Consider the following 48,419-nt stretch of genomic DNA (forward strand, 5'->3'; position numbering starts at 1 on the left):
GCAGCGCCGCCGAGACCGCCGGCGACCGCGCCGATGGTGATCTGGGTGGCGTCGTTGTCGTCACCTTTGATCGCGTTGTTGGTCAGGTCGCCCACAACACTCGCCCCGGCTCCACCGAGGCCGCCAGACACGGTGCTCTCGATGATCCCGCCGCCCAGGCGCCCACCGATAGCAGCTCCTGCCCCGGCGCCGCCCAGCGCACCGTATCCGGCGTTGATGGCGTTGTCCCGCCACTCGGGCCCCTTGCCACTGGCGATGCTGGTCCCCACGCCGGAGGCGAACCCGCCGGTGTACTGCGTGCCCATCTCTACCAGGAACCTCTGCCACTTTCCTGCGCGGGCGAAGGTCTGCACCGCACGGAATGCTCTGGCCACCTTGCTCAGGACGGCGCCGAGACGTGTGGCTGCTCGGGCGGCCTGGGCAGCGAGCCTGGCCGCGTTGGCAGCGCCGGCAGCCGCGCCGAATCCCAGAGTCACGAAGGACAGTGCGACACCCGCGGCAACCGAGACACCGATCTCCAAGTAGATCTGGTGGATCTCGTCATTGATCTCTTCGATCGAATCCGCTGCCTCGTCCAAGCCCTTGGCCGCCTCTGCGAAGACCGGAAGGGTTTCGTCGACGGCCTTCGCCAGCTCGCTCCAGTGCGCCTTGAAGGCGTCGGCCGAATCTCCTCGCCAATGATCGCCAAGAGTGTTCTCCACCTGCTTGTCGAGTTCGGAGAACATGCTCTCGAGGTGCTTGTTCATGGATCGCCAGCCGCGAGCAGCGTCCCGCAAGACGTCGGGGCGGCCACCGGGATTGACGATCTCAATGCCCGCTTCGTAAACTTTTTCGGCGACGCTCTCGTCGCTCATTGGCCGTTCCCCTTGAACAGGCCGGCCATTGCGTCGTCCGCGGAATCCGTGTTGTTCGCGTTGTCCCGCATGCCTGCACCGATGTCGTCCAAATGGCGTCGGAGATTTCCAAGCGACTTCACCATGTGCTCGGCCAACTCGATATATGCAGAGGTCACTTCTTCGGACTCTGTGAGGACGCCGAATCCGTCGTGAATCTGTTCGCTCCCAGTCTTGGAGCTGAACTCCTTCACGTAGCTCTCAAGGTCGTACGCGTATGCCTCGAAACTCTTTCCGAGCTTCTTGAGCTCCGACTCGTCGATGTACATGGCGTCGGCCACGCTTCCAACTCCCCCCCCCGTGAGGTCACTTTGCCGTCCCATTAACCTTAATGGCTCGGTCCTGACGCACGAAGGGCGGCCCTGGCTGGTGCTCGACAGGCGGCAACGCTGCTGGGCTTCGGCCTGCGGTGCTGTGCTCTCGAAGGCCTCAAATGGATCCGTACCCGAACGGGTGGACTCTCTTCGTTCGTGAGCGGTGATCGCGCCTCTTGTGCGGAGGTAACCAGCGTTGGGTGGCTTGTCCGGTTTACGGTCGGAGCCGTGGAGGTGGTGTATCCCGGTGCTAATTCAAAGTTTGGGTGAAATGGTTGAGGACTTATCGGTAATGGCGGTTTGGTGGCCAAGGGGTGGTTGCCCCGTCCCTCACTCCCTCACCCGAACATCGGCCCATCCCCCAACGTCGCAACCCCCGCCCCCACACAAATCGCCCCGACCGCCCACCGCGTCCGCCCGAAGCGCGCGAGCAGCACTCCGCACCCGCTCACCACACCACCCGCGAGATAGAGCACCGTCCACACCCCCACCTCGCTGCCCTGGCCGAGGCGGACGCCCGTGAGGGCGATGGCGACGAGGGCGACCAGCGCGGAGATCCCGGCGGAGACCCGGCGCGCCTGCCGGGCCGCGCGTCGGCGGTCCGCCACGATCCGCTGCCGCCCCTGACCCTGGAACCGTGCCTTCAGCGTCCTGGGCGCCTTCAGCTGTTCGTCGGATTCCGAGCCGTAAGTCATGTCCCGGAGCCTAGACGTCACCGATCTCGCGGGCGGTGGACGCGACAGGTTCCCTACACTCCCCGCCCATGTCGACACCTCACGGCCACGCCCCTGCCCCCACCGCCACCGTCATACGTACTGGTCAGCGCAGTGCGACGAAGGCTCTGCCGCTCTGCCGCTCTGCCGCTCTGCACCGTGCTGACGTCGGTGGGGCTGCTCGTGGGGCGCTCGCACTGTTCGGCGGGGTGCCGGTCACCGTAGGCCTCGGTGCGGACGGCCCCCGCCCGGAGGGCCGTACGATGATCGCCGGATTCGAACCGGCCGACGACCGGCGACAGCGGTTCACAACGGGGGAGTTGTCCAACGTCCATGGCAGACACGGCCCACATCGACATCAACGCCGACCGCGTACGCGCCACGGCCCACGACACTGAGTCCCTGGCCCGCCAGACGGCCAAGCGCCTCAGCCACGCACTCGACACCAGCGACGAAGTGCCCGCCACCCACCACGGCCACGGCTGGCAGAGCCCCGCCGAGCTCAGGGCCTGCGCGCACAAGTGGGAGGAACACATGGTGTCCCTCGCCAAGCGGATGGGCGAGCTGAGCGCGAAGTTGCGTGATTCCGCGGACAGTTACGACCGCGCGGACGCCGAGGCCGAGTCCCGCCTGTGCGCCGGCCTGACCGACCTCTCCGCCCCGGGGAGGTCCTGACCATGGTCGCGTACGAGGGTGTGGCGGGCGCCCACCCGAAGACCTGGGCGACGGCCGCCGGCGAGTGGCACGCGCTGGCCAAGCACGCCCTGGGCGCGGCGAAGGACCTGCGCGAGTACGGCGCCAAGCCGCTCGCCGACAACTGGACGGACGAGGTCGGCGCCACGGCGGCCGCCGAGTTCGAGAAGCTCGCGAACCAGCTCGAGTCGGCGTACGACATCCTGCTCGCGGTCAACATGGTCGCCGACGGCATGACGACCACCATCGAGACCGCGCAGAGCACCCTGCACGCCGCGCTGGACCTCGCCGCGCGCCACGGCCTGGAGATCTCCGCCGACGGAACGATCACCGACCCCGGCGCGGAATCCGAGCAGCCGGAACAGCACCGGGCCGAGGTCCAGGACCTCATCAACCAAGCCGTCGAACAGGCCACCACCGCCGACGAGTTGGCGGCGAAGGAGTTCGCCAGGCTCGCCGCCCAGACCGGCGTCACCGACCCGGACAAGGCCCTCGGCGACCTCCAGGAACACGCCTCCCACGTCCAGATGAAGATGCTCGCCGCGGACATTCCGGTCGGCGCGGACAAGGCGACGGCCCGCCGCTGGTGGCACGGCCTCACGCCCGAACAGCGCAAGGACATGATGCTGGCCCAGCCGGTCGCCCTCGCGCACCTGGACGGCCTCCCCGCCGCCGTACAACATCAACTGCGCGGCACCGACGGCAAGTTCGACCGCGTGAAGATGGTCGAGTACGCCGTCGCCAACTGGAACAAGGCCGACCCCACCGACTTCGGCAACAACTGCGCCAACTTCGTCTCCAACGCCCTGGCGCACGCCGGGATGAAGGAGAAGACCAGCTTCTGGGGCCCTGCGGACGACGACACTTGGATGGCCGGCCCCCGTACCGGAGTCGACGCGATCGACAAGCGTGTCTCCTACTCCGACACCTGGGCCGCGGCCGAGAACCAGCAGAACTTCATGCTGAAGCACGGCGGTTCGGAGATCCCGCAGGCGGAGGCGAAGCCGGGCGACATCATTTACTACGAACAGGCCGGCACGGCCGACACCGCGGACAAGGGCAACACCCACCACGCGGCGATCGTCACCGCGGTGATGCCGGACGGCGAGATCAAGTACACGCAGCACAACAACGAGTACCAGAACGTCAGCCTCGAAGGCCGCCTCCCCTCGACGGAGAAGAACCAGGGCGACCAGAACCTGCGCATCGTCCGGCCGTCCCCGGACTGGTACTGACGCGTGTGCCGACGCCGATGCCGACGCCGCCGACCTACGCTCGGCGCCTTCCTCTGGCCCTGGCCCTGCTCGTACCGCTCCTGGCCGTGGCCTCGGCGGCCCTCCTGGTGGCCCACTTCTCCTTCGAGGGCGACACCTTCCAGCACTGCCGCTACTTGGGCCCGTTCACGCGTTTGTACGTCACGGCGTGGGCCGCTCCGTTGTGCGGATTGGCGGCGTTGGCACTCCTGTTGGCGCTACGCCGCGGGGCGCGGGGGCGAGGCGGATCGCCGGGGCCGGGACGGGTGGCCACGGCGGCGACGTGCCTCGTCCCTGTCCTCCTGCTGGCCCAACTCACGGCCCTTTAGTGGGTGTACGCGCCGGACACGGCGGGAGGGCAGGACTGTTCGGGTCTCATGGTGACCCGCGTCCTGCGTTGACACGCCCTCAGGTGATGAGGAAGCCCCGCCTCCGGGCAACTATCCTTCGAACAACTGTCACAGTTGGGATAGTTGTGCCACGAGGTGCAGGGGGAGCGCATGGCGATCGAGTTACCCGACGAGCTTGTCTGGGTCATGGACCTGATGGGTCTGAACTGGCCTCAAGTGAACGAGGACGCAGTCCACGAATTCGCAGGACACGTCCGTACCTTCGCGGGCGACATCGGTGCCTCGCAGGAGGAGGCGTCCGCGACCATCCAAGCCATGGCGGCCTGTTATGAAGGGTCGTCGTACGACCGGCTCGCCGAGACATGGAGCCGGCTGGCAACCAGCCACATGAGCGAGCTCATCCAGGGATGTGAGATGGCAGCGGTCGCCCTGGAGGTCGCGGCAGCCGTCATCGTCGCGGCCAAAGTCGCCGTCATCGCCCAACTCATATTCATAGCTGCACAGTTGGCAGTAGCGGCCGCTACTGCCATCGTCACCCTCGGGGCCGCCGCCGCAGCCGAGGCCGCACTGATTCAGGTCACCAAGAAGGTGGTGAACGAACTCCTCGAACGCGCCCTGGAAGAGGTGGTCGCCCACCTCGCGACCCAGGCCGTCGAACCGCTCGAGGACATCGTGGGGCGCGCGCTGAAGGGCCTGGTCCTGAAGGGTGTCGAGTCCGCGAGCGAAGCGATAGCCGGCCCCGCCGACGCGGGCGGCGGCACCGGCTTCTCCGTCCATCCGGACGAACTGCTCAAGCACGCCGATGACTTCAAGAAGCACTCCGAAGCTGTCGCCGGACACGCCGTCAAATTCAGTAATGGGGCGGCGGGAGTGTCGTTCGGATGAGCCACCCGATAGCCAAGGCACTCGAAGACGCCGCACAGCGAATGGGCAGGAAGCTCAGCAAGGACGCCGCCAAGGCCGTCGGCGACATGTACAGCCAGGTCGGGGACGGCACCAAGAAGGTCGTCAAGAACATTCAGGACGCGGACGGGCAGCACGCCCACGAACTCCTCAACCTCGCGAACAAGGTCGCCAAGAACGGCGGCGAGACCGGCAGGGGCTCGCGACGCAGAATGCGCGAACAGGCCGCCGCGAGAGGCGAGTTCAACCAGCGCACTGGCGGCCAGAGTGAGTACGACGCGGAGATGGTCCTCGACAGGAACAAGTACCCCGAGTCCGCGCAGCACATCGAGGACGCTCAGAACGGCACCAACTGGCGCGGCGACCGCCAGCGGCCGGGTCCTGCCCAGCCCGACATTCTCACCATCGACAGAAACGGGGCGGACGACAACCGCACCGACTCGCTCCGCGGGATTCCGACCGACAGCCCGCGCGACCGGGACGAATACCCTCCGGCCATGTACAAGGAGGGAGGAACCGGCGCGAGCGTCCGGTACATCGGGGCAAAGGACAACCAAGGTTCGGGGTCGGCCATGGGAAATGCTGTACGCGGCTTACCCGACGGCACGAGAGTCAAGATCTCGGTGCGCTGAGGGTGCACTCCAGAGATCGCCGGGGACGCCAGGGATCGCCGAGGGGCGCCAGGAATTGCCAGGGGGGAGTCGACGCGCGATGCGCCGGAAGGCCCCCGTTCCAGAGGCCAAAGGAGAGGATGACCTCATGAACTCTGCCGAAAAGCTGATCTCGTATGCCCGCGAGGGGCACTTCCGGGAGGCACTGCCACAACTGCTCGAGATCGCTCGCCGGCCCGGCGGCGCGCGCGGCCCCGTCTGGGAAGCGGCCGCGGCATCGATTCAGATCCTGCTGTGGCGGGACCGTCCCGGTGAAGCCGCGGACCTGGCCGAGTCGCTGATCCGTACGGACGCTTCGAGCGGTGGGGAATTGTGTGACCAGGACATGCCGTTCGACGAGGCGCTCCTGGCGACACCGGAGGCTTCCGAGGAGGCCGTCGCCGACCGCCTTGCCGCGGTGGCGGGGGCCGTTCCGGCCGGGCGCGTCCTGCATGAACGGCTGAATTGGCTTTCCCAGCAGTTGGCGCAGCGCTCCTTGGCGGAACTGACGCCCGGGTTCGAGCCGTGGGGTGTGCCGCTTCCGCCCTCGGGCGCCAAGCATCGCTCGCCACTCGTGGAGCGTGATTTCGAAACGCTTACCGCGGAGGAAAAGCGCGTCGTATGGATGTCGCTCAGGACGGCCAACGACTTCCCGCGCGCACACGAACTCGTCGCACAGGGCGGGTACACCCCGGGCCAGTACGCCGAGTGCACCTGGATGGCAGGATGGTATGCGGTCCAGGGAGACATCGAGCGTGGTGAGGCCATGTTGCTGGCGGCGCACGGCGGATGGCACCCGTACATGAAATGGGACGCCCTCCCCACGGATCCCGTCCTTCAGCCAACGCTCCGGCTGGTCGCCACCGACCGCGTACGCGAGCACTATCTGACACGGCCCATCGGCCCGGAAGCGAAGTGATTCGGAATGTCCGACGACGCAACGCCCGAGGACTCAACGCCTGACGGCGCAACGCCCGAAGGCGCCACGTCCGACGGCGCGCTGGAACAGCTCCTGAGCCGCGCCCGCGGCCCCATGGGCCCGGCCATCGACCTCGACTTCGGCTGGGAAACCGGCCCCCTCGCCGAGCTCGGCACGGTCATCTCCCGCATGAACGGCTTCTTCCTCTTCAACGCCGGCGTCCAGGTGTTCCGCGCGGGCGACGAGGGCCTCGGCCCCGACCTCCTTTCCTGGAACAGCGAAGACCTCTGGAAAGACACTTACGACGATCTCGCCGACGACATCTTCTGCTTCGGCCAGGACATCTTCGGTACGCAATTCGGCATCGTCGACGGCGCGAAGGTGGTCACCCTCAACCCGGAATCCGCGGAACTGACCGAACTCGGAACCAGCCTCAACGACTGGGCGAAGTGGCTCCTCGACGACCCCGACGTCAACGGCACGGCGAGCTTCTCCCACGCCTACCAGAAGGCGAACGGCGCGCTGGACCCGGCCGAGCGCCTGATCCCCCGCCGCTTCTTCGTCGCGGGCGGCGGCTACGACTTCGACAACTTCAAGGCCGTGGACGCGGCGACCGCGATGCGGATCCGGGGGCCGATCGCGCAGCAGGTCTTCGATCTGCCGGACGGAGCGACGCTGCGACTGCCGAGCCCGAATCCCTTCGGGTGAGGTGAGGCGAGGCGGGCCGCCGGGTCGGCGGCACACTTACGTGGGCCTGGGCTCGGGCCACTTGTTGCTGGCGAGCCGACATCGACCATGCTCACGGCGCCGGAACAGCCCAGGGCTTTCGCATCAGCGCCAGGCCATGACTCGATGAGAACGGACCGCATGAGCCCCACCTTCACCCGCCACCGCTTGGGCCAGGAAGCGTGAGTACCGAATTCAGCGTTCACTATCCGACTGCGCAAGAACGGGCAGTGGCCAACTTTCAACGCCTCATCAAGGTACGAGGCGGGAACGCGATCCATGTCCAAGGGGTGTTTCCGAACAAGGGTGCACCGGACGGTATGGGCCCGAGTTTCACCCTCTTCGCGGACCCGGCAGGGAGCGGGCCCTTGTGTTCTGTGGTCCCGCGAGCGGGCGGGCTGAACCCGGGCGCCGACCTCGTTGTGACGGGACCTGACGGGGGCGAACTGGGCGTGCTGCGACTGCCGGCCCCAGGCGACGGCGGGCGCCGCCGGTACGAGATGCAACTACCGGACGGCACAAGCCTGGTCGGCCGTCGCGGAACCGTCAGCGCGTGGATTCTGTACGTTCTGCTCTCACCGCTGCTGCTGTTCTACAACGTGGCGAGTCTCGTCGGCGGATACGGCGGCCCCGATTGGCATCTGCCATCGCGGACGGCGTGGCGCGCCATGGGCGCCCTTCGACTGGGCCTCGCCCCCTTGAAGTTCTACGGGATGACCGACAAGTACAAGGTCCGGGCGGACCGTTTGGACATGCGGGTCGTCTACGCGCAGGCCGTGCTGCATGAGTGGGACGGCTGAGGGCCGCAAGGATCCGCTCGGCGTTTCCGGAGAATCCGGCCCATACCTCGCCCTCCCACATCTTCTGGTAGCCATGGCGTGCCTCGCGTCGCGGCCAGGGCCCCGCTGACATCAGAGAAGGTGATCCGCCTTCCCCGCCTTGATGTCCGTGATCAGCGCACGAAGCGCTTCGCGGCTGTCGGTCACGTAGGCGTCCTCGGCTCCGGCCACGGATATATAGGCGTTGCCGTCGGGGTCGGTGCCGAGGCGGAAGCAATTGGCGCCTTCCCCGCAGAACGGGTCTTCCCAAGTGATCGCCGGCATGTGGATGTCTCCCTTTCCTAGAGGCTTGACGCCAGGGTGCGGATGAGATCGAGCGACGGGTCGGGAGGTAGTGCGGCGCCCTCCGTCGCGTCGAGTTGAGCCCGGTACTTCTGCAACTGCGACGCCGAGTCCACGAATTCGGGCCCGTGCGTGCTGTCGAGTTCCACGGTGTCCAGCTCGGGGACCGGCCCTTCGGCGTATACGACCGACTGCCCGGCACCTGGAAAGCCTCCGGCCTTGAACGGGATTACACGGACGGTGACTTGGGGGTGCTCCGCAGCCTGCAGAACTCGCGCCAACTGGCGGTGGGCCACTTGGGCCCCACCGAACTCCATCCTCAGGGCTGCTTCGTGGATCACCAGGTCGAGTTGCGGTGGATCCGACCGGTCGAGAATCCGGCACCGCTCCATGCGGTGCGCGACGCGCGTGTCCACATCGACCGCCGGTAGTTGAGGGATGACCTGCTTGAACACCGCTCGCGCGTGGGCCTCCGTCTGAATCAGGCCGGGCAGGTGCACTGTGACTGCGACCCGCAGGCGCCGCGCATGCCACTCCAGTTCCGCGATGTCCAGGAAGGTCGCGGGGAGCCGGCCTCGGTAGTCCTCCCACCACCCCTTGCCCCGCTCGGCGGCCATCTCGGCCAGCGCATCGACGAGACGCGGGTTCACGCAGGCGTAGTGCCCGGCGAGGGTACGCACCCGGTCTGGGCTGATACCGGACCGTCCCGACTCCATATTGGGGACGTTGGTGCGGGGGACCCCGAGCAGGCCGGCCGCGGCTTCGGTGGTGATGCCTGCGGCGGTGCGCATCTTGCGCAGCTCGACACCAAGACGCTTCTGGCGTGCGGTCGGTGTGCTCCTCGGCGGCATGCGCCCTCCTGTACGACGACGGGAACAGTCTGCCTTGTCCGTACGGTGCTCGGAGTTCTCGTGCGTGGGTAGTACGTGTACTCCCACCATGCGCTACATTGAGTAACGCACACGCTACACACGGCAGTTGGCAGTGCATCGCGCGAGCCTGCCCGCAACCTCCCGCCCTGGGAGGGGCGGGCCCGCGCCAGGGAGACGAGCCACCGGCTGCCGCGACATTCCCTTCAACACCCTCATACGCAAGGGAGTTCGCCATGCCCGAAACCGCGGTGCCTGCCGCAACGACCCCCATCGCCTGCCCGCCCCGCCCCGACGGCCGCCCGGCGCTTCCAGAGAACCTGGCCTACAGCCTCACCCTCCCCGCCGCGCTCACCTCGCCGGCCCTGGCCCGCGCGGCGACCCGCGCGTTCCTCGAAGCACACCATCTGCACGACATCCTCGACGCCGCCCTCCAGGCGGTCGGCGAACTCACGGCGACCGCCTGTCAGTTCGCGCCCGAAGCCAACGTCTACGTATCCCTGCGCTACCGGGATAACGCCCTGCGGGTCACCGTCTACGACGGACACCCACTCCACATCAACCGCCACCTCGCCGCAGCGTGCGACACCCGCCGCCGCACGGCACTCCGCCTCCTCGCCCGGCTTGCCCGCGAGTGCGGAGGCGGCTGGGGGTACGGGCCCGCACGGGAGCCCGGAGGCGGCACGCGGACGTGGGTGGTGCTGCCGCGGGAGGGGGCGGTGGCATACGGGAGGTGACGGGTCGGGGCGGGGCGCCGGGGTGGGTGGTGGGTCCCGGCGCCGGTCCGCCCAGTCGCCGGCGTCCGCCCCGTCGAGAGGGGCGTGGTTCAGCCGTTCAGCGCGGAGGCGACCGCTCCCCAGGCGATCAACACCACAAGTCCGGCCGCGCACAGGGGAATAGAGCGTGCTTTTCGGCCTCGAATGGCGAGGGAGGCGGCGACGACTGCGGGAATTACCGAGACCAATGTGGATGCGTCGAACTCGCCCCGGAGTAGTGACACACAGGTCACTGCCAGGTAACACACAGCGAAAATCAGTGTGATGGCGGGCAATGCGCGCAGGGCTTGCCGTTTCGCTCTGGTGAGTTGTTGATCTCCATCGGATCCGAGTGGCTGGCCATCCTGGTCCTGCCAGTTCCAGCTGAAGATATTCCTGGGCATGTTGTTACGGTACCTTCCGGCCGCTTTGGCAATCATCGGAGGGGAGTGGGCGCTGATGAGCTTCGCAGTTGAATCGGCGGATCTTGGGGCTTACGGGAAACAGGTCGACCGCGCCGCGGAAGACGCACAGTCTGTTGATGACTACGTCAAGAAATATGGCAGAGCTCTGGGCAACTCCTCTACGGAACAAGGCTTGTTGCTGGCGCCTTTGGAGTTGCACGAGCAGGCGATGGACGACGCCGGCAAGGCGTTGTCGCGGGTCCACACTCTCCTGGATCGAAGCGGAGCGGAGTTGACCCGCTCCGGTGCGTATTACCGGGACACGGATGCGGAGCAGGCCGCCAAGGTGGATGCCACCTACCCCGACGCCCAGCGTGCAGCGGCCGGAAACGGCGGGGGTGGTGCGACGCAGAGCTTTTCGGATGCGACCGAGCCCTCGTCCCGACTGAGCGCTCCGAGTAAACCGGAGGAGTACTCGCACGGTCTGGTCAGTGACGCCGTCGGGGCGGTCAGTGATTGGCTCAGCCCCAGCTATTGGTCTCTGGAGGCAATCAAGTTCGTCTTTCAGGCGGAACAGGACCCGCTGGAGCAGGCGCTCGGATGGTTCGCGGGAGACTGGGAGTCCTACGCCAAGTGTGCCGAAATGTGGCAGAACTCGGGAAGCGCCCTTGGTGACTTGGGTGCGAACATCCGGTCCGGGAACCAGCGGCTCGACCAGTCGTGGAACGGAAATGCGGCAGATGCCGCATATAAGTACTTCGATGAGTTGGCGAAGAGAATCACCGAAGTCGGCACGTCGCTGAAGGACCTCCAGGGGCACTACTCGGAGATATCCCTTGCGGTGTACGAGGCGCTGAACCTGGTCAAGGGTGTGCTGACCGCGATCGCGGACGCATTGATCCTCATCGAGATCGAAGTGGCTGCTGGAACGCTACTGGCGGAAACGGGCGTTGGGGCCGTCGTGGGCTACGGCCTCGCCGCGCTCGAAGTCGTCAAGGTGATCCGGCTGTGGGGGCAGGCGACCGAGGCCTACTCGGCGGCAGAGCAGTCGGTGAAGATCGCCGTGGCCGCGGCCGCGGCGCTGTCCGGAACCATCGGAGTGGCGGTCAACCAGCTGCCTGCGGTGGGGGAGAGCTATGACCACCCGGCTGTTTGACGGACGTACGAGGCGGTCGTAGGTCCCGTGTTGGGCCGGCGGTATGTGACGGCCGGCGGCGCGGTCGCTGTAGTCGCTTCCGGGCCCACTGGTGCATCGGATTTTGGAACAAGGGAGGCCCGCAGATGGCCGAAGAGCAGGTCGGGGACGAGGAGTTCCTGGACATCGCCAGGGAGCCGGCACGCGCCAGGGCTCTGCGTAGTTCGCTCCAGCGCCTTGCGCAGGGGGGCGGCGGGGAGGTCGTCCAGGAGATGGCGAAGGAAGTACTGGCGGGCAGGGTGGGATTGCGCGAGGCGATGCAGAACTCGGCCTACCGAGAGGCCCTGTCCGACCGGGTGCGCGACGGTTTCCGTGCACTGGAGGAGCTGCCGCCCGACGCGCGGCAGGCTGCGGAGGACGAGGGGCGTCGCCGATTGGCCACGTATCAGGACGAGATCGACGAGGAGCGGCGCCAGCGGGGCGGCGCGGCCCGGGAGGCTGGGCCGCGTCATGACGGGCGGGGCTGGAGCCTCTATTGAGCTGGTCCGTTGAGCTGGTCCACGTGGCTCGTCCAGTGAGCTTGTCCACGCGGTTCGCCTACTGAGTTCGTTCTGCGCCGACGTGGTCAGCGGGACACGAGGTCGGGGTAATTGCACCGCTTATGTCCCATGGGGCAGCGTATCCGCCGCACCTGTCGCGGAGTTGTGACGGGCAGCACCGAGCGGGGTGTGGGTGCCGTTCGATAAGCTATAGGCAGGCTTGTGACAGGGGACCGGACTTATCGCCCCCAACGGGAAGAACGGGACTAGCAGGATGAACGGGGAGGGCCAAGCGCATGGCCGGTGACGGGTACAAGGTCGATCTGAGCGCGCTCGACAACGTCATCAAAAAGCTGAACGGGGTCATCGGAGACCTCGGCAAGGCGAACACGGATACCAAGCACAAGACGTACCTCCCCAAGGGTGCGTTGGGGTCCGGATTCGACGAGGCCGAGAAGCTGACCGCCGCACATGACGAGATGAAGACGTACCTCGAGGCTGTCGTCGACCACCTGGAGTCGGTGATGGACGACTTCGGTTCGAAGACGAAGCGGGCGCATGGCGCGTACCAGGACGCCGAGGCGGACACGGCGAGCTCAGTCAATGGAGCCACGTCGGCGTCGACCGGTGGGTCGTCGAGTGGTGCCTCGGGTGGGGCATCAGACGGGTCGATGTTGTGACGCACTGGGCGGGCAGCGGAAGAGAAGGGGAGACGGGGCAGAGATGAGCGACAAGGGCGCGGACTACACGTACGTGGCGCCGATGCAGTGCTACGCCGGCAAGAACACAACCAACTTCAAGGACCACGACATGGACACGATGAAGTCCATGGTCCAGAACTCCGACCCTAGTGCCGTACATGAGGCTGCCCAGGGCTGGAAGGGTGTGCACGACCAGCTCGTAGAGGTTAAATCCGTCTACGAGGCGGCCGTGGCCGAGGTGATGAAGGACTGGGAAGGTGCTTCGGCTGATCAGTTCCAGGCCCGGTCGAAGGTGATCTCGAAGAAGATCCATGACACGTCCACGTACGCGACGTATGTCTCCACGTCGATGACGAGCGCGGCTAACGTATTGGGTGACATCAAGCCCGAGGTCATGGCGATGGAGAAGCCGAGCGGTGGCAGCAGCATTGGTGACCGCCTCACTGACGGCGGTCGGGACGAGGACGGCCTGAACCGGGACATCTCCAACTCGAATGTTTCTGCGCAGCACATCGTCGACAATCGCGAAGGCGACATGTCGGAGGGTCGCGAGGCGCAGATGAAGATGGCCGTGAAGATGGAGCAACTGGGGACGGCCTACAACGGGCAGGCCCAGTCGATGGGGTCGTGGAAACCGGGGCGAGGGGGAATTGGTGACGACGGCGATTACCCGGGTGAGCCCGGCGGCGCCGCTCCCGTACCGATTGTCGCTGGTTCCGTAACCAGCCCCTCCGGTAGTGCTGGTGCAGGCAACCTCAGTCGCTCCACTGGCTCGGGTTCCTCGATCAAGGGCGTGAAGTCGCCGACCGCGGACGGCATCAGCGGGGGTATCGGTTCGCAGAAACCGACGGCTGGTTCGCAGATCGGTGCTGGCAACCTCAGCTTCGGAGGTGCCTCGGGTGCAGGTGCCGGTGGTGTTGGTGCGGGCGCCGGGGCTGGCGCTGGTGGCGGCATCGGCGGTGGCGCCGCTGGCTCTGGAGCTGGTGCAGGGGCCGGTGGTGTCGGTGGTGCGGGGATCGGTGGTGGGATTGGTGCCGGTGCAGGCCTCGGTGCGGGTGCCGCAGGCCGTGGCGGCGCAGGCGCTATGGGGCGCGGCGGTCTCGGTGGTGGTGCAGGTTCGGGAGCCGCCGGTAAGGATGCCGCGAAGGGGCTGAAGGGCAACTCGCTCGCTCGCACGAAAGGCGGCGAGATCGGCAAGTCCGTCGTCAAGCCGGGATCCGGGCAGCAGGGTGGTTCCGCCCTGCGCCAGAAGCCGAAGACAGCGACCGGCGGTGCAGGACAGAACGCCGGACGCAATGGTCTTGCTGGGCACGGTGCGCAGACAGGCAAGGGTAAGGACAAGAAGGGCCGTGACAACTCTCGTCCGGACTATCTGGTCGAGGACGAGGAGACCTGGGCGAACAGTCGCACTGTTAACCCCAAGGTCGTGGAATAGTCAGGCCTACTGGTTAAGTATGCGGTGAAGACAAGACGGGGCTCGCAGCCTTCGGGCTGTGGGCCCCGCCCTGCGAGGGAAGGTGTTACGGCATGAGCTTCACGCGAGCGCTGCGCGCGGTGGGCGCTGCGGCAGCGGCGGGAGCGTTGCTTTTCGCGGCTGCGCCGTCGGCGTCGGCGGATCAGGTCAGGGACGATCAGTGGCCCCTGACGGCGTACTCTGCCGACAAGGTTTGGAGCGAGGCGACCGGAAAGGGTGTCACGGTCGCGGTCATCGACGGCGGCTTCAAGACGGACCACCGCGACCTCGCTGGCCAGTTCCTCAAGGGCAAGGACTTCGTCGACGGGGACACCTCGGTCGAGCCAGACCCGAGCCAGGACAAGCCTGAGCATGGCACTGCGATGGCAGCGATCATCGCTGCTCATGGTCATGGGGCTGGTGGCGCTGCCGGTGTCAAGGGGTTGGCGCCGGATGCCAAGCTTCTTCCACTCCGAGACGAGGGCGAGAAGGCGGACGGCTTCGCTGCGTCGATCAAGTACGCGGTCGACAAGGGTGCCTCCATCATCAATATCTCTCAGGGCGGACTCGACCCCGCGAATCCGCAGGGGGACCCGGCTGAGCGCAAGGCGATTGCCTACGCGTTGGACCACGGGGTGTTGATCGTTGCGGGCTCAGGAAACGACGGCGTCGGTCCTGAAAAGTCACGGGAGTTCTTCCCCGGTGCGTATCCAGGTGTCCTGACGGTGGGTGCTGTCGACAGTGACGGCACGATCTGGGAGGGCTCTAACTACGGCGACCACGTGCTGTTGTCTGCCCCAGGCGTCAAGATCGTCACTGCTGGCCTGGACTCTGATGGCTACGATCTGAACACCGGCACTTCAGATGCCACGGCCTACGTCTCCGCCGCCGCCGCCCTCCTCAAGCAGAAGTTCCCCGACCTCACCCCCGGCCAGATCGCCAACCGTCTGGTCAAGACCGCCGGGCTCCCTGCTTCTGCGAAGGGGGCGTCGCTCCCCGACGAACACTACGGTTACGGTTTCATCCGTCCGTACTCCGCCCTCACGAAGAACGTGTCGGCCGGCTCGAAGAACGGCCCATTGAAGACTGGCGAGTTGAACGCGTCCATCGCCAAGGCCGACGGTTCCGGATCCCCGGCTCCTGAGGCCACGAGGGGTTCGGGCGCCTCAGACTCCGATTCCGGCGGTATCAGTACGGGCGTGATCATCGGCATCGCCGCCGGTGTCCTTGTCGTCCTGGTGATCATCGTCGTAGCGATCGTGCTCAGTCGGAAGAAGAATGGCGGCGGCCCGCCCCCGCCCCCCGGTGGTGGCTGGGGCGGCGGTGGTCAGGCGCCGTATCCCGGGCAGGGATACCCGGCGCAGCAGCCGAACCCGTACCAGCAGCAGGCGCCCCCTGCGCCGGGCTCGTACCCGCAGGCTCCCTCGCAACCGCCGTACGGTCAGCAGTAGTTACCTTCATCAGCGCTGCACCCGCGCCCCGCGTCTACGTCGGACGTGGGGCGCGCGGCGTTGCAGGTTGCTCCCGCAGCGAAGTACCTGGTGCAGCGACCGGCCGCCGGTAGCGGCCCTATCGCCAAACGAGGCCCCACCCAAGGCAATTGGCCCGGGCGGGCCCTTCGTAAGGGGATTTTTGTGCTTTTCTTCGAGTAGCCCAGGGAACGGCTCAGGACGGATTCGTCTCGCTCGCGGGGTGTGACGAGTGCGGAGCAGTCGTTACGAGATAGCAGAGAACCAGTCCGATGAGGGCGCCACCGGTCCCGGTTACCCAGCGCCAGACCCCCGTGATGTCGAAGGTCAGCAGTGCGGCACAACCGATGGCGACCACGGCGAGCATCAGCACTGACGGTGCCACATAGAGCAGCCAGGCGGAGTGAGGGTTCCAGAGCCGCAGCGCGCGCGGCTCGCCGTTACCTGCGGCGGTCTTTTCGACAGAGAGGCCCTCGGGGGCGACCATCTGCGCGTCGTCGGCTTTGAGCATTCCGTGCATCACCCAGCCGCGGTCGGACACCAGCGCAGCCGGAGTGTCGCCTGAGGATGATTGCCGACGGTCGGTGCTGCGGCGGGCGTCCCAGCACAGCCAGACCGGCTGCCCCGCCAGGGATTTGGGGACGTGCTTCTCTGTGACAGAGGCCAGGAAATGCGCAGTGCGGGACGATGCGGTGACGACCTTCAGACACATCTGCTTCTGGGAGCCTCGCTCCCAGAAGCCGGGCCCCAGGCATGTCCCGCGTACGGCCATGTCGGTGCCGCTCAGCCGCGAGAAGGAACGGAACCCGTGGCGCAGGGAAAGACCATCCACGGAGAGGGCGATCCCGAAAGCCCAGGCGATGCCGACGATCAAGATGCGGCCAGTCCCCATCGTGGAGCCTTCTAGTTCCGCACCGAGGCTGTCCCGGTCTCCTGCGACGGCGCCTAGCCCAGGGCGGGACGGGGCGTAGAGGACCGAGACTTCGCTCCCCTTGTGCGGACGGTCGGGAGTGACTGGATGGACCGTAGTCACTACCGGAGTCCCGCCTGTCTCAGGGGCAAGCTGGACGACTGCCGTCGAGGTGTAGTAATCACGGCCCTTGCTTGGATCGTGAAACTGGACGTCGCTGACCCTTTCCACCGGGACGTGGGCGTATTCCGAGCCGGGATCGGAGATCCTCTGCACGAGATCCGGGCGCTGCGGAATGCCCATCACCAGCGCGAGAAGGGTCACCAGCGCTGTGCAAACGCCTAGGGTCCACACGAAAGAACGCCATTGCATACCTCGGCGTGAGGGCAATACCCGGGGTGGGCCACCCGCTGCTGTGGAGCTCAGTCCACTCAGCTCTGCGGTGCCCGAGAACTCGGCCACCGCGACCGTGGAGTACGGTCGTGAGCTGTACCGACTGCGGCGGATACCCCGAAGGTTACGTTGATCAGGGCTGTGGTGTGGTTGGTGCTGCTTCTCGTTGCGACCTTGGGTCCCGAGGTCGCAGAGGGCTTCGCGGCGTTCGCCTTCATGGTGTGGTCGTTCTTCCTGATCGGTCCAGCCAAGGCGGTGCACTGGCACGTGATGGTCGGCCGGGTGTTGAAGTCCGGGCCCTGGCAGTACGGCGTCGCGGTGCGGCGGCTGGACGTAAAGGTGGGTGGGGGAACGGCTGTTGAGGTTCGGCTCGGCCTTTCCCCGGATGCAGGGGTCGATCCCGTATCGGCAGCGACTGTGCCGGCCGGGTCGGCAACCGGCAAGGTGGCGCCCCCGGTCTTCGCGGCGCGTACCTGGCGGCGGCGCAGGCGCTGGGGGCATGACCTGGAGAAGGGGGCCTGGTTCGTGGGTGATCCGGAGCGTGCGGGCGTCATCGCCACACCGGGCGGGCGCGAGTTCAGGACGCTGCACCGGCCGCAGCGCGTGGGGTGAAACACCGGCCCGGGGCCGTCTGCAGGGGGACTTCTGCGTGAGTCGGCGTTAGTGCCGTTCGGCTTGGTGGCTCGCGTCCGTCCCGGTGAGGTGACGTGTGGTTCGGTTCAGAACAGCCCGTGCCACATCTGCTCGATGATCAGGGACCACCAGGTGTCCGGCTCCGACAGGGCGTTCGGGTCGATGGCCAGGAGGCGGGTCTGGAGGTCGGCGACGATGTTGCCTGCCAGGTACGGGTGCGCGTCGAGCATGTCGCCGCGTGTCGTGTGGAGGGTGGCGAGGGAGTACGCGAATGCGGCCACCGAGGAGTTCACGTACTGAAGGCTGCCGTCCAGGGGCATGGCCGCCCAGACCTGGCCGCTGTCGCGCTGCACCGTGATCACGAACATGCCGTCCGTGCCGATGCGCGTGTGTGTGGCGAGGGTGTCGGCCGCGGCGGGGGACAACTGGGCGCCCGTGCCGATGAGGTGGGTGCGGGCGTCCGCGAACATGCCGCCGATGACGGGTGGGACACCGGGCGCGTCCGTGTCCGCCAGGAAGAAGAGCGGGACGTCGGCAGGGAGGCCGGCGACCGTCAGCGTCGTGCGTGCCGCGTCGGGTAGCGGGGCCGTGGCCAGGAGTTGGGGAGCGTAACGGCGTACCTTCTGCTCGCCGAAGGCCTGTGTGAGCAGCGGGCCGAGCTGCGCGTCCGGCAGGACATGCGTGGGCGGTACGGGGTGGGGGAGCGGGGCGCGGGACGGTTGCGGTGGTGCCTCCTGGCCGGCGAGTTGGGCCATCAGTCGCGCGTGGGACGTGAGGGCGGTGATGCCCTCGGTGCGCGATGCCCGGTCCCGGCCGTAGGGGTGTGCGTGCGAGTGGGAGGCCTTCGGGAACGTGGACACCAGGACGTTCGCCGTGTAGCCGCCAGGGAAGTAGCCGGGGCACAGGTCGGTGTGGATCGCCACGACGTTTTCCACGGGCACCCGCAACTCGCCCAGCTGTGCCATGCCCTGGTACTCGGCCGGTGGCTTGCCGGGCGCCGAGGTGGCGGTGACGTAGGCCTCCTGGCCGGTGCGGGGGTCGACGTAGGTGAAGACCGCGGTGTTGCCAGGGCCCGTCGCCGGGTGGTCGGGTGGTGGGGAGGCGGGGGTGGGAGCGGGTGCTGCCTGGTCCGGCTGAGGGGTTGCCGCGGGCGGCGCGGGCGGCGCCAACGGGTAGTCCACCACTGTGGGTGTGCGCTGCGGGGAAGCGGGTGCCGGGGTGCCGGAGGTGGCCGAGGTGGCCGAGGTGCCGGCGGTGGCGGTGGCGGAGGCCCCCACGTCCTGGTTGGCGGAGCCCAACGCGCGCGCGTACTGCGCCAGTCCGTCCTCCTCGAACGCCGACGCCAGGATCTGTGCCCGCTGCTCCGGCCCCGCCTGCGTGCGCGTCAGCACCGGGGCGATTCGCAGATACGTACGTCCTGGAGCGGGCAGTGCCGCGCGCGTGCGCTCGTCCGCGGCGATCTCCTCCAGTGCGAAACGAAGCGCCACCGGGTCCGTGTGCACCAGCAGCCACGGGTCCTTGAGCAGGCGCGGCAGTTGGCCCGCGCCCAGGAGATGGCCGACGACGCCGTCTCGTACGTAGGGGTCGGCCTGCTCCCAGCCATCGTCGGGGACCCGCTCAAGGAGTTCCATCGCGAGGCACAGGTGTGCGACGCGCACGTCGGGCAGCGTGGCGCGGATCGCCTCGCCGAGTGCCGGGTGGGTGAGGGTGATGAGGGTGGGCGCGGTCGCGTCCTCGTCGTTCACCGTGGTGACGAACGGGCCGGCGAGGGACATCCCGTTGGCGATGTCCTGCGACAGGTCGCGCGCGGCCAGCGCTGAGGCCAACGGTGCCCACAAGGGGAGGGGTAGACCTTCACCCTCGGCCAGGGCGAGAGGGGTCAGCATCGCGCGCAGGGCGGCCGGGTCGGCACCGAGGCGTCGGGCGTGCATGTCGACGGTCTCGATCGGATGTGCGGGGAAGAGGGCCGGGTTGGGTGGTGCCTCGGGTGCCAACAGGTGGGCATTGACGGCCAGTTGGGCGGTGAGGCGACTGCCGCCCGTCCCCATCCCGGTCCCCGTTCCTGCTCCTGCTCCTGTCGCGATGCGCGTCGCAAGGTCATGTGCGAGGCGGGCCCGCAGCTGCGGATCCTCGGTGAACGGCAGCCGTGGCGCTCCGAAGTTCGGGTCGAGCGCGATCTGGGTCTGCAGGGTGAGGCCCTGGAGGTCGGCGTGCTCGGGTGCGTCGAGGTCGATGACCTGTGCCGTCCCGGCGGGGAGCGCCGATGCCATCTCGGCGGCCACCGCGTGCGGGACCTCGGCGAGGAGTCGTACGGAGGGGAGCCCCGCGAGCGGCAGCAGCAGCTCGCGCGCCATCCGCTCCGCCCCGCGACCCGCCCGTACGGGACCGGCCTCGTCCACATCGGGCACGACGATCACGCGCTCGGTGGCGCCGAAGGCCTCGTAGGCCTCCGCATCGCGCGCGACGTCGAGGCCGTAGTGGTCGGCGAGCAGCCACAGCACCTGCGCGGGCGTGCGTCCCGCGGCGCTCGGCACTGCTGGCGCGGGGAGCGGCGGCGGGACCGTCCACGGGTCGAGGCGCGCGAGGTCGATGCGCTCGCGGTGGCCGGGATCGCAGAGCATCAGGAAGCCGGTCAGTAGGCGCGAACTGCCGCACCCCGGTGAGCCGGTGAGGAGCGCGACGCGCGGCGCTTCCGGCACGGCGGCCCGCCAGGCGGCGAGCGCGCGCAGGGCGGAGGCGCGGCCGCCGATGAACGGATGCGGCTCATACGCGACCTGCTGCGGCGGCGCGGCCATGGGGTGCTGCTGTGCCGCTCCCGGCGCTCCCGGCACTCCCATGGGGCTGTTCTGCCAGCTCACGACTCTCCCTGGTTCCCCGTCTTCACGTGCCTGTCCACCTTACGGGCGAGCTCTGACAGTGGTGCGGGCGCGGCCGGTGGGACTGTTCTGTTGTCGGTCCGGCTTGTTAAACTCCGTGCAAAATTACGTCTGTTGAGGTGCACGGGGTCCTGTGTCCTGCGGATGTACGGCGACACGGGGGAGATGCCGCCATGGCGATGATGCTGCCGGACGAGTTGGCGTGGATTCTGGAGATGTTGGGCTTCGATTGGCCGACGGCCAATGAGGACCACATGATGCAGTGCGCGCAGACGTGGCGGGATTTCGGGGCGCAGGTCGGGGACGTTCAGGTGTCTGCGATGCAGTCGGCCGGGAATGTGACGTCGGAGAATTTCGGCGAGTCGATCGACGCGTTCGTGGAGAAGTGGGACAAGTTCTCGGGCGGGTCGGGGTATCTGGACGATGCCCGGCAGGCGGCCGAGGTGATCGCGGGTGTCTTCGAGGTCGCGGCGATGCTGATCATCGGGATGAAGATCGCGGTGATCATTCAGCTGATTGTGCTGGCGATCCAGATCGCGGTGGCGGCGGCGACGGCGGTGGTCACGTTCGGGTTGTCGGGGGTGGCGTCGGCGGCGATGACGCAGGTCTCGCGGGTCGCGATCCGCAAGATTTTGAAGGAGGCGGCGCAGGCGCTGATGGAGGCGGCGCTTGAGGCGGTGAAGGAGCCGTTCGTCTCCGCGCTGGAGGAGATGAGCAAGGACCTGGTCGCGCAGACGGTGAACCAGAACTTCGGTGCGCAGGACGGGTACAACCTGGGGCGTACCGCGGATGCGGGCAAGACGGCGGTCGAGGACGGGTTCAAGAACTTCGGCTCTACGTTGGGTGAGTCGCTGCGGGACGGGGGTGCGGGGCGGGCCGGGGCGCATGCGCGGGGTGGGTTGGACAGTGCGGCGGGGAACTCGTCGTCGTCGGGTGGGGTGGATGGCGGCGGGGCGAGTGCCGGGTCTGCGTCCGGTGGTGGGTCCGGGGTCGGCTCAGGCGGTTCAGGTTCCGGGTCCGGGTCCGGTGGTTCAGGGGCTGGCTCCGGGGCCTCCGGGTCCGGGGGTGACGCGGGCGGAGGCGGTACGTCCGGTGCTTCGGCCTCCGGGGGAACCGGCGGTACCGGCGGCGCGGGAACAACAGGCAATGGCAGTACGGGAGTCGGAGGGCAGGCAGGTTCGAACGGTGACGACGGACCGACCCCTGCGTCGACTCCCTCCCCTGCGTCGACTCCTTCCCCGGCGCCGTCGTCCGACCGGCCGCTGACCCCGTTCGACGCGGGCTACAACGAGCAGCGGGACGCGGCGCAGGCCTCCACGTCGACCGATATCGGAGGCTCCCCAGGCCCCTCGAGTACACCGGATTCCTCGCCCGGATCGGGGTCCACGCCGGACGCCGCATCGTCGTCCGGAACGCCGGACGTGTCGACGGGTACGGACGCGCAGCGCAATGGCGGCGAGACGGCCACGCCCGCGCCCGCGCCCGCCGCGCAGTCGGAGCGACCCTCCTCGGACCAGCCCTCCTCGGTGCCGCACGCGCGCGTGGATGCGGACGCGGCCACGCCGTCGCCCGCGCCGACCCCCACGCCGGATGCGACGCCGCCGGTCGGGCAGTCCGACCCGTCCCACGGCATCAACACGGCATCGGAGAGCGCCACCCCGACCCAGGAGTCCAACGGCCCTGCCGCACAGACCGCTTCGCCCGACCGCGGCAACGATCCGTCCACCGCGACGGACCCGCGTACCCAGGCCCAACAACCCATGACGACGGCGACGTCGGTGGGCACCCCCACGCCCACCGACGCCTCGTCACCCACCTCCACCTCCGCGACGTCGAGCTCCATACCAAGTGCGAGCACCGGTGTCGGTGCCGGTGCCCACACCGGCTCCGACTCGTCCTCGCGTACGTCGTCCAGCCCCACGTTCCACACGCAGAGCGCCACGGCCACGGAGGCCCACGCCCCGACCCGCCCCGCACCCACGGCGAACCCGACGCCCACCGGCGACCAGAGCCCCGCCGCACCGACGCCGAACCAGACGCCGAACGTCGCACCGACCGCGACCCCGGGCCCGGTCACGAACACCCCCACCACGCCGAATCAGGGCCCGTCGCGCCAGCCCAACCCCACGACCCCCACGACGAATCCCCGTACGGACGCACCCCGTACCGAGACCCCCCAACGCACAACACCCACGCCGACCCGCCGCCCCGAGCCGACGACCCCCTCGACGCCCCGCCCCAACACCCCCACCAACAACAGGCCCGGCACCACCAACACCCCGAACCAGCCCGGCCTCTCCGCCACACCGAACCAGACGCCCAACCAGCCCTCGAATCAGACTCCGGGCCAGGCTCCGAGCCAGACGCCGAATCAGGCTCCGAGCCAGACGCCCAACCAGACCCCGAGTCAGACGGCGAACCCGGCCCCGAACCAGCCCGCGAACCAGACGCCGAACCCGGCCCCGAATCAGACTCCGGGCCAGACGCCGAACCAGGTTCCAGGCCAGACCCCGCACCAGCCGGCGAACCCGGCCCCGAACCAGAAGCCGGATCAGGCTCCGAGCCAGACACCGCATCAGCCTGCGAACCAGAACCAGAACCAGAACCAGAACCAGAACCAGAACCAGAACCAGGACCAGAACCAGGTGCCGGTCCAGGTCCCGATTCAGACCCCGAACAACAATCCCGGCACCCAGCCGCCCAGTTCGAACGGCCACCCCGCCCCCGCGCAGGAGCCCTCGGACACCACACCCCCCAAGCAGGACCAGTCGGCCCCTCTCTCGCAGGGCCGGAGCCTCCAGCAGATCCGCGACAGCCTCAACCACGCCCCCCACGGCCTGCTGACGCCGGACCCCGCCCACCAGCAGGCCCTGGCGGACGCCGTCCCCCGCAACGAGGACGGCACCCCGCAACGCCACCCCGACCCCAACGGCGAATGGGCCCAACTCCAGAACGACGGCGGTCTCCAGGAGCCGGGCCGTTCCAACAACTGCCTCGACAACGCCCGCGCCGGCCTGTCGACCTGGTTCGGCGACCCCCAGGTCTCCGCACCCCGCACCCCTGACAAGAACGATGACGGCACGCTCGACCGGATGTCGCCCGAGCGCGACTCGTACAACAACCTCGACGCCTGGGCAGGCCGCCCCCAGATCTGGGCCGGCGCCGACCACCCCGGCCCCTACGCACGAATAGCCCACCACCTCCAGGAGGCCGGCCCCGGCTCCGCCGCCGTCGTCGGCGTCCAATGGCCCGGCGGAGGCGGACACGCCTTCAACGTCTACAACCACAACGGCAACATCATCTGGGTCGACCACCAGACCGGCGAGGTGAGCCCCAACCCCCTCCACACCGGCGCCGCCGGCGTCCGCTACGTCCCCTTCGACCCCAACGGCCAGACCATGGACGCCCCATGGGAGAAGAAGGACGACACGGAGAAGGAGGAGGACCAGAAGCAAGACGACTCGCAGTCGCAGGGGGACCAGAAGCAAGATGACTCTCAGCCGCAGGAAGGCCAGAAGCAAGACGAGGGCCAGGCGCAGGAAGACCAGAAGCAAGACGAGGACCAGCCGCAGTCGCACCAGAGCCCGACAGCGAACCAGGCCGGTGACTCCCCGCAGAGCGATTCGACTCCCGCCACTCCCACGACGCCGAGCCCCCATGGCGACACCCCGGCCAATGGCCCGAGCCCCGAATCCATGGCTGCGGCCACGCCCCCGGCCGGCTACGGCGCGGCGTCCTCCCAAGCCGAGGGCAACGGTTCCCCGCAGGCCCACCCGGCCACCTCAGGCACGCCCCAGTCGGGCAACACCAACATCACCAGCCCTGAACAATCCGCCGGCCCCCCCGGCGCGGACCACGGCAATGTCACCCCGCCGAAAGGCCCCGGGCTCGTACCTCATCCCGACGACTCGGATCCCTACCTGGAGCGAGAGGGACCTGCAATTCTCCGCCCCACGACTTCCGGCGATGCGAATTCTCCGGGGCTTCCCCCCGACCCGGCGCAGCAGGCTCTTCGCGCCCGCAACCCCGTGTTCCAGGTGAGACACGAACGAGTCGACGAGCAGATCGAAAAGTGGGCCGACCCGAACCACCCCGACGCCAACGACGGTGTCAGCCCCCTTGCGAATGTCCTTGGGCGGACGGCGGGTCAGACGCCCGATGGCACCCCCATGACATTCGACCGCGAGCGGCTCAGGCTGGCTCTCCCAGGCTTTGACAGTCTGAACCGCGGCGAGCAGATGCATGTCGTGAGTAGTTTGGCGCGACTCAGTCACACCTTCCACGAGCGGCACGGCGTGGGCGGTTACAAGGAGTCCCCCGATCGCACGGTCTCGGCAGCAGCCGAGAATCGTAGGGAGGCCAAGAAGACGGACGGTAACGACCTGGCCAATAAGCACGGCCTGGGTGGTTCTCCCCATGTCCCCGACCTCAGTGAGAAGAACTATGCTGTCATTGAAGTCGACAACGGAAACGGGGAAATAGAGTACGTAGTCGACTCCTCCATACCGACGGGCTCTCCCGGGGAAATATCGGCGCGTCATTCAGAAGACCATCTCATGCAGTGGGTCGAGGAAAGAAACCGCCGGGACGGAAACAGTGATCGAAAGATCGTCGGCCTCTACACCGAGCGTGAACCTTGCGGAAATAAAAAGGGTGGCCGAGGGTCCTCGAACTGCTCGACCCTGCTGAAGAAGAACCTCGCAGCCGACGTGCCGATCTATTACAGCTCCACGTATCGCGTGGACAGTGAAGCCGTGGCCGACAGGCGAGAGATCCGCGCCGATGTTCAAAGGGTCGCCCGTGAGATGATTGCCCAGGAGCATGGGGTGAAGGGTGGGAAAATGGACAGGGCGGACCTTAACGCTCTTGCGTCCGGGGTGGACGATCTGAGTCCGAAAACTCCCGCAGAAGAGCGGATGGATGAGGAGTTCAGGGGGCGTGTCCTGTCCAAGGTCGAGAATTTGTACGCCGCCCTGGCCCAGCAGCTCGATACGCAGAACGAGAAATGATGCAACGTCGGGGAGTTTCAGTTGCCTGAAGGTGTATTTCCTGAAAGTGTCCAGGAGTTCTTGAGTTCGGACATCAGTGCCCTGCTCGCGTCCGCCGAGCGTAGTTACGCCCCCCGGTCGCAACTCCCGCTCCCCGTCCACTACGCCTTGCAGCTGTGGCTGGCCGGCGTGCGTCCTGAGGGCCGGGGGGAGTGGGCTGCGTGGTTGCATCTGGCCGCCACGGCCCACGGCGATACCGAAGTGGCTGCCGAAATCGACGGCTTGCCGACAGCGCTCCCCTGGCGCGTGCGTTGGCATCACTGGCGGCCGCCGGGGGCCGTATCGTTCGACGGCTGGCTCCCCGGCCCGATCGAGCAGGTCGAACCAGCTCCCGCGGACTGGTCCCCGGGCGGGCGCCCCGCCGTGATCGGACGCGAGTACGTCTCCGATGAGTCGCCCCACTGGGGCTGGGACGCGGAGAGCGGTCGGCCGCTTGCGGGGCCCAGTACCGGTCCTCTGCCTGCCCCTGGGCAGTCGCGTCCCATTGGCACCTTCAACGAGTTCACGCTGCCGCTCTGGACGGATCTTGGTGGCCTGTCGCGGCGCCTGCCGCTCGTTACGGGGCATCTACGCATGGACGGCCTCACCGGCCTCACGATCTACTGCTCGCCCGGCGGCGTGTTCGCCATCGAGTCCGCCATGGCCGACCCGCTCACCGCAGCGTGCACAAATCCTCCGGAGAAGCCGGAGACGCGTACCTTCCCCTGCGACGTGGTGCCCGGTTTCGACGCCGGGACGTACGGCAGGCACCCGGACTACCCCGCCTTCGAGGCCGCGGACTTTCACCGCGTCCCCCCGGTGGATCTTCCTACGGGCATGGGTGACCATGCGAGCCGGGAGACCCTCGTCGAGGTCGGTGTCCCGGCCTTCCGGTGCCACCCGCTGGAGCTGACACCGCCATCCCGGCGGCCGCACGCTTCCACCGACGAGGACGACGACACCAACGACCTTCTTCCCATCGGCTCGCTGGAAGGCGGAACGCTTGTCATCGAGGGCTCCACTGGGGTCGTCTACCGCCTGCCGCCCGGTTCCGACGGCACCTGGCTCGGCCCCTGGCACCCGGACGAGGACATCGACGCCCCGGAACGAACCACCCCATCGTTCGAGGCGGTCAACACTCTTGAGGACGTCGAAGGCCCCGAGGACGACAAGTACGTCACATGGATCGCCCCCAACCTCGCCACGTTCCTCACCTTGGCGTCCAGGTACATCGGCATCCGCTCCCAACTTCGCATGACCACAAGCCGTTTGGAGCTCGACACGCTGTCAATGCGGATCGAGGTCGGCCTCGGCAGCGCTGTCCCCATGGCGATGTTCAGCTGGTGGACGGCGACGCTCAAGAGCGTCATGTGAGCAGCGAGGGCCGGCCCGTGCTGGGGAGCTGGATCTGGGTGGGCATCACCGGTACCACTAGTTGTCCAGGGGCAGGGCGGAGAACCGGCAGTCATGTACGAGAACGTCACCGCGGAGACAGCGGTCGAGCGCATTGTGGCCTGGCGGCAGCCCAACGAGAGCCGTTCCCCGGCCGAGCTGCGCGAGTGGGCGCTACAGGCGCTCACCCTCGCGCAGTCGTTCTCGGCTTCTGTAGAGGTGTGGCGTCAACTCTCCCGTCTGCTCAATGGGGGTGAGCTGGAGCTGCCCCTGGACGTATCGGAGATCTCGGTCGCCGAGGACGGCCGTGTCTGGTTCGGCGATTGGTCGCGTCGAGACGAACTGGCAGCCGCGGTGGATCGCGGGCACGCCCGTCGGGTCCACGCTGAGATGACCCAGTGGCTGCGGGACCGGCTCGACGAGACGGCGAACGGCGTGGGGCGCTACGCCGTCCTCGCGTTGGCCAGGCACGCCGCGCGGGGTGGGCGGTATGGCGAGTCCTTCCACGAACTGGCGCACGATGCGGCGCTGTTGGCGAAGCTCTCGCCGCACAGCCTCATCGAGGCGGACGGGGTGGTGCGCGCAAACCTCGATGCCGTACGGATGGATCCAGCCTTCCGCGACCGATTCGCCGCCTGGTCGGCCCCCTCGTTGGCCAGCTGCGCGAGCGACCTGGAGACGGCCGGCCTGCGCACCTTCGAGTTCGACGAATGGGCGTCCTGGCTGGCCCTGGCGGCGCAGGCGCAGGGCGACGAGGCGACGGCGGAGGCCGTGACCGATGCGCACCCGGACCGGCCGTGGGTGGTGCGCTGGGCGCACTGGCGGCCGCCGGGCGTCGTCGACCCGCGGCGGGTGTTCCCCGGCCCGGTGACTGGGCTGGAACTCGCGCCCGAGGGCTGGGATCCGGAGGGCCGGACGGCGGTCGTCGCGCGGGACGACACCCGACCGACGCCGCGTTACTGGGTGTTCGACGCGGCCACGGGCGACGTGCTCGCCGGCCCGTGGACCGGCTCCGTGCCTGCCTTCGGGGAGCGTGAACCTTCGTGGCAGGGCGGGGGCGGCCGGTTGCGGGCGTGGGCCGCGTTCGACCCGTTCCCGGCGGAGCCGGGCCTTGTGCGGGCCCGGCTGGAGGTGGGAGAGCTGGTCGTGGTGGCGTCGACCGGCGGGATCTTCGCGGCCAAGGCCACCGACCCCGAACGGTTCGAAGACGGGTTCCGGGGGCCGCGGACCGTGGACGAGGGCGACGAGTTCGACGAGGACGAGGACTGGGACGACGACCTCGATGCCGATGACGGTGATGAAGACGACCTCCTCGGTTTCGCCATGCCGTCCCCGAACACGGCCGCGCTGATCGACGTACTGCCGTGCCATATCGCCCCCGGACAGGCGGACTTCCCATCGTCCCCGGACTCGGTATTCGGTACGCAGTCCATGACCCGCCTCCCCGAATCACACCTCCCCGAGGACCTCACTGCCCCCCACGCCCGCCACACCCTGACCGTGACCGGCCTGCCGGCCCTGGCGGCCGCCGAGATCCACCTGGGCGTCGACTCAGAGGCCGAGGCATCGCTTCAGCGCATCCGTGACCTGCCCCTGTACGCGCTGGGCGACTGGAACGGTGGCCCCATCGCCGTACACGCGAGCACCGGCCGGGTCTACCGCCTGCCCCGCCACGACAACTGGACCGAGACGGACCTGCCTGACGACGCCCCACCCGCCGACGACTGGGACCCCGACTGGGATTCGGGCAAGTGGAACGTCGACTACGAGGCCCCCCACCTCATGGCTGAGAACCTGGACGTCTTCGTCCGCCTCGTCACGACCTGGGCCGTCCTCCGGGGCCACTTCCCGATGGCGTACACGCAAGGCGAACTCTTCGGTCTGCGCGACGAGTTGGAGGACCGGCTGCGGGCCATCAGCTCGCACGCAGCGCACAGCTGGTGGACCGAGGGGCTGCAAGAGGTCATCTGAGTGCCGGCCGTCGTCGCCCGTCTTCGCACCCCTTCAAAGGAGTGGGTGGAGACGTGCACCGACGAGACGGGGGCCTTGTTTCCCGTGGCTGGGACCACGCCGCCGGCATGGCCTCCGCGCACGAGTTCGCCTCGGCCGCCCACGCGGGCGCCGCGATCGCGCTGCTCGCCGCCGTCGTCAAGGAAATGGAGCGGCTCGACGAGCTCGAGGACGACGACGTACGCGAGGAGGCCCTGGAAGCAGCCCTCCAGGAGTTCGGGGACTTCGTCGAGGCACTACCGCGAGACCTGGGCGGCGCCCACTTCTGGGAGGCCGCCACCAACAGTCTCGCCGACCACTTCGAGCCGTAACGTCGGACGGGCTCGGGATGAGCCGCCTACCGCCGGTCGGTTAGGGTCGCGGGCATGACACGTACGGGTGGAGACGGCACCGGCCTGCAGTGGGAGGCGGACTTCTCGCGGAAGTGGGAGACCGAGCTTCCTCCGGAGGAGCGCGCGCTCGCCGAGGAGCAGGCGAGGGTCACCGAAGTGGCGCGGCGTGAGCGGCTGCGGGGGATCGTGTGCGCGGCCGTCTTCCTCGCGGCAGCCGTCGCGGCGCTCATCGGTCAGGCGGTCGGCGACGCCGGCGCGGTCGCGCTGGGCGCCAACGCCGTGGGCGTGGTCGGAGCCTGCGGCGCGCTGTGGCTCGCGTTGCGGAGCACGGGTGGCATGGGCCGTCAGGGGCTGTGGCTGATGGTCGGCGCGCTGCTCGTCATCGGGGTGGGGCAGGCGGTCTGACCCGCGCATCGGCCCCGCCCGGCAGCAGACCCGCCCTCACGTCATCTTGCTGATGTGGGACTCGGTGGTGCCACCGGCACCCGCCGCGAAGTCCACGTCGTTCTGTTCCTGGCGGATCAGCTGCTCGTTGAAGGACTCGTTCTCGTCGTGGTTCTTGGCCATCGCGCCGAGCGCGCCGCCGATGTTCGTCAACTCCTGCGCGAGGTGCTGCATCGACTCGAACATGCCGGTCTGCAGGCCCTCGTAGGCGATGCCGAACTTCTCGCCGATCTCGTCGTCGCCCCACGGCGGCATGTCCGCCTTGTCGGCGAAGCTCGTCAGGCCCTGGACGAAGCCCTCCACCTGGCCCTTCTCGGGCGCGGGGGCCTCGCCGCTGGTGGGGGCGCAGGCGTTGACGGAGGCCAGGCCGTTCTGGAGGGCCGCCGCGGCCTTGGCGAACTGGGCGCCCAAGTCATGGAAGTTCGTGCCTTCCTTGGCCAGGGACGTCGTATCGGTACGGAATCCTTCGCGGGGCATGAGGGTCCTCTTGGGTGGTGGTCAGTGCGTCAGAACAAGCCGTGCCACATCTGCTCGATGATCACCGACCACCAGTTGCCTGCGTCGTCGAAGCACGTGGGGTCGAGCGCGATCAGGCGGGCCTGGAGGTCGGCGACCGCCGCACCCGCCTCGTACGGATTCATGCCCACCATGACGTCGCGGGTGGTGGCGAGCGTGGCGAGGCAGTGCGTGAACGTGCCGACCGACGCGTTGACGTAACGGCCGCTGCCCGTGGCCGGGTTGGCCGCCCATACGCTGCCGGCCTCCTGCTGCACCGTGATCACGTACTGGCCGTCCGTGCCGATCCGGGTGTGCGCGGTGAGGATGTCGACGGCCGCGGGGGACAGCTCGGCCCCGAGTTCTCGCAGGTGGGTCGCCGCATCCACGAACAGGCCGCCGCGCGGCGGGTTCTCGGGCCGGTCCGCCGTGAAGAAGAAGCGGACGTCGGCGGGGAGCCCGGGGCTTGCGAGGGAGGCGCGCGCGGCGTCGGGGAGCGCGGCCGAAGCGAGCAGTTCCGTCCCGTAGCGCTGCACAGGAAGCTTCCCGGGGAGCTCGGGGGGCAGGGGCGGCGCCGAGGCCGTCGGCGCAGGCAGCGGTACGCGATGCGGGCGCGGCGGCGGCGCCTGGCCCGCGAGCCGCGCCATCGACTCCACCTGCGCGGTGAGCGTGGCGACGCCCTCGGCGCGCTCGATCGGGTCCGCACCGTACGGATGGCTGGAGGAGAGGGCGGCGTTCGGGAATCCGACCCTGAGCGCGTCCAGCGTGTAGCCGCCCGGCAGGGAGCTGGGGCTGAGGTCGGTGTGGACCGCCACCACATAGTCCGCGGGGATGTCTGCGCGGCGCAGGTCCGACCACGCCTGGTACTCGACGTGCGGCAGGCCGGGGCCCGAGACGCGCGTCAGGTACGTCTCCTCGCCCGTGCGCGGGTCGACGTACGTGAACACGGCGGTGTTGCCGGGGCCGGTGACGGCGGGGGAGCCGGCGCCGGCCGGTTGTCCGGCCTGCCGTTCTTCCTGGTCGTGCGTGGTCACGGCTGGGTCTCCATCGGACGGGGGCGGTGAACGGTCAGGGAAGGCGCCGTACGCAAAGTCTAGTGCCGCCCGGTGACAGTGGGCAGAGCGAGATCCGGCGGTGCCCGCGTCAGCCGTCAGCCCCGCCCAACCTCCCGCCGATAAAGGCTGATCGCCGAGTCCGGCGGGAAGTTCGGGACGTACATCGTCGAACCGTCGGCCTTCGAGACGACCAGGTGGCTGCCTCCGTACGAAGGCGGCTCGGTCGGCGCGAAGGTCGCGTAGACCAGGAAGCCCAGGTCGAACTCCTGGACGTTGAGCGTCGCCGGGGTGCCGTCCGCGCACAGCGGCTGGAACGTCGTCCGGGCGATCGCGAGCGCCTCGTCGGTGGTGCGGGGCGGCGGCTGGGGCGGGGTGCTCAACTCTCGTCTCCCTCAAGTCGGTTCGGGTAAAAGAGTACGGCGCCGGAGATCGGTCGAGCCGATCCCCGGCGCCGTACGGTACGCAAGCGCTACGCGGCCGTCAGTTGCTGCGCATCGGCAGCCACGCCGTCTGCACCAACTGCGCCCCGCCCTTGCGGGTGACGAGCATGCCTCGGCCCGGAGGCAGACGCATCGGCTTGAGCGGTCCGAAGATCTGGCCCTCCGCCGGGTCGCCGGACAGCACCAGGCCCGTCGCGCCGAGCTCCTTCATGCGCTGCATGACCGGCTCGAAGGACGAACGCGCCGCACCGGAGGAGCTGCGCGCGATGATGATGCGCAGGCCCAGGTCGCGGGCGAACGGCAGGTACTCGAGGAGCGACTGGAGCGGGTTGCCGGAGCTGGTGGCCACCAGGTCGTAGTCGTCGACGATGATGAACGCGTCCGGCAGGTCGTACCAGGAGCGATTGCGCAGCTGCTCCGGCGTGACGTCAGGACCCGGCATACGGCGTCCCATGGAACCCGCCAGGCTCGTGACGACCTCCTGGAGCTGCGGTCCCGAAGCACAGTACTTATAGAGGTGCGACTCGGGCATCTCGCTCAGGTGCGCGCGCCGGTAGTCGCCGACGACGATGAGCGCCTTGTCGGTCGCGTACCGCTCGGAGATCTGCTTGGCGATCATCCGCAGAACCGCCGACTTGCCGGACTCGGACTCTCCGTAGACCACCATCAGCGGGTCGGTCTCGAAGTCGATGAACGACGGCGACAGCGTCGTCTCGTCGACACCGATCGCGACGCCCCGCTCGGGGAAGTCGTTGCCCTTGGGGACCTCGCTGATGTGCAGCTTGGTCGGCAGCATCCGCACCGGCGGAGCCGGCGGGCCCTGCCAGTGTTCGGAGACCGTCGTCACCATGTGCTCGATGGCCTGGCCGAGCGTCTCCACGTCGGAGGAGGCGTCGATCCGGGGCAGCGCGCCGAGCGAGCTGAGCTTGTCGGGCGTCAGACCGCGGCCGGGCATGCCGAGCGGCACGGCCTCCATCTTCTTGCGGTCGAACTCCGACTCCATCGGGTCACCGAGCTTCAGCTCCACCCGGTTGAGGAGCTGGTCGCGCAGGGCGGGCCTGACCTCGGTGTAGCGGCCGGAGCCGATGACCAGGTGGACGCCGAAGCCGAGGCCGCGCGAGGCCAGGTCGAGGATGACCGGGTCGAGCTGCTCGTAGTCGGTCTTGAAGGCGGCCCAGCCGTCGATGACGAGGAAGACGTCGCCCCACCGCTGGTCCGGGTACTGCCCGGCCGCGCGGCGCGTGCGGTACGTACCGATCGAGTCGATGTTGTTGGCGCGGAAGAACTCCTCGCGCTCGTTGAGGATGCCGCGGACCTCGGCGACCGTACGGCGCACCTTCTCGGAGTCGAGGCGCGAGGCGGCGCCGCCGACGTGCGGCAGCCCCTCCATCGCGAGCATGCCGCCGCCACCGAAGTCCAGGCAGTAGAACTGCACTTCGGCCGGGGTGTGGGTGAGCGCGAACGAGGTCATGATCGACCGGATCAGCGTCGACTTGCCGGACTGCGGACCACCGACCACGAGACCGTGACCGGACGAGCCGGAGAAGTCCAGGTACTGGATGTCGCGGCGCTGCTCGAACGGCTTGTCCACCAGCGCCATCGGCACGACGAGCTTGCCGGTCGCCGGGTAGTCGGCCGAGTGCAGGCCGCGCTCCGGAGTCGTCGACAGCGGCGGGAGCAGCGAGTCCACCGAGGGGGACTCCTCGAGCGGCGCCAGCCACACCTGGTGGGCGGGCGGGCCCTGGCCGACGATCCGCGCCACGATCACGTCGAGGACGGTGTCCGCGAGCGCGTCGTCGACCTGGTCGGGAACGACCTCGGGCTCCGGCTCGTGGATGATCTGCTCGGCGACGGGCGCGGCCGTGAAGAGCACCGGCTGCCGGTGGGTGCGCGAGCCGCCGCCACCGCCGCCACCGGCGCGGTAGACGCCACCGACGTACGCCGCCTTGAACTGGATCATCGTCTCGGTGTCGTACTTGAGGATGCCCGAGCCGGGGACGTTCGGCAGGTGGTACGCGTCCGGGACACCGATCGCGGTACGGGACTCGGCGGCCGAGAACGTACGCAGACCGATCCGGTACGAGAGGAAGGTGTCCAGGCCGCGGAGCTTGCCCTCCTCCAGGCGCTGCGAGGCGAGCAGCATGTGCACACCCATGGAACGGCCGATGCGGCCGATCTGGATGAACATCTCGATGAAGTCCGGGCGTGCGGTGAGGAGTTCGGAGAACTCGTCGAGCACCATGACGAGGGACGGCAGCGGGTCCAGCGGGGCGCCGGCCGCGCGGGCCTTCTCGTAGTCCGTGATGTTCGCGTAGTTGCCCGCCGAGCGGAGCAGCTCCTGGCGGCGCTGGAGCTCACCGGTGATCGAGTCGCGCATGCGGTCGATCAGCGTGAGGTCGTCGGCCAGGTTGGTGATCACGGCGGCGACGTGCGGGAGTTCGGACATGCCCGCGAAGGTCGCGCCGCCCTTGAAGTCGGCGAGGATGAAGTTCAACGTCTCCGATGAGTGCGTCACGGTGAGGGCGAGCACGAGCGTGCGGAGCACCTCGGACTTACCGGAACCGGTGGCGCCGACACACAGGCCGTGCGGGCCCATGCCCTCCTGCGAGGCCTCCTTGAGGTCGAGCATGACCGGCTGCCCGTCGCGGTCGATGCCGAGCGGCACCCGGAGCCGCTCGTGCAGCGTGCGCGGCCGCCAGGTGCGCCCGACGTCCACGGAACCGGCGTCGCCGATGCCCATGAGCTCGGTGAAGTCCAGGTTGGCGAGGAGTGGTTCGTCACCGTCCGCCGAACCGGCGCGCAGCGGCGCGAGCTGGCGCGCGAGCGCCTCGGCCTCGGTGAGCGACAGCGTGTCGCAGACGCCGGTGTACTGGGTGCCGCCCTGCGACTCGAGCAGCAGGCTGCCCGGCTGGACCTGCACGGACAGCGAGCCGCGCAGTTCCTCGACGATGCCGGGGACCACCTCGACGATGGTGACGCCCTGCAGACCCTCGGCGCCCGCGATGAGCGAGTCGTCGGGGATGTCGCCGCCGTCCATGACGACGACGAGGTGCGGCTGGTCGACGACCGGTGTGCCCTGCGGGTTGAACCGGCCGCGGCCCTCCAGCTCGTCGGCGAGCATCTCCTCGACCTCGCCGAGGTCCTGCACGATCACCCGCTGGGAGCCGGCGCCGTCCGTGCTGCTGTGCTGCACGTGCGGCAGCCACTTCGTCCACTCCCACTCGGCCATCGCGCCGGGCGACGCGACGACGACGACCCGCAGGTCCTCGGGCGAGTGCAGGGTGCACAGTTGGGCGATCAGCGCCCGGGCGGCCCCGTACGTGGTGTCCGGATCACCCGAGACGCTCACGTGGTAGAACGAGCGCAACGACACGGCCAACGGCAGTGTCTCCAGCGTGCCGTGGGTCTCCAGGAACGACTTCATCGCGTGCGCGGTGAGCGGCTCCAGCTCGTCGAGCGGCGCGGTCTCCGGCGCCATCAGCGGTGTCGCCAGCTGCTGCGGGCCGAGCCCGAGCCGCACCTGCGTGAAGTCCGAGTCGCTCGACCGCCGTTCCCACACCCGGCGGCCCTCGGCGACCAGCGCCCACAGCTGCTCGGGGTTGGGGTGCAGGAAGTACTGCCCGTCGCGCTGCATGCGTGCGGTGGTCCGCACGTCACGCCGGACCTGGGTCAAGTACTTGAGGTAGTCCTGGCGTTCCTGAGCCATCTCGGCCCCGCCGCCCTGCCGCGCCTTGACCAGCTGTGCAAGGGCCATGGCCAGGGTGGAGACGATCATGACGCCACCCATGATCTTCATGATCGACTGGCCCGAGGTGAAGAAGAACGCCGAGGACGTGCCCATGCCCAGCATGGGCAACAGGCTCATCATCAGGTTCTGGTCCTCGGCCCGCGCCAGCTCCGGCGGCGGCTCGAGACGCACCTCGTCCGTCGGTACATCGGGTGGCAACACCCGAGGCGGTCGCTTGACGATGACCACGCTCACCGAAGCACCAGTCCTTAAATCTTCAGTCGTCGATAAGTTCAGCGCGCACGCATCACGAATGTCGTGCACGTCGGGACATGTCGGACCGCCCCCGTTACTGGCGGTTCCCCCAGGCCGAAGGCAAAGAGCTCCGGCGTGACCCGTGATCCTACTGACTCTCGTCAAGTGCCGGGGCCTGTGGGGTGAGATGGGCTCAGGACGCTACGCTGTCGCACCGCGCGTGACGCCGCCCGGACGCCGCGCCGCCGCACCGATACCACATCAAGCCATGACATTAGGGGGAACCGAAAGGTGAGCACCACAGCTCTTGCCGGTGGCGGAACCGGCTTCTGCCGGGTCACCGTCGCCGCACCGGACGCACGTATCGATGTGGCCCTGCCCGAAGATGCCGCGCTGGCCGACATCTACCCGGAGATCCTCCAGCTCTCCGGGCAGAGCCAGGCCGAGGGCGACCCCACCGGGTACCACCTGGTCCGCCGGGACGGCACCGTCCTCGACGCCGGCCGCTCGCTCGCCGACCAGCGGGTCCTCGACGGCGACGTACTGCTGCTGCGCCCGTTCTCCGAGTCGCTGCCCGCGGCCGTGTTCGACGACGTGTCCGACGCGGTCGCCTCCGCGGTCCGCCGGGACCGGCGCCGCTGGAGCGACGGCCTGATGAGCGTCGTCGGCCTCGGCGCCGGCGTCCTGCTGCTGACGCTGATGGCGTTCGCGCTCTGGTTCTCGAACCCGATCGACCGTGACATGCACAGCCTGCCCGGCATCATCGCCGGTGTCGTCGGCATCCTGCTCGTGACCTTCTCCGTGGTGCGCGCGCGGGTGTACGACGACCGTGCCGCGTCCACCTCGCTGGGCCTCGCCGCCCTGCCGCACCTGCTGATCGCGGGCTCGGGGATCTTCCCGACCGAGGACGGTTCGGGTCCGGGCCGGCTGCAGCTGCTGTCCGGCTGCGTCGTGGTGCTGATCGCCGCCGCGCTGCTCGTGGTGCTGCTGCCGCACGGCGACGCCGTGTTCGTCGCCGCGGCCCTCGGCTCGGCCGTCGGCGCGCTGGCCACGTTCGGCGCACTGGTCACCGAGGCCTCGCCGAGCGAGGTCGCCGCCGTCACCGCGGTCGTCGCGATCATCGCGATGGCCTGGCTGCCCGGCATGTCCGCCCGCTCCGCCCGGCTGCCCATCGGCTACCGCTCGCCGGACCAGATCTCCCAGGGCCGCGACTTCGGACGGGACGAGGAAGAGCACATCGACTTCGACCGCATCGGTGCCCAGGTCCGCCGCGCCCACGAGCTGCTCCTCGGCCTCGTCATCGGCTGCGCGGCCCTCGCCGTCGCCTCGGCCGGTGTGGTCCTCGGCTTCTCCGACGACGTGTGGGCGCAGCTGCTCGCCCTGGCCGCCGGCCTCGCCGTCATGCTGCGCGCCCGGCTGTTCGACTACACCGCGCAGGTCGCGTCCCTGGTCGTGGGCGGCCTGCTCATTCTCGGTCTGCTGATCCTCGGCGTGACCCTGAACACCCCGCACTCCCTCCTGCAGAGCTTCATCCAGGGCGACAGCGCCCCGCTCAACATCCACATCCTCTGGTTCGCCGCCGCGATCGGCGGGGGAGCGGCCCTGCTCGTGGTCGTCGGCCTGTCTGTGCCGCGCAAGGGCGTCTCCCCGTTCTGGGGTCGCATGCTCGACCTGTTCGACGGCTTCGTGCTGCTGACCCTCGTACCGCTGTGCCTCGCGGTGCTCGGCCTCTACACACAGGTGCGCAGCATGGTCGGCTGAACCGTGGCCCGGTCGGCCGCCGTCAGGGCGGCCTCCGGGCGGCTGGTACGCTGTGTGACGGCCGTTTGTGTACGCGCCCCCGGTAATGCAGGACATTCCTGGGGACAGCGCCCAGCGGATCCCCGCCTCCCGAGTTGTGGAAGCTCTCCTGAGATTTAGACCAGGGGCACTCGGCGGCAATCAGACTCTACGAGGAGTAAGCGTGGCTCTCGACACCGCTACGAAGAAGCAGATCATGACCGAGTTCGGCACCAAGGAGGGCGACACCGGCTCTCCCGAGGTCCAGGTCGCCATGCTCTCCCGCCGCATCTCGGACCTGACCGAGCACCTCAAGACGCACAAGCACGACCACCACTCGCGTCGTGGCCTGCTCATCCTGGTCGGTCAGCGTCGCCGCCTGCTGCAGTACCTGGCCAAGAAGGACATCCAGCGCTTCCGTGCTCTGGTCGAGCGCCTCGGCATCCGCCGCGGTGCGGCCGGCGCCCGATAAAGACGCTGTGAGAGGGGGCGGTTCCCGATTGCGGGGGCCGCTCCCTTTGCCGTACGTGGGCACTGTCACCGAGACTTTGTAGTCTGGTGACGTACGACCACACATATGAGGAGAAGCGCCACCTCGCCGCCGCCGGTCCTCGGTAGTGGCCCCCGGAGACGCAAGAGGATCCCCGGGAGCTTCGATCGAAGACCGGCCCGCACCCAAGGCGCGCTTCTCCGTTCCGTCCCTCGGCCACACGGGCCGTGCAGGACAAAAGACGCATTCAGACGAAAGTAAACGGAGAAAACGCTAGTGGAGAACGAGACCCACTACGCCGAGGCCGTCATTGACAACGGCTCCTTCGGCACCCGCACCATCCGCTTCGAGACGGGCCGGCTCGCCCGCCAGGCCGCCGGCTCCGCCGTCGCCTACCTCGACGACGACACCATGGTGCTCTCGGCCACCTCGGCCTCGAAGAACCCCAAGGAAAACCTCGACTTCTTCCCCCTCACGGTGGACGTCGAAGAGCGGCAGTACGCGGCCGGCAAGATCCCCGGCAGCTTCTTCCGCCGCGAGGGCCGCCCCTCCGAGGACGCCATCCTCACCTGCCGCCTCATCGACCGCCCGCTGCGCCCGTCCTTCAAGAAGGGCCTGCGCAACGAGATCCAGGTCGTCGCCACGATCATGGCGCTCAACCCCGACCACCTGTACGACGTCGTGGCGATCAACGCCGCGTCCGCGTCCACGCAGCTGGCCGGTCTGCCCTTCTCCGGCCCGGTCGGCGGCGTCCGCGTCGCGCTGATCAACGGCCAGTGGGTCGCGTTCCCGACGCACACCGAGCTCGAGGACGCCGTCTTCGACATGGTCGTCGCCGGTCGCGTCCTTGAGGACGGCGACGTCGCGATCATGATGGTCGAGGCCGAGGCCACCGACAAGACCATCCAGCTGGTCAAGGGCGGCGCCGAGGCGCCGACCGAGGAGGTCGTCGCCGCCGGTCTCGACGCCGCGAAGCCCTTCATCAAGGTCCTCTGCAAGGCCCAGTCGGACCTCGCCGCGAAGGCCGCCAAGCCGACCGCCGAGTTCCCGATCTTCCTGGACTACCAGGACGACGTGCTCGAGGCCCTGACCGCCGCGGTCAAGACCGAGCTCTCCGCCGCCCTCACCATCCCGGGCAAGCAGGACCGCGAGGCCGAGCTGGACCGCATCAAGGGTCTGGCCGCCGAGAAGCTGCTCCCGCAGTTCGAGGGCCGCGAGAAGGAGATCTCCGCCGCGTACCGCTCGCTGACCAAGTCCCTGGTCCGTGAGCGCGTCATCAAGGAGAAGAAGCGCATCGACGGCCGCGGTGTCACCGACATCCGCACCCTGGCCGCCGAGGTCGAGGCCATCCCGCGCGTGCACGGCTCGGCCCTGTTCGAGCGTGGCGAGACCCAGATCCTGGGCGTCACCACGCTGAACATGCTGCGCATGGAGCAGCAGCTGGACACCCTTTCGCCGGTGACCCGCAAGCGCTACATGCACAACTACAACTTCCCGCCGTACTCCGTCGGTGAGACGGGCCGCGTGGGTTCCCCGAAGCGCCGCGAGATCGGCCACGGCGCGCTCGCCGAGCGCGCGATCGTGCCGGTCCTGCCGACGCGCGAGGAGTTCCCCTACGCGATCCGCCAGGTCTCCGAGGCCCTCGGTTCCAACGGCTCGACGTCGATGGGCTCCGTCTGCGCCTCCACCATGTCGCTGCTGAACGCCGGTGTGCCGCTGAAGGCCCCCGTCGCCGGTATTGCCATGGGCCTGATCTCGCAGGAGATCAAGGGCGAGACGCACTACGTCGCCCTCACCGACATCCTCGGTGCGGAGGACGCCTTCGGTGACATGGACTTCAAGGTCGCCGGCACCAAGGAGTTCGTGACCGCGCTCCAGCTGGACACGAAGCTCGACGGCATCCCGGCCTCCGTCCTGGCCGCCGCCCTCAAGCAGGCCCGCGACGCCCGCCTCCACATCCTCGACGTGATGATGGAAGCGATCGACGTCCCGGACGAGATGTCCCCGAACGCCCCGCGGATCATCACGGTCAAGATCCCCGTGGACAAGATCGGTGAGGTCATCGGCCCGAAGGGCAAGATGATCAACCAGATCCAGGAGGACACCGGCGCCGACATCACGATCGAGGACGACGGCACCATCTACATCGGTGCCCAGCAGGGCTCGCAGGCCGAGGCCGCCCGCGCCACGATCAACGGCATCGCCAACCCGACCATGCCGGAGGTCGGCGAGCGCTACCTGGGCACCGTCGTGAAGACGACGACCTTCGGTGCGTTCGTGTCGCTCATGCCGGGCAAGGACGGACTGCTGCACATCTCGCAGATCCGCAAGCTCGCCGGCGGCAAGCGCGTGGAGAACGTCGAGGACGTCGTCGGCGTGGGCCAGAAGGTCCAGGTCGAGATCGCCGAGATCGACTCCCGCGGCAAGCTCTCCCTGATCCCCGTCATCGAGGGTGAAGAGGGCGACGAGGCGAAGGACGACACCGACAAGTGACGTCCCGTAGCACCCAGGCGACGGCCCGCACCTCTTCGGAGGGGCGGGCCGTCGCCCGTACCCAAACCCTGATCAAGGGCACAGACGGCATCGGCACGGTCCGCAAGACCACGCTGCCGAACGGCCTGCGCATCGTCACCGAGACCCTCCCCTCGGTCCGCTCGGCCACCTTCGGCATCTGGGCGCACGTGGGCTCGCGCGACGAGACACCGACGCTGAACGGAGCGACGCACTACCTGGAGCATCTGCTCTTCAAGGGCACCAAAAAGCGCAGCGCGCTGGACATCTCGGCCGCCATAGACGCGGTCGGCGGCGAGATGAACGCCTTCACGGCGAAGGAGTTCACGTGCTACTACGCGCGCGTGCTCGACACCGACCTGCCGCTCGCCATCGACGTCGTCTGCGACATGCTGACCGGCTCGCTCATCGAGGAGGCGGACGTCGACGCGGAGCGCGGCGTGATCCTCGAAGAGATCGCGATGACCGAGGACGACGCGGGCGACGTCGTGCACGACCTGTTCTCGCACACGATGCTCGGCGACACCCCGCTCGGCCGCCCGGTCCTCGGTTCGGTCGACACGATCAACGCGCTCGGCCGGGGCCAGATCACGCGCTTCTACAAGAAGCACTACGACCCGACGCACCTGGTCGTGGCCGCGGCCGGCAACGTCGACCACGACAAGGTCGTACGCCAGGTCCGCGCCGCCTTCGACAAGGCGGGAGCCCCGCAGGCCCCCGCCGCACCGGTCGCTCCGCGCTCCGGCCGCAAGACCCTGCGCGCCGCCGGGCGCATGGAGGTCCTCGGCCGCAAGACCGAGCAGGCCCACGTCATCCTCGGCATGCCGGGCCTCTCCCGCACGGACGACCGCCGCTGGGCGATGGGCGTGCTCAACACGGCGCTCGGCGGCGGCATGTCGTCCCGCCTGTTCCAGGAGGTCCGGGAGAAGCGCGGGCTTGCGTACAGCGTGTACTCGTACACGTCGGGCTTCGCCGACTGCGGCCTCTTCGGTGTGTACGCGGGCTGCCGGCCCAGCCAGGTGCACGACGTGCTGAAGATCTGCCGCGAGGAGCTGGACCAGGTCGCGCAGCACGGCATCACGGACGACGAGATCAGCCGTGCCATCGGCCAGCTCGCCGGTTCCACGGTCCTCGGCCTCGAGGACACCGGGGCGCTCATGCACCGCATCGGCAAGAGTGAGCTGTGCTGGGGCGAGCAGATGTCGGTCGACGCGATGCTGGAGCGCATCGCGGCGGTGACCCCGGACGAGGTGCGCGCGGTCGCACGCGACATCCTGGGACAGCGCCCGTCCCTGTCGGTCATCGGCCCGCTCAAGGACAAGCAGGCATCGCGCCTGCACGAAGTGGTCGCGTAACAGCGTTGTCCGTATGCATTTCAGTACGCACTGAAGGAACTGGGAGATCATGAGCAAGCTGCGCGTGGCGGTCATCGGGGCCAAGGGCCGCATCGGCTCCGAGGCCGTACGGGCCGTCGAGGCGGCCGAGGACATGGAGCTGGTCGCGGCCCTCGGCCGCGGCGACAAGCTGGACGTCCTCGTCGAGTCCGGCGCCCAGGTCGCGGTCGAACTGACCACGCCCGACTCGGTGATGGAGAACCTGGAGTTCTGTGTACGCCACGGAATCCACGCCGTCGTCGGCACCACGGGCTGGACCGACGAACGCCTCGCGCAGCTGAACCAGTGGCTGGCGGACTCCCCGGCCACGGGCGTGCTCATCGCCCCGAACTTCTCCATCGGCGCGGTCCTGACCATGAAGTTCGCCGAGGTGGCAGCGCCCTACTTCGAGTCCGTCGAGGTCATCGAGCTGCACCACCCGAAGAAGGTCGACGCCCCGTCCGGCACGGCCGCCCGAACCGCCCAGCTCATCGCGGCGGCACGGGAGAAGGCGGGCAGCGCCCCCGCGCCCGATGCCACGGCCACAGCGCTCGACGGAGCGCGCGGCGCGGACGTCGACGGCGTCCCGGTCCACTCGGTCCGCCTGCGCGGCCTCCTGGCGCACCAGGAGGTCCTCCTGGGCGCCGAGGGCGAGACGCTGACGGTCCGGCACGACTCGCTGCACCACAGCAGCTTCATGCCGGGCATCCTGCTCGGTGCCCGTAAGGTCGGCGCCGCTCCCGGCCTCACCTTCGGCCTGGAACACTTCCTCGATCTGAACGGCTGACCTGCTGCGATGCGCGCGAAAATCACCTACGCCGTCACGGCCCTCGTCCTGGTCTTCTACTTCGTCCTGGCCGGCGAACGCGGCGTGATGCTCCTCCGGCACGGCACCTTGCTCACGATCACCTTCGGTGTCGCGGTGCTGATCCTGCCGGTGATCGGCGTGTGGTTCCTGTGGGCGAACACCAGGTTCGTCACCAAGGCCAACCGGCTCGGCGAACTCCTGGACGCGGAGGGCGGGCTGCCCGTCGACGAACTCCGCCGCGACGCTTACGGCCGCATCGACCGCGACTCGGCGGACGAGGTCTTCGCCAGGCGCAGGGCCGAGACGGAGGACGAGCCGGGGGACTGGCGCTGCTGGTTCCGCCTCGCCGTCGCCTACCGGGACGCGCGGGACACCCCGCGCGCGCGGAAGGCGATGCAGCGCGCGATCGCGCTCCACGAAGGCCGCTCCGTGGGCGTCTGATCCACGCGCGCGTGGATCAGCGTCGGGCGCGGTACTCCTCGGCCCAGACCTCGACGGTGTCGGCGGCCCGGTCGAACGCCGTGCTCCGCCCCAGGAAGTCCACGCTGTGGCTGGTGAGCAGCGTCGTCCGATCCCCCTGCTGATCCCGCTGTACGAGGATCAGCGCCTGCCCCTGGACGGTGCGGGGCAGCCCGAGCCAGCGCACGGGCTGCTGCACCGTACGAGCGGTGGCGACCCGGTCCCACGGCGCCGTGCGGGTCACGAAGAAGCCGACGCGCCGCAGCCCGCGTGCACTCACCCAGGTGCCCATGCGGAGCAGCCGCAGCGCCGACGCGATGATCAGCACCGCGAGGACGCCGCAGACCGTCGCGGCGGACGTGTCACCGGCCACGGCGATGATCACCGAGGCGAACAGCACGTACGACGCCAGGAGCAGCAGCAGCGCGGCCGCGCCCACCCGGTACGGACCGGGGCGGTAGGGGCGGCGCCACTGGTCGCGGTCGTCGAAGGGCAGCGGGATGTCCGCAGCCTCGTCCAAAGCACGGTCGGCCGTCAGGAAGGGCAGGGGCACGACGGGTCCTCACTCGGTCCACACGGTATGGGGGCTGTGCCCGGTGAGGCTATCCGGGGACGCACCGGCCTTCCACTCCAGGGGGGCCGGAGGTGGACAGGGTGCGGCGGCGACCGTCAGCGACTGTCGGAGGCCTCCGACTGCTGTACGTGCCGCGTGGTCTGATCGATCGACAGGGCCGGCATCCCGATCAGCAGGGCGCCCACGAGGCCGGCCACGACGGTGAGGCCGACGAGCGCGCGTCCGGCGCGCTGCCCGGCGGAGGGACGCTCGCGCTCGGGCGGTTTGACGTTGCTACGGAAGTGGTCGGCTTCGGCTATGAAGGCGAACGGTACGGGCTCGCGCCGACGGAACATGGGACTGCTTCTCCTCAAGCGACTGGTGATGCTCGATCAAAAATGTGTTCATCTACACAGACGAGCGATCGCTTCAAAGGGTGCCCTGTTTCACCAAATTCACCAAACTTCGCTCCCGTTCGCCGGAGATCGTCGCGAGAAGCGAGCGAATGACCTGTTGTCAGTGGTGGCCCGTAGAGTGGGCGCCGCCCTGGTGAAGTGATGGGAAGGACCCCGGCAGCATGACCGAAACCCCAGCTGAAGAGCTCAAGCCGACGTTCCGCGGCGATGTCACCGTCGAGCTGGTGAAGCACACCGCGAGCGACACGGACGTGCTGTTCGCGGCCCGCGTCTCCACGCTCGGCGAGCAGTCGATCGACGAGCTGTCGAAGGACCCCGAGCGCTCCAAGGGCCTGATCAACTATCTGATGCGGGACCGGCACGGCAGCCCTTTCGAGCACAACTCGATGACGTTCCTGATCAGCGCCCCGATCTTCGTCTTCCGCGAGTTCATGCGGCACCGCGTGGGCTGGTCGTACAACGAGGAATCGGGCAGGTACAGGGAGCTCCAGCCGACGTTCTACGTCCCGGACGCCGACCGCAAGCTGGTCCAGGAGGGCCGCCCGGGCAAGTACCGGTTCGTCGAGGGCACGCAGGCGCAGCAGGAGCTGACCGGCCGCGTGATGGAGGACTCGTACCGCCAGGCGTACGAGGCGTACCAGGAGATGCTGGCCGCGGGCGTCGCCCGCGAGGTGGCCCGCGCGGTGCTGCCGGTCGGCCTGTTCTCGTCGATGTACGCGACGTGCAACGCGCGCTCGCTGATGCACTTCCTCGGTCTGCGCACGCAGCACGAGCTCGCCAAGGTGCCGTCCTTCCCGCAGCGGGAGATCGAGATGGTCGGCGAGAAGATGGAAGCGGAGTGGGCCGCCCTCATGCCGCTCACCTACTCGGCGTTCAATGCCAACGGCCGGGTGGCGCCGTAGTTCCGGGATCGGCACAGATGTACGGGCACCCGACCGAAGTGTCCGTATTGCGGCTTTTCGTAAAGTTCATCTAGCCTGATCAAACGGACCCGGCACTGCTTGAACCCCCGAGCAGGCAGTGCCGGGTTCCTCCTTTGTTCCGACTTGTCGCATCCCCCGAGGGGGGACCCGGTACTGAGCAGCGAGTAGCGTGTTACCCATGGCTCCGACCTCGACTCCGCAGACCCCCTTCGGGAGGGTCCTCACCGCCATGGTCACGCCCTTCGCGGCGGACGGCGCACTCGACCTCGACGGCGCGCAGCGGCTCGCCGCCCACCTGGTGGACGCAGGCAATGACGGCCTGGTCGTCAACGGCACCACCGGCGAGTCCCCGACCACCAGTGACGCGGAGAAAGCGGATCTCGTACGAGCCGTCGTCGAGGCGGTCGGTGACCGTGCCCACGTCGTCGCGGGCGTCGGCACCAACGACACCCGCCACAGCATCGAGCTCGCCCGCCAGGCCCAGCAGGCCGGCGCGCACGGCCTGCTCACGGTGACGCCGTACTACAACAAGCCCCCGCAAGAGGGCCTGCTCCGCCACTTCACGGCGATCGCCGACGCGACCGAACTCCCCGTGATGCTCTACGACATCCCCGGCCGCAGCGGCGTACCGATCAACACGGACACGCTCGTCCGCCTCGCCGAGCACCCGCGCATCGTGGCCAACAAGGACGCCAAGGGCGACCTCGGCCGTGCCTCCTGGGCCCTCGCCCGCTCGGGCCTCGCCTGGTACTCCGGCGACGACATGCTCAACCTTCCGCTGCTCTCGGTCGGCGCGTGCGGCTTCGTCTCGGTCGTCGGCCACCTCGTCACGCCCGAGCTGCGCGCCATGGTCGACGCGTTCTCGACGGGCGATGTGCACAAGGCGACGGAGATTCACCAGAAGCTGCTCCCGGTCTTCACCGGCATGTTCCGCACGCAGGGCGTCATCACGACGAAGGCCGCGCTCGGCCTCCAGGGCCTGCCCGCAGGACCGCTGCGGCTGCCCCTCGTGGAACTCACCCCGGAAGAAACGGCCCAGCTCAAGATCGATCTTGCTGCCGGCGGGGTACAACTCTGATCACAGACTTGGCAAAGCTTCACAACTGAATGAACAGAATCACCAACTGAACAGCAAGACCCAGGAACCAACACAACTGCTATCGCACGAACGTCATGCGCGCCACGTGCCCATAGGTACGTGGCGCGCATGGTTGAGGAGAGTCTTTTGAGTCATCCGCATCCTGAACTCGGCGCCCCGCCGAAGCTTCCGAAGGGTGGCCTCCGAGTCACCCCGCTCGGCGGCCTCGGTGAGATCGGGCGCAACATGACCGTCTTCGAGTACGAAGGCCGTCTGCTGATCGTCGACTGCGGAGTGCTCTTCCCCGAGGAGGAGCAGCCCGGAATCGACTTGATCCTGCCGGACTTCACGTCCATCAGGGACCGTCTGGACGACGTCGAGGGCATTGTCCTGACGCACGGCCACGAGGACCACATCGGCGCCGTCCCGTATCTCCTGCGCGAGAAGCCGGACATCCCGCTGATCGGCTCCAAGCTGACCCTCGCTCTCATCGAGGCGAAGCTCCAGGAGCACCGCATCCGCCCGTACACGCTCGAGGTCACCGAGGGCGAGCGCGAGCGGCTCGGCCCGTTCGACTGCGAGTTCATCGCGGTCAACCACTCGATCCCGGACGCGCTGGCCGTCGCCATCCGCACCCCGGCGGGCATGGCGGTCCACACGGGCGACTTCAAGATGGACCAGCTCCCGCTGGACCGTCGCCTGACCGACCTCCCGACCTTCGCCAGGCTCGGCGGGGAGGGCATCGACCTCCTCCTCACCGACTCGACGAACGCCGAGGTCCCGGGCTTCGTCCCGCCCGAGCGCGACATCTCGAACGTGATCCGCGGGGTCTTCGGCAGCGCGCAGAAGCGCATCATCGTCGCGTCCTTCGCCAGCCACGTGCACCGCATCCAGCAGATCCTGGACGCCGCGCACGAGTACGGCCGCCGGGTCGCCTTCGTCGGCCGCTCGATGGTCCGCAACATGGGCATCGCCCGGGACCTCGGCTACCTGAAGGTCCCCGCTGGCCTGGTGGTGGACGTCAAGACGCTCGACGACCTGCCCGACAGCCAGGTCGTCCTGGTCTGCACGGGATCCCAGGGCGAGCCGATGGCGGCCCTGTCCCGGATGGCCAACCGCGACCACCAGATCCGGATCGTCTCCGGTGACACGGTGATCCTGGCGTCCTCGCTGATCCCCGGCAACGAGAACGCGGTCTACCGCGTGATCAACGGCCTGACCCGCTGGGGCGCGAACGTGGTCCACAAGGGCAACGCCAAGGTGCACGTCTCGGGCCACGCGTCCGCGGGCGAGCTCCTGTACTTCTACAACATCTGCAAGCCCAAGAACCTGATGCCGGTCCACGGCGAATGGCGCCACCTGCGCGCCAACGCCGAGCTCGGCGCCCTCACCGGCGTCCCGCACGACCGCATCGTCATCGCGGAGGACGGCGTCGTCGTCGACCTCATCGACGGCAAGGCGAGGATCTCGGGCAAGGTCCAGGCCGGTTACGTCTACGTGGACGGCCTCTCGGTCGGCGACGTCGGCGAGCCCGCGCTCAAGGATCGCAAGATCCTCGGTGACGAGGGCATCATCTCGGTCTTCGTGGTGGTGGACTCCAGCACCGGCAAGATCACCAACGGTCCGAACATCCAGGCCCGTGGTTCCGGCATCGAGGACTCGGCGTTCCACGCCGTCCTCCCGCGGATCCAGGACGTCCTGGAGAAGTCGGCCCAGGACGGCGTCGTCGAGCCCCACCAGCTGCAGCAGCTCATCCGCCGCACGCTGGGCAAGTGGGTCTCGGACACGTACCGCCGACGCCCGATGATCCTTCCGGTCGTCGTCGAGGTCTGAAGCACGTGAGGAGCGGGGCGCCTCGATTTGCATCGAGGCGCCCCGCTCCAGTACGTTTACGGCTCCGCTCAAGGGGAACCCGCCGCACTTACGTGCTCGGATCAAGTTCCCGAAACGGGCGGGAATTCCGACTCAGAATCTCTGATAAAGTCGGCACCGCCGAAAGGCAAAGGCCTCCAACGGCCACCGGAATTGAAATCCGAACCGGAAACGGAACGGAATGCGGATCTGGTAGAGTTGGAAACACGAAGTACCGAAGGGAAGCGCCCGGAGGAAAGCCCGCGAGGGTGAGTACAAAGGAAGCGTCCGTTCCTTGAGAACTCAACAGCGTGCCAAAAATCAACGCC

General features: G+C 68.5%; 45 protein-coding genes and 1 pseudogene (1 of these 46 running past the window's edge). 30 read left to right on the top strand and 16 right to left on the bottom strand.

Annotation, left to right across the window (positions count from 1 at the left end):
• The 3 genes from ACWD2L_RS32190 to ACWD2L_RS32200 form a co-directional block, all read right to left on the bottom strand.
• On the bottom strand, nt 1-854 hold the 5' portion of the coding sequence (locus ACWD2L_RS32190) for a WXG100 family type VII secretion target (RefSeq protein ID WP_351333713.1). Its footprint begins 223 nt before the window's first position; only the first 854 of its 1,077 coding nucleotides appear in the window; it begins with the start codon at nt 852-854; its stop codon lies beyond the left edge, outside the window.
• Nucleotides 851-1,174 (bottom strand): hypothetical protein, encoded by a 324-nt coding sequence (locus ACWD2L_RS32195; RefSeq protein ID WP_351333711.1) that lies wholly within the window; start codon nt 1,172-1,174, stop codon nt 851-853. Before ACWD2L_RS32195 ends, ACWD2L_RS32190 begins: the two co-directional genes overlap by 4 nt.
• 371 nt (nt 1,175-1,545) lie before the next feature.
• A complete protein-coding gene (locus tag ACWD2L_RS32200; RefSeq protein WP_351333708.1) occupies nt 1,546-1,902 on the bottom strand; it encodes a hypothetical protein in 357 nt (118 codons plus the stop codon).
• 351 nt (nt 1,903-2,253) lie between these two features.
• Between ACWD2L_RS32200 and ACWD2L_RS32205 the strand changes: the two genes are divergently transcribed.
• From ACWD2L_RS32205 to ACWD2L_RS32240, 8 genes are all read left to right on the top strand, one after another.
• Nucleotides 2,254-2,595 (top strand): type VII secretion target, encoded by a 342-nt coding sequence (locus ACWD2L_RS32205; protein ID WP_351333705.1) that lies wholly within the window; start codon nt 2,254-2,256, stop codon nt 2,593-2,595.
• Nucleotides 2,596-2,597: 2 nt separating this feature from the next.
• Nucleotides 2,598-3,848, top strand: coding sequence for an amidase domain-containing protein (locus ACWD2L_RS32210; protein WP_351333702.1), 1,251 nt, complete (start codon nt 2,598-2,600; stop codon nt 3,846-3,848).
• A 5-nt stretch (nt 3,849-3,853) separates the two neighbouring features.
• A complete protein-coding gene (locus ACWD2L_RS32215; RefSeq protein ID WP_351333700.1) occupies nt 3,854-4,195 on the top strand; it encodes a hypothetical protein in 342 nt (113 codons plus the stop codon).
• 171 nt (nt 4,196-4,366) lie between these two features.
• The gene (locus tag ACWD2L_RS32220) at nt 4,367-5,101 is read left to right on the top strand and encodes a WXG100-like domain-containing protein (protein WP_351333697.1); all 735 of its coding nucleotides are present in this window, start codon (nt 4,367-4,369) and stop codon (nt 5,099-5,101) included.
• Nucleotides 5,098-5,751: a NucA/NucB deoxyribonuclease domain-containing protein gene (locus ACWD2L_RS32225; protein WP_351333695.1), complete on the top strand. Its 654-nt coding sequence runs from the start codon at nt 5,098-5,100 to the stop codon at nt 5,749-5,751. Before ACWD2L_RS32220 ends, ACWD2L_RS32225 begins: the two co-directional genes overlap by 4 nt.
• A 127-nt stretch (nt 5,752-5,878) precedes the next feature.
• Nucleotides 5,879-6,688, top strand: coding sequence for a hypothetical protein (locus ACWD2L_RS32230; protein WP_451192746.1), 810 nt, complete (start codon nt 5,879-5,881; stop codon nt 6,686-6,688).
• Nucleotides 6,689-6,694: 6 nt separating this feature from the next.
• Nucleotides 6,695-7,396: an SMI1/KNR4 family protein gene (locus ACWD2L_RS32235; RefSeq protein ID WP_351333689.1), complete on the top strand. Its 702-nt coding sequence runs from the start codon at nt 6,695-6,697 to the stop codon at nt 7,394-7,396.
• A 200-nt stretch (nt 7,397-7,596) separates the two neighbouring features.
• Entirely contained in the window at nt 7,597-8,214 is a 618-nt protein-coding gene (locus tag ACWD2L_RS32240) for a hypothetical protein (RefSeq protein ID WP_451192749.1), read from the top strand.
• Nucleotides 8,215-8,325: 111 nt separating this feature from the next.
• Here the strand turns inward: ACWD2L_RS32240 and ACWD2L_RS32245 are convergent, their stop codons facing one another.
• Nucleotides 8,326-8,517 (bottom strand): hypothetical protein, encoded by a 192-nt coding sequence (locus ACWD2L_RS32245; RefSeq protein WP_351333683.1) that lies wholly within the window; start codon nt 8,515-8,517, stop codon nt 8,326-8,328.
• 17 nt (nt 8,518-8,534) lie between these two features.
• Nucleotides 8,535-9,386 (bottom strand): helix-turn-helix domain-containing protein, encoded by an 852-nt coding sequence (locus ACWD2L_RS32250; RefSeq protein ID WP_351333681.1) that lies wholly within the window; start codon nt 9,384-9,386, stop codon nt 8,535-8,537.
• 254 nt (nt 9,387-9,640) lie between these two features.
• Between ACWD2L_RS32250 and ACWD2L_RS32255 the strand changes: the two genes are divergently transcribed.
• Nucleotides 9,641-10,141, top strand: coding sequence for an ATP-binding protein (locus ACWD2L_RS32255; RefSeq protein WP_351333678.1), 501 nt, complete (start codon nt 9,641-9,643; stop codon nt 10,139-10,141).
• An 89-nt stretch (nt 10,142-10,230) separates the two neighbouring features.
• Here ACWD2L_RS32255 and ACWD2L_RS32260 read toward each other — a convergent pair whose 3' ends face one another.
• On the bottom strand, nt 10,231-10,563 hold the full coding sequence (locus ACWD2L_RS32260) for a hypothetical protein (RefSeq protein ID WP_351333675.1): 333 nt from the start codon (nt 10,561-10,563) through the stop codon (nt 10,231-10,233).
• Nucleotides 10,564-10,618: 55 nt separating this feature from the next.
• Between ACWD2L_RS32260 and ACWD2L_RS32265 the strand changes: the two genes are divergently transcribed.
• From ACWD2L_RS32265 to ACWD2L_RS32285, 5 genes are all read left to right on the top strand, one after another.
• Nucleotides 10,619-11,719: a hypothetical protein gene (locus ACWD2L_RS32265; RefSeq protein ID WP_351333672.1), complete on the top strand. Its 1,101-nt coding sequence runs from the start codon at nt 10,619-10,621 to the stop codon at nt 11,717-11,719.
• Nucleotides 11,720-11,844: 125 nt separating this feature from the next.
• Nucleotides 11,845-12,237 carry a hypothetical protein gene (locus tag ACWD2L_RS32270; RefSeq protein ID WP_351333669.1) on the top strand — a complete coding sequence of 131 codons (393 nt, stop codon included), beginning with the start codon at nt 11,845-11,847 and terminating at the stop codon, nt 12,235-12,237.
• Between the two features lie 296 nt (nt 12,238-12,533).
• Nucleotides 12,534-12,917 (top strand): hypothetical protein, encoded by a 384-nt coding sequence (locus ACWD2L_RS32275; RefSeq protein WP_351333666.1) that lies wholly within the window; start codon nt 12,534-12,536, stop codon nt 12,915-12,917.
• Between the two features lie 43 nt (nt 12,918-12,960).
• The gene (locus ACWD2L_RS32280; RefSeq protein ID WP_351333665.1) at nt 12,961-14,373 is read left to right on the top strand and encodes a WXG100 family type VII secretion target; all 1,413 of its coding nucleotides are present in this window, start codon (nt 12,961-12,963) and stop codon (nt 14,371-14,373) included.
• A gap of 92 nt (nt 14,374-14,465) precedes the next feature.
• Nucleotides 14,466-15,842: a S8 family serine peptidase gene (locus ACWD2L_RS32285; RefSeq protein ID WP_351333663.1), complete on the top strand. Its 1,377-nt coding sequence runs from the start codon at nt 14,466-14,468 to the stop codon at nt 15,840-15,842.
• 214 nt (nt 15,843-16,056) lie between these two features.
• Here the strand turns inward: ACWD2L_RS32285 and ACWD2L_RS32290 are convergent, their stop codons facing one another.
• A complete protein-coding gene (locus ACWD2L_RS32290) occupies nt 16,057-17,094 on the bottom strand; it encodes a hypothetical protein (protein ID WP_351333660.1) in 1,038 nt (345 codons plus the stop codon).
• A 222-nt stretch (nt 17,095-17,316) separates the two neighbouring features.
• Here ACWD2L_RS32290 and ACWD2L_RS32295 point away from each other — a divergent pair, with 222 nt between their 5' ends.
• A complete protein-coding gene (locus ACWD2L_RS32295; RefSeq protein ID WP_351333659.1) occupies nt 17,317-17,775 on the top strand; it encodes a hypothetical protein in 459 nt (152 codons plus the stop codon).
• A gap of 107 nt (nt 17,776-17,882) precedes the next feature.
• On the opposite strand, the gene ACWD2L_RS32300 is transcribed toward ACWD2L_RS32295, so the two are convergent.
• Nucleotides 17,883-20,654 (bottom strand): SUKH-4 family immunity protein, encoded by a 2,772-nt coding sequence (locus tag ACWD2L_RS32300; RefSeq protein WP_351333656.1) that lies wholly within the window; start codon nt 20,652-20,654, stop codon nt 17,883-17,885.
• A 275-nt stretch (nt 20,655-20,929) separates the two neighbouring features.
• Between ACWD2L_RS32300 and ACWD2L_RS32305 the strand changes: the two are divergent.
• Nucleotides 20,930-21,202 (top strand): annotated as a pseudogene (locus tag ACWD2L_RS32305) (WXG100-like domain-containing protein); the annotation flags it as partial.
• Here ACWD2L_RS32305 and ACWD2L_RS32310 read toward each other — a convergent pair.
• A complete protein-coding gene (locus ACWD2L_RS32310; RefSeq protein WP_351333651.1) occupies nt 21,181-21,471 on the bottom strand; it encodes a hypothetical protein in 291 nt (96 codons plus the stop codon). The pseudogene ACWD2L_RS32305 and the gene ACWD2L_RS32310 overlap by 22 nt on opposite strands.
• 483 nt (nt 21,472-21,954) lie before the next feature.
• Entirely contained in the window at nt 21,955-22,749 is a 795-nt protein-coding gene (locus tag ACWD2L_RS32315) for a hypothetical protein (RefSeq protein WP_351333649.1), read from the bottom strand.
• Nucleotides 22,750-23,317: 568 nt separating this feature from the next.
• On the opposite strand from ACWD2L_RS32315, the gene ACWD2L_RS32320 reads away from it, so the two are divergent.
• From ACWD2L_RS32320 to ACWD2L_RS32340, 5 genes are all read left to right on the top strand, one after another.
• On the top strand, nt 23,318-25,681 hold the full coding sequence (locus tag ACWD2L_RS32320) for a toxin glutamine deamidase domain-containing protein (RefSeq protein WP_351333647.1): 2,364 nt from the start codon (nt 23,318-23,320) through the stop codon (nt 25,679-25,681).
• 612 nt (nt 25,682-26,293) lie between these two features.
• Entirely contained in the window at nt 26,294-27,073 is a 780-nt protein-coding gene (locus ACWD2L_RS32325; protein ID WP_351333645.1) for an SUKH-4 family immunity protein, read from the top strand.
• Between the two features lie 93 nt (nt 27,074-27,166).
• Nucleotides 27,167-29,062 carry an SUKH-4 family immunity protein gene (locus ACWD2L_RS32330; RefSeq protein WP_351333642.1) on the top strand — a complete coding sequence of 632 codons (1,896 nt, stop codon included), beginning with the start codon at nt 27,167-27,169 and terminating at the stop codon, nt 29,060-29,062.
• A 53-nt stretch (nt 29,063-29,115) separates the two neighbouring features.
• A complete protein-coding gene (locus ACWD2L_RS32335) occupies nt 29,116-29,412 on the top strand; it encodes a hypothetical protein (RefSeq protein ID WP_351333639.1) in 297 nt (98 codons plus the stop codon).
• 54 nt (nt 29,413-29,466) lie between these two features.
• Complete coding sequence (locus tag ACWD2L_RS32340) at nt 29,467-29,838, top strand: hypothetical protein (protein WP_351333637.1); 372 nt, start codon at nt 29,467-29,469, stop codon at nt 29,836-29,838.
• Between the two features lie 36 nt (nt 29,839-29,874).
• Here the strand turns inward: ACWD2L_RS32340 and ACWD2L_RS32345 are convergent, their stop codons facing one another.
• From ACWD2L_RS32345 to eccCa, 4 genes are all read right to left on the bottom strand, one after another.
• Nucleotides 29,875-30,354 (bottom strand): hypothetical protein, encoded by a 480-nt coding sequence (locus ACWD2L_RS32345; RefSeq protein WP_351333635.1) that lies wholly within the window; start codon nt 30,352-30,354, stop codon nt 29,875-29,877.
• Nucleotides 30,355-30,383: 29 nt separating this feature from the next.
• On the bottom strand, nt 30,384-31,406 hold the full coding sequence (locus tag ACWD2L_RS32350; protein WP_351333632.1) for an SUKH-4 family immunity protein: 1,023 nt from the start codon (nt 31,404-31,406) through the stop codon (nt 30,384-30,386).
• A 116-nt stretch (nt 31,407-31,522) separates the two neighbouring features.
• Nucleotides 31,523-31,807, bottom strand: coding sequence for a hypothetical protein (locus ACWD2L_RS32355; RefSeq protein ID WP_351333630.1), 285 nt, complete (start codon nt 31,805-31,807; stop codon nt 31,523-31,525).
• Between the two features lie 100 nt (nt 31,808-31,907).
• A complete protein-coding gene (gene eccCa, locus ACWD2L_RS32360) occupies nt 31,908-35,849 on the bottom strand; it encodes a type VII secretion protein EccCa (RefSeq protein ID WP_351333627.1) in 3,942 nt (1,313 codons plus the stop codon).
• Between the two features lie 291 nt (nt 35,850-36,140).
• Here eccCa and eccD point away from each other — a divergent pair, with 291 nt between their 5' ends.
• From eccD to ACWD2L_RS32390, 6 genes are all read left to right on the top strand, one after another.
• Complete coding sequence (gene eccD / locus ACWD2L_RS32365) at nt 36,141-37,610, top strand: type VII secretion integral membrane protein EccD (RefSeq protein WP_351333625.1); 1,470 nt, start codon at nt 36,141-36,143, stop codon at nt 37,608-37,610.
• A gap of 202 nt (nt 37,611-37,812) precedes the next feature.
• Nucleotides 37,813-38,100, top strand: a complete 288-nt coding sequence (rpsO, locus tag ACWD2L_RS32370) for a 30S ribosomal protein S15 (RefSeq protein ID WP_351333622.1) — start codon at nt 37,813-37,815, stop codon at nt 38,098-38,100.
• Nucleotides 38,101-38,394: 294 nt separating this feature from the next.
• Nucleotides 38,395-40,611, top strand: coding sequence for a polyribonucleotide nucleotidyltransferase (locus ACWD2L_RS32375; protein ID WP_351333619.1), 2,217 nt, complete (start codon nt 38,395-38,397; stop codon nt 40,609-40,611).
• Entirely contained in the window at nt 40,608-41,984 is a 1,377-nt protein-coding gene (locus ACWD2L_RS32380; protein ID WP_351333616.1) for a M16 family metallopeptidase, read from the top strand. Before ACWD2L_RS32375 ends, ACWD2L_RS32380 begins: the two co-directional genes overlap by 4 nt.
• A 49-nt stretch (nt 41,985-42,033) precedes the next feature.
• Nucleotides 42,034-42,789: a 4-hydroxy-tetrahydrodipicolinate reductase gene (gene dapB, locus ACWD2L_RS32385; RefSeq protein ID WP_351333613.1), complete on the top strand. Its 756-nt coding sequence runs from the start codon at nt 42,034-42,036 to the stop codon at nt 42,787-42,789.
• Between the two features lie 9 nt (nt 42,790-42,798).
• Nucleotides 42,799-43,251, top strand: coding sequence for a tetratricopeptide repeat protein (locus tag ACWD2L_RS32390; protein ID WP_351333611.1), 453 nt, complete (start codon nt 42,799-42,801; stop codon nt 43,249-43,251).
• A 16-nt stretch (nt 43,252-43,267) separates the two neighbouring features.
• Here the strand turns inward: ACWD2L_RS32390 and ACWD2L_RS32395 are convergent, their stop codons facing one another.
• Both ACWD2L_RS32395 and ACWD2L_RS32400 read right to left on the bottom strand, forming a co-directional pair.
• A complete protein-coding gene (locus ACWD2L_RS32395; RefSeq protein ID WP_351333608.1) occupies nt 43,268-43,822 on the bottom strand; it encodes a hypothetical protein in 555 nt (184 codons plus the stop codon).
• Between the two features lie 116 nt (nt 43,823-43,938).
• Nucleotides 43,939-44,178 carry a hypothetical protein gene (locus ACWD2L_RS32400; RefSeq protein ID WP_351333606.1) on the bottom strand — a complete coding sequence of 80 codons (240 nt, stop codon included), beginning with the start codon at nt 44,176-44,178 and terminating at the stop codon, nt 43,939-43,941.
• A 221-nt stretch (nt 44,179-44,399) separates the two neighbouring features.
• On the opposite strand from ACWD2L_RS32400, the gene thyX reads away from it, so the two are divergent.
• The 3 genes from thyX (at nt 44,400) to ACWD2L_RS32415 (ending at nt 48,072) form a co-directional block, all read left to right on the top strand.
• Nucleotides 44,400-45,140 (top strand): FAD-dependent thymidylate synthase, encoded by a 741-nt coding sequence (gene thyX, locus ACWD2L_RS32405; protein ID WP_351333604.1) that lies wholly within the window; start codon nt 44,400-44,402, stop codon nt 45,138-45,140.
• Nucleotides 45,141-45,339: 199 nt separating this feature from the next.
• Nucleotides 45,340-46,239 carry a 4-hydroxy-tetrahydrodipicolinate synthase gene (gene dapA, locus ACWD2L_RS32410; protein WP_351333601.1) on the top strand — a complete coding sequence of 300 codons (900 nt, stop codon included), beginning with the start codon at nt 45,340-45,342 and terminating at the stop codon, nt 46,237-46,239.
• Nucleotides 46,240-46,386: 147 nt separating this feature from the next.
• Nucleotides 46,387-48,072 carry a ribonuclease J gene (locus ACWD2L_RS32415; RefSeq protein ID WP_351333599.1) on the top strand — a complete coding sequence of 562 codons (1,686 nt, stop codon included), beginning with the start codon at nt 46,387-46,389 and terminating at the stop codon, nt 48,070-48,072.
• The last annotated feature ends 347 nt before the right edge of the window (nt 48,073-48,419 follow it).

The sequence above is a fragment of the Streptomyces sp. NPDC002754 genome (genome assembly GCF_053592315.1).

What these genes read in the sequence shown, in the direction of transcription:
- ACWD2L_RS32200 (WP_351333708.1), bottom strand. Translation starts at nt 1,902, where the DNA reads ATGACTTACGGCTCGGAATCCGACGAACAGCTGAAGGCGCCCAGGACG.
- ACWD2L_RS32205 (WP_351333705.1), top strand. Translation starts at nt 2,254, where the DNA reads ATGGCAGACACGGCCCACATCGACATCAACGCCGACCGCGTACGCGCC.
- ACWD2L_RS32210 (WP_351333702.1), top strand. Translation starts at nt 2,598, where the DNA reads ATGGTCGCGTACGAGGGTGTGGCGGGCGCCCACCCGAAGACCTGGGCG.
- ACWD2L_RS32220 (WP_351333697.1), top strand. Translation starts at nt 4,367, where the DNA reads ATGGCGATCGAGTTACCCGACGAGCTTGTCTGGGTCATGGACCTGATG.
- ACWD2L_RS32225 (WP_351333695.1), top strand. Translation starts at nt 5,098, where the DNA reads ATGAGCCACCCGATAGCCAAGGCACTCGAAGACGCCGCACAGCGAATG.
- ACWD2L_RS32230 (WP_451192746.1), top strand. Translation starts at nt 5,879, where the DNA reads ATGAACTCTGCCGAAAAGCTGATCTCGTATGCCCGCGAGGGGCACTTC.
- ACWD2L_RS32235 (WP_351333689.1), top strand. Translation starts at nt 6,695, where the DNA reads ATGTCCGACGACGCAACGCCCGAGGACTCAACGCCTGACGGCGCAACG.
- ACWD2L_RS32245 (WP_351333683.1), bottom strand. Translation starts at nt 8,517, where the DNA reads ATGCCGGCGATCACTTGGGAAGACCCGTTCTGCGGGGAAGGCGCCAAT.
- ACWD2L_RS32250 (WP_351333681.1), bottom strand. Translation starts at nt 9,386, where the DNA reads ATGCCGCCGAGGAGCACACCGACCGCACGCCAGAAGCGTCTTGGTGTC.
- ACWD2L_RS32255 (WP_351333678.1), top strand. Translation starts at nt 9,641, where the DNA reads ATGCCCGAAACCGCGGTGCCTGCCGCAACGACCCCCATCGCCTGCCCG.
- ACWD2L_RS32260 (WP_351333675.1), bottom strand. Translation starts at nt 10,563, where the DNA reads ATGCCCAGGAATATCTTCAGCTGGAACTGGCAGGACCAGGATGGCCAG.
- ACWD2L_RS32265 (WP_351333672.1), top strand. Translation starts at nt 10,619, where the DNA reads ATGAGCTTCGCAGTTGAATCGGCGGATCTTGGGGCTTACGGGAAACAG.
- ACWD2L_RS32270 (WP_351333669.1), top strand. Translation starts at nt 11,845, where the DNA reads ATGGCCGAAGAGCAGGTCGGGGACGAGGAGTTCCTGGACATCGCCAGG.
- ACWD2L_RS32275 (WP_351333666.1), top strand. Translation starts at nt 12,534, where the DNA reads ATGGCCGGTGACGGGTACAAGGTCGATCTGAGCGCGCTCGACAACGTC.
- ACWD2L_RS32280 (WP_351333665.1), top strand. Translation starts at nt 12,961, where the DNA reads ATGAGCGACAAGGGCGCGGACTACACGTACGTGGCGCCGATGCAGTGC.
- ACWD2L_RS32285 (WP_351333663.1), top strand. Translation starts at nt 14,466, where the DNA reads ATGAGCTTCACGCGAGCGCTGCGCGCGGTGGGCGCTGCGGCAGCGGCG.
- ACWD2L_RS32325 (WP_351333645.1), top strand. Translation starts at nt 26,294, where the DNA reads ATGGACGGCCTCACCGGCCTCACGATCTACTGCTCGCCCGGCGGCGTG.
- ACWD2L_RS32330 (WP_351333642.1), top strand. Translation starts at nt 27,167, where the DNA reads ATGTACGAGAACGTCACCGCGGAGACAGCGGTCGAGCGCATTGTGGCC.
- ACWD2L_RS32340 (WP_351333637.1), top strand. Translation starts at nt 29,467, where the DNA reads ATGACACGTACGGGTGGAGACGGCACCGGCCTGCAGTGGGAGGCGGAC.
- ACWD2L_RS32345 (WP_351333635.1), bottom strand. Translation starts at nt 30,354, where the DNA reads ATGCCCCGCGAAGGATTCCGTACCGATACGACGTCCCTGGCCAAGGAA.
- dapB (WP_351333613.1), top strand. Translation starts at nt 42,034, where the DNA reads ATGAGCAAGCTGCGCGTGGCGGTCATCGGGGCCAAGGGCCGCATCGGC.
- ACWD2L_RS32390 (WP_351333611.1), top strand. Translation starts at nt 42,799, where the DNA reads ATGCGCGCGAAAATCACCTACGCCGTCACGGCCCTCGTCCTGGTCTTC.
- ACWD2L_RS32400 (WP_351333606.1), bottom strand. Translation starts at nt 44,178, where the DNA reads ATGTTCCGTCGGCGCGAGCCCGTACCGTTCGCCTTCATAGCCGAAGCC.
- thyX (WP_351333604.1), top strand. Translation starts at nt 44,400, where the DNA reads ATGACCGAAACCCCAGCTGAAGAGCTCAAGCCGACGTTCCGCGGCGAT.
- dapA (WP_351333601.1), top strand. Translation starts at nt 45,340, where the DNA reads ATGGCTCCGACCTCGACTCCGCAGACCCCCTTCGGGAGGGTCCTCACC.